This is a genomic window from Amycolatopsis albidoflavus (assembly GCF_039525725.1).
GTDB lineage: Bacteria > Actinomycetota > Actinomycetes > Mycobacteriales > Pseudonocardiaceae > Amycolatopsis > Amycolatopsis albidoflava.
In genome coordinates this window covers 103,382-159,406 of sequence record NZ_BAAAHV010000026.1, presented here as the reverse complement: position 1 = coordinate 159,406, position 56,025 = coordinate 103,382, and the positions used below count along the sequence as shown (strand labels likewise).

General features: G+C 69.4%; 52 protein-coding genes, 1 tRNA gene and 1 pseudogene (1 of these 54 running past the window's edge). 24 read left to right on the top strand and 30 right to left on the bottom strand.

The features are described from left to right. Both ABD156_RS40885 and ABD156_RS40880 read right to left on the bottom strand, forming a co-directional pair. Window positions 1-1,133: the 5' portion of an AAA family ATPase gene (locus ABD156_RS40885; RefSeq protein ID WP_344286415.1), read on the bottom strand. The gene continues 58 nt to the left of window position 1, outside the view; only the first 1,133 of its 1,191 coding nucleotides appear in the window; its start codon is at window positions 1,131-1,133; its stop codon lies off the left edge, out of view. A 61-nt stretch (window positions 1,134-1,194) separates the two neighbouring features. Then, window positions 1,195-2,493, bottom strand: a complete 1,299-nt coding sequence (locus ABD156_RS40880; RefSeq protein WP_344286414.1) for a hypothetical protein — start codon at window positions 2,491-2,493, stop codon at window positions 1,195-1,197. 211 nt (window positions 2,494-2,704) lie between these two features. Between ABD156_RS40880 and ABD156_RS40875 the strand changes: the two genes are divergently transcribed. Continuing rightward, window positions 2,705-3,319, top strand: a complete 615-nt coding sequence (locus tag ABD156_RS40875) for a TetR/AcrR family transcriptional regulator (protein WP_344286413.1) — start codon at window positions 2,705-2,707, stop codon at window positions 3,317-3,319. 59 nt (window positions 3,320-3,378) lie between these two features. On the opposite strand, the gene ABD156_RS40870 is transcribed toward ABD156_RS40875, so the two are convergent. The 8 genes from ABD156_RS40870 to ABD156_RS40835 form a co-directional block, all read right to left on the bottom strand. Further along, a complete protein-coding gene (locus ABD156_RS40870) occupies window positions 3,379-5,073 on the bottom strand; it encodes a 3-ketosteroid-delta-1-dehydrogenase (RefSeq protein ID WP_344286412.1) in 1,695 nt (564 codons plus the stop codon). A 172-nt stretch (window positions 5,074-5,245) separates the two neighbouring features. Further along, the gene (locus tag ABD156_RS40865) at window positions 5,246-6,097 is read right to left on the bottom strand and encodes an alpha/beta fold hydrolase (protein WP_344286411.1); all 852 of its coding nucleotides are present in this window, start codon (window positions 6,095-6,097) and stop codon (window positions 5,246-5,248) included. A gap of 61 nt (window positions 6,098-6,158) precedes the next feature. Beyond that, window positions 6,159-6,656 (bottom strand): flavin reductase family protein, encoded by a 498-nt coding sequence (locus ABD156_RS40860; protein WP_344286410.1) that lies wholly within the window; start codon window positions 6,654-6,656, stop codon window positions 6,159-6,161. Beyond that, the gene (locus tag ABD156_RS40855; RefSeq protein ID WP_344286409.1) at window positions 6,653-8,125 is read right to left on the bottom strand and encodes an FAD-dependent oxidoreductase; all 1,473 of its coding nucleotides are present in this window, start codon (window positions 8,123-8,125) and stop codon (window positions 6,653-6,655) included. Before ABD156_RS40855 ends, ABD156_RS40860 begins: the two co-directional genes overlap by 4 nt. Window positions 8,126-8,214: 89 nt before the next feature. Beyond that, on the bottom strand, window positions 8,215-10,716 hold the full coding sequence (locus tag ABD156_RS40850) for a flavin-containing monooxygenase (RefSeq protein ID WP_344286408.1): 2,502 nt from the start codon (window positions 10,714-10,716) through the stop codon (window positions 8,215-8,217). A gap of 1 nt (window position 10,717) precedes the next feature. Next, on the bottom strand, window positions 10,718-11,653 hold the full coding sequence (locus ABD156_RS40845; protein ID WP_344286407.1) for a VOC family protein: 936 nt from the start codon (window positions 11,651-11,653) through the stop codon (window positions 10,718-10,720). 15 nt (window positions 11,654-11,668) lie between these two features. Then, a complete protein-coding gene (locus ABD156_RS40840) occupies window positions 11,669-12,853 on the bottom strand; it encodes an acyl-CoA dehydrogenase family protein (protein ID WP_344286406.1) in 1,185 nt (394 codons plus the stop codon). An 87-nt stretch (window positions 12,854-12,940) separates the two neighbouring features. After that, window positions 12,941-13,984: a 2Fe-2S iron-sulfur cluster-binding protein gene (locus ABD156_RS40835; protein WP_344286405.1), complete on the bottom strand. Its 1,044-nt coding sequence runs from the start codon at window positions 13,982-13,984 to the stop codon at window positions 12,941-12,943. 209 nt (window positions 13,985-14,193) lie between these two features. Here ABD156_RS40835 and ABD156_RS40830 point away from each other — a divergent pair, with 209 nt between their 5' ends. From ABD156_RS40830 to ABD156_RS40815, 4 genes are all read left to right on the top strand, one after another. After that, complete coding sequence (locus ABD156_RS40830; RefSeq protein ID WP_344286404.1) at window positions 14,194-14,580, top strand: nuclear transport factor 2 family protein; 387 nt, start codon at window positions 14,194-14,196, stop codon at window positions 14,578-14,580. 89 nt (window positions 14,581-14,669) lie between these two features. Next, on the top strand, window positions 14,670-15,815 hold the full coding sequence (locus ABD156_RS40825; protein WP_344286403.1) for a 3-ketosteroid-9-alpha-monooxygenase, oxygenase component: 1,146 nt from the start codon (window positions 14,670-14,672) through the stop codon (window positions 15,813-15,815). Next, entirely contained in the window at window positions 15,812-16,075 is a 264-nt protein-coding gene (locus ABD156_RS40820; protein ID WP_344286402.1) for a ferredoxin, read from the top strand. Before ABD156_RS40825 ends, ABD156_RS40820 begins: the two co-directional genes overlap by 4 nt. A 158-nt stretch (window positions 16,076-16,233) precedes the next feature. After that, on the top strand, window positions 16,234-17,058 hold the full coding sequence (locus ABD156_RS40815) for an IclR family transcriptional regulator (RefSeq protein WP_344286401.1): 825 nt from the start codon (window positions 16,234-16,236) through the stop codon (window positions 17,056-17,058). Window positions 17,059-17,094: 36 nt separating this feature from the next. Here ABD156_RS40815 and ABD156_RS40810 read toward each other — a convergent pair whose 3' ends face one another. Beyond that, complete coding sequence (locus ABD156_RS40810) at window positions 17,095-17,829, bottom strand: SDR family NAD(P)-dependent oxidoreductase (RefSeq protein ID WP_344286400.1); 735 nt, start codon at window positions 17,827-17,829, stop codon at window positions 17,095-17,097. 181 nt (window positions 17,830-18,010) lie between these two features. Here ABD156_RS40810 and ABD156_RS40805 point away from each other — a divergent pair, with 181 nt between their 5' ends. Next, complete coding sequence (locus ABD156_RS40805) at window positions 18,011-18,766, top strand: SDR family NAD(P)-dependent oxidoreductase (protein ID WP_344286399.1); 756 nt, start codon at window positions 18,011-18,013, stop codon at window positions 18,764-18,766. Between the two features lies 1 nt (window position 18,767). Here the strand turns inward: ABD156_RS40805 and ABD156_RS40800 are convergent, their stop codons facing one another. The 4 genes from ABD156_RS40800 to ABD156_RS40785 all read right to left on the bottom strand — a co-directional run bounded on the left by ABD156_RS40800 (window position 18,768) and on the right by ABD156_RS40785 (window position 22,705). After that, the gene (locus tag ABD156_RS40800) at window positions 18,768-19,235 is read right to left on the bottom strand and encodes a hypothetical protein (RefSeq protein ID WP_344286398.1); all 468 of its coding nucleotides are present in this window, start codon (window positions 19,233-19,235) and stop codon (window positions 18,768-18,770) included. A gap of 10 nt (window positions 19,236-19,245) precedes the next feature. Beyond that, on the bottom strand, window positions 19,246-20,550 hold the full coding sequence (locus ABD156_RS40795) for a flavin monoamine oxidase family protein (RefSeq protein WP_344286397.1): 1,305 nt from the start codon (window positions 20,548-20,550) through the stop codon (window positions 19,246-19,248). Further along, complete coding sequence (locus ABD156_RS40790; RefSeq protein WP_344286396.1) at window positions 20,528-21,970, bottom strand: APC family permease; 1,443 nt, start codon at window positions 21,968-21,970, stop codon at window positions 20,528-20,530. Before ABD156_RS40790 ends, ABD156_RS40795 begins: the two co-directional genes overlap by 23 nt. A 105-nt stretch (window positions 21,971-22,075) precedes the next feature. Continuing rightward, window positions 22,076-22,705, bottom strand: a complete 630-nt coding sequence (locus tag ABD156_RS40785) for a TetR/AcrR family transcriptional regulator (RefSeq protein WP_344286395.1) — start codon at window positions 22,703-22,705, stop codon at window positions 22,076-22,078. A gap of 135 nt (window positions 22,706-22,840) precedes the next feature. Here ABD156_RS40785 and ABD156_RS40780 point away from each other — a divergent pair, with 135 nt between their 5' ends. The 3 genes from ABD156_RS40780 (at window position 22,841) to ABD156_RS40770 (ending at window position 26,784) form a co-directional block, all read left to right on the top strand. Further along, window positions 22,841-24,193, top strand: a complete 1,353-nt coding sequence (locus ABD156_RS40780) for a flavin monoamine oxidase family protein (protein ID WP_344286394.1) — start codon at window positions 22,841-22,843, stop codon at window positions 24,191-24,193. Further along, complete coding sequence (locus tag ABD156_RS40775) at window positions 24,190-25,863, top strand: aldehyde dehydrogenase family protein (RefSeq protein ID WP_344286393.1); 1,674 nt, start codon at window positions 24,190-24,192, stop codon at window positions 25,861-25,863. The genes ABD156_RS40780 and ABD156_RS40775 overlap by 4 nt, the downstream gene beginning before the upstream one ends. 105 nt (window positions 25,864-25,968) lie before the next feature. Beyond that, window positions 25,969-26,784 (top strand): SDR family oxidoreductase, encoded by an 816-nt coding sequence (locus ABD156_RS40770; protein WP_344286392.1) that lies wholly within the window; start codon window positions 25,969-25,971, stop codon window positions 26,782-26,784. Here ABD156_RS40770 and ABD156_RS40765 read toward each other — a convergent pair. Then, on the bottom strand, window positions 26,733-27,251 hold the full coding sequence (locus ABD156_RS40765) for a MarR family winged helix-turn-helix transcriptional regulator (protein WP_344286391.1): 519 nt from the start codon (window positions 27,249-27,251) through the stop codon (window positions 26,733-26,735). The genes ABD156_RS40770 and ABD156_RS40765 overlap by 52 nt on opposite strands. Before the next feature lie 150 nt (window positions 27,252-27,401). Here ABD156_RS40765 and ABD156_RS40760 point away from each other — a divergent pair, with 150 nt between their 5' ends. Further along, entirely contained in the window at window positions 27,402-28,190 is a 789-nt protein-coding gene (locus tag ABD156_RS40760; RefSeq protein ID WP_344286390.1) for an IclR family transcriptional regulator, read from the top strand. 68 nt (window positions 28,191-28,258) lie between these two features. Here the strand turns inward: ABD156_RS40760 and ABD156_RS40755 are convergent, their stop codons facing one another. After that, window positions 28,259-31,123, bottom strand: coding sequence for an FAD-binding and (Fe-S)-binding domain-containing protein (locus ABD156_RS40755; protein WP_344286389.1), 2,865 nt, complete (start codon window positions 31,121-31,123; stop codon window positions 28,259-28,261). A gap of 129 nt (window positions 31,124-31,252) precedes the next feature. Between ABD156_RS40755 and ABD156_RS40750 the strand changes: the two genes are divergently transcribed. Beyond that, a complete protein-coding gene (locus ABD156_RS40750) occupies window positions 31,253-32,518 on the top strand; it encodes a hydroxyacid-oxoacid transhydrogenase (protein WP_344286590.1) in 1,266 nt (421 codons plus the stop codon). Between the two features lie 16 nt (window positions 32,519-32,534). Then, window positions 32,535-33,869, top strand: a complete 1,335-nt coding sequence (locus ABD156_RS40745; protein ID WP_344286388.1) for an MFS transporter — start codon at window positions 32,535-32,537, stop codon at window positions 33,867-33,869. On the opposite strand, the gene ABD156_RS40740 is transcribed toward ABD156_RS40745, so the two are convergent. Continuing rightward, window positions 33,862-34,485, bottom strand: a complete 624-nt coding sequence (locus ABD156_RS40740; protein WP_344286387.1) for an alpha/beta fold hydrolase — start codon at window positions 34,483-34,485, stop codon at window positions 33,862-33,864. The genes ABD156_RS40745 and ABD156_RS40740 overlap by 8 nt on opposite strands. 267 nt (window positions 34,486-34,752) lie before the next feature. Between ABD156_RS40740 and ABD156_RS40735 the strand changes: the two genes are divergently transcribed. Further along, entirely contained in the window at window positions 34,753-35,532 is a 780-nt protein-coding gene (locus ABD156_RS40735) for a helix-turn-helix domain-containing protein (protein ID WP_344286386.1), read from the top strand. Between the two features lie 25 nt (window positions 35,533-35,557). Here the strand turns inward: ABD156_RS40735 and ABD156_RS40730 are convergent, their stop codons facing one another. The 5 genes from ABD156_RS40730 to ABD156_RS40710 form a co-directional block, all read right to left on the bottom strand. Next, the gene (locus ABD156_RS40730; protein WP_344286385.1) at window positions 35,558-36,358 is read right to left on the bottom strand and encodes a SigB/SigF/SigG family RNA polymerase sigma factor; all 801 of its coding nucleotides are present in this window, start codon (window positions 36,356-36,358) and stop codon (window positions 35,558-35,560) included. Window positions 36,359-36,577: 219 nt separating this feature from the next. Further along, window positions 36,578-37,012, bottom strand: a complete 435-nt coding sequence (locus ABD156_RS40725; protein ID WP_344286384.1) for a DUF6292 family protein — start codon at window positions 37,010-37,012, stop codon at window positions 36,578-36,580. Between the two features lie 21 nt (window positions 37,013-37,033). Next, window positions 37,034-37,528: a hypothetical protein gene (locus ABD156_RS40720; RefSeq protein WP_344286383.1), complete on the bottom strand. Its 495-nt coding sequence runs from the start codon at window positions 37,526-37,528 to the stop codon at window positions 37,034-37,036. Between the two features lie 108 nt (window positions 37,529-37,636). Next, window positions 37,637-39,094, bottom strand: a complete 1,458-nt coding sequence (locus ABD156_RS40715) for a CYTH and CHAD domain-containing protein (RefSeq protein ID WP_344286382.1) — start codon at window positions 39,092-39,094, stop codon at window positions 37,637-37,639. An 18-nt stretch (window positions 39,095-39,112) separates the two neighbouring features. After that, window positions 39,113-39,712 carry a malic enzyme-like NAD(P)-binding protein gene (locus ABD156_RS40710; protein ID WP_344286381.1) on the bottom strand — a complete coding sequence of 200 codons (600 nt, stop codon included), beginning with the start codon at window positions 39,710-39,712 and terminating at the stop codon, window positions 39,113-39,115. A 20-nt stretch (window positions 39,713-39,732) separates the two neighbouring features. On the opposite strand from ABD156_RS40710, the pseudogene ABD156_RS40705 reads away from it, so the two are divergent. Both ABD156_RS40705 and ABD156_RS40700 read left to right on the top strand, forming a co-directional pair. Continuing rightward, window positions 39,733-40,584 (top strand): annotated as a pseudogene (locus tag ABD156_RS40705) (zinc-binding dehydrogenase); the annotation flags it as partial. Beyond that, the gene (locus ABD156_RS40700; RefSeq protein ID WP_344286380.1) at window positions 40,581-41,204 is read left to right on the top strand and encodes a diguanylate cyclase/phosphodiesterase; all 624 of its coding nucleotides are present in this window, start codon (window positions 40,581-40,583) and stop codon (window positions 41,202-41,204) included. The pseudogene ABD156_RS40705 and the gene ABD156_RS40700, both read left to right, overlap by 4 nt. Here the strand turns inward: ABD156_RS40700 and nrfD are convergent. The 6 genes from nrfD to ABD156_RS40670 form a co-directional block, all read right to left on the bottom strand. Next, on the bottom strand, window positions 41,201-42,127 hold the full coding sequence (gene nrfD / locus ABD156_RS40695; RefSeq protein WP_344286379.1) for an NrfD/PsrC family molybdoenzyme membrane anchor subunit: 927 nt from the start codon (window positions 42,125-42,127) through the stop codon (window positions 41,201-41,203). The genes ABD156_RS40700 and nrfD overlap by 4 nt on opposite strands. Further along, window positions 42,124-42,954: a 4Fe-4S dicluster domain-containing protein gene (locus tag ABD156_RS40690; protein ID WP_344286378.1), complete on the bottom strand. Its 831-nt coding sequence runs from the start codon at window positions 42,952-42,954 to the stop codon at window positions 42,124-42,126. Before ABD156_RS40690 ends, nrfD begins: the two co-directional genes overlap by 4 nt. Then, the gene (gene fdh / locus ABD156_RS40685; RefSeq protein WP_344286377.1) at window positions 42,947-46,159 is read right to left on the bottom strand and encodes a formate dehydrogenase; all 3,213 of its coding nucleotides are present in this window, start codon (window positions 46,157-46,159) and stop codon (window positions 42,947-42,949) included. Before fdh ends, ABD156_RS40690 begins: the two co-directional genes overlap by 8 nt. A 4-nt stretch (window positions 46,160-46,163) precedes the next feature. Next, window positions 46,164-47,918, bottom strand: coding sequence for a selenocysteine-specific translation elongation factor (gene selB, locus ABD156_RS40680; protein WP_344286376.1), 1,755 nt, complete (start codon window positions 47,916-47,918; stop codon window positions 46,164-46,166). Further along, window positions 47,909-49,192: an L-seryl-tRNA(Sec) selenium transferase gene (selA, locus tag ABD156_RS40675; RefSeq protein ID WP_344286375.1), complete on the bottom strand. Its 1,284-nt coding sequence runs from the start codon at window positions 49,190-49,192 to the stop codon at window positions 47,909-47,911. Before selA ends, selB begins: the two co-directional genes overlap by 10 nt. Continuing rightward, window positions 49,192-49,286, bottom strand: a tRNA-Sec gene (locus ABD156_RS40670). Before ABD156_RS40670 ends, selA begins: the two co-directional genes overlap by 1 nt. A gap of 54 nt (window positions 49,287-49,340) precedes the next feature. Here ABD156_RS40670 and selD point away from each other — a divergent pair. The 8 genes from selD to ABD156_RS40630 all read left to right on the top strand — a co-directional run bounded on the left by selD (window position 49,341) and on the right by ABD156_RS40630 (window position 54,542). Beyond that, window positions 49,341-50,333, top strand: coding sequence for a selenide, water dikinase SelD (selD, locus tag ABD156_RS40665; protein ID WP_344286374.1), 993 nt, complete (start codon window positions 49,341-49,343; stop codon window positions 50,331-50,333). A 132-nt stretch (window positions 50,334-50,465) separates the two neighbouring features. Next, a complete protein-coding gene (locus ABD156_RS40660) occupies window positions 50,466-50,921 on the top strand; it encodes a hypothetical protein (RefSeq protein WP_344286373.1) in 456 nt (151 codons plus the stop codon). After that, window positions 50,918-51,169 carry a monovalent cation/H+ antiporter complex subunit F gene (locus tag ABD156_RS40655; protein ID WP_037356679.1) on the top strand — a complete coding sequence of 84 codons (252 nt, stop codon included), beginning with the start codon at window positions 50,918-50,920 and terminating at the stop codon, window positions 51,167-51,169. Before ABD156_RS40660 ends, ABD156_RS40655 begins: the two co-directional genes overlap by 4 nt. Then, window positions 51,166-51,465 (top strand): cation:proton antiporter, encoded by a 300-nt coding sequence (locus tag ABD156_RS40650; RefSeq protein ID WP_344286372.1) that lies wholly within the window; start codon window positions 51,166-51,168, stop codon window positions 51,463-51,465. Before ABD156_RS40655 ends, ABD156_RS40650 begins: the two co-directional genes overlap by 4 nt. Then, a complete protein-coding gene (locus tag ABD156_RS40645; RefSeq protein ID WP_037810690.1) occupies window positions 51,462-51,698 on the top strand; it encodes a Na(+)/H(+) antiporter subunit B in 237 nt (78 codons plus the stop codon). The genes ABD156_RS40650 and ABD156_RS40645 overlap by 4 nt, the downstream gene beginning before the upstream one ends. Then, a complete protein-coding gene (locus ABD156_RS40640) occupies window positions 51,695-52,408 on the top strand; it encodes an MnhB domain-containing protein (protein WP_344286371.1) in 714 nt (237 codons plus the stop codon). Before ABD156_RS40645 ends, ABD156_RS40640 begins: the two co-directional genes overlap by 4 nt. Continuing rightward, window positions 52,405-52,758, top strand: a complete 354-nt coding sequence (locus tag ABD156_RS40635) for an NADH-quinone oxidoreductase subunit K (protein WP_009080047.1) — start codon at window positions 52,405-52,407, stop codon at window positions 52,756-52,758. Before ABD156_RS40640 ends, ABD156_RS40635 begins: the two co-directional genes overlap by 4 nt. Before the next feature lie 2 nt (window positions 52,759-52,760). After that, entirely contained in the window at window positions 52,761-54,542 is a 1,782-nt protein-coding gene (locus ABD156_RS40630) for a complex I subunit 5 family protein (protein ID WP_344286370.1), read from the top strand. 5 nt (window positions 54,543-54,547) lie between these two features. Here the strand turns inward: ABD156_RS40630 and ABD156_RS40625 are convergent, their stop codons facing one another. Continuing rightward, window positions 54,548-54,739 carry a DUF2795 domain-containing protein gene (locus ABD156_RS40625; protein WP_344286369.1) on the bottom strand — a complete coding sequence of 64 codons (192 nt, stop codon included), beginning with the start codon at window positions 54,737-54,739 and terminating at the stop codon, window positions 54,548-54,550. Window positions 54,740-55,441: 702 nt separating this feature from the next. Between ABD156_RS40625 and ABD156_RS40620 the strand changes: the two genes are divergently transcribed. Then, on the top strand, window positions 55,442-55,825 hold the full coding sequence (locus tag ABD156_RS40620) for a histone-like nucleoid-structuring protein Lsr2 (RefSeq protein ID WP_344286368.1): 384 nt from the start codon (window positions 55,442-55,444) through the stop codon (window positions 55,823-55,825). Window positions 55,826-56,025 lie beyond the last annotated feature (200 nt).

Below are 56,025 nucleotides of genomic sequence, written 5' to 3'. Positions count from 1 at the left end.
TCGATCGCCGCCGGCACCTGCCAGTCTTCGCGGCGCAGCGAGGCGAGCGTCGCCGCGGGCACGACGACCAGGTCCGGCGCGCCGGTTTCCAAGGCCAGCACCAGCAACGCCCACGCCGCGTCCCAGCGGGCCTGTTCCGGCCGTTTCCGCACCGCCTCCACGACCCCGTCGAGCACGGTCTGGCGCAGGTCGCCGCGTTCGGGCAGCACCGCCGCCTCCGGGTCCGCGAGCAGGGTTTCGGGGTCGGGCAGGTCCATCCGGTCCAGGCTGGCCAGCAGCTCCAGACCCGGGCCGTCGCCGACCGTGCCGCGCACCAGCATGGACAGCACTTCCCGGGAAGCGCCCGCCGCGGTGGCGAAAGCGACCAGCCGCAGGGTCATTTCCCAGCTGCGCGGCGAGGGCCAAGGACCGCCGCGCCGGGCTTCGCTCTTCGGCAGTTGATGCACGAGTCCGGGCCGAGTGGTCAGGAGTCCGCAGACCGCGCGGCGGGCGAACGTCACGGCGTCGGGCAGCTGCCTCGGGTCCAGCCGGGGCAGCGCCGCTTGGGGCCAGGTTCCGCCGAGTCCGCGCACCACGACGTCGTGGTCGTAGGTCCATTGCAGGTGCACGAACCGGTTGGCCAGCGGCGGGCTCAGTTCCCAGCCGTCGGCGGCGGAGGAACGCGGGTTGGCGGCGGCCACGATCCGCACCCCGGGCGGAAGCCGCAGCGCGCCGACCCGCCGTTCGAGCACGACGCGCAACAGCGCGGCCTGGACGGCGGGCGGCGCGGTGGAAAGCTCGTCCAGGAACAGCAGTCCGCGCCCGGCCCGAACCAGGCGCACGGCCCAGTCCGGCGGGGCCATCGGCACGCCCTGCTCGGCGGGATCGTCGCCGACCACCGGCAGGCCGGAGAAGTCGGACGGCTCGTGCACGCTGGCGATCACCGTGGTCAGCGGCAGTTCGAGCGCCTCGGCGAGCTGATTGAGCGCGGCGGTCTTGCCGATGCCCGGCTCGCCCCACAGCAGCACCGGCAGATCGGCGGACACGGCCAGCGTCAGTGCTTCCAGCTGGCTGTCCGGGCGAGGTTCGGTGCTCGTGTCGTCGAGCAGGGAAAGGAGATCGGCGGCGATGTCCAGGGGACGTCGGTTTTCCATGGCAGTAAACAGGTTTCATCACCTTTGGGGTCGAATCAGGGCCGCGGTCCGGCCGAGAGAATCAGAGAGAAGTCGCGTGGCGGGGGTGGCCGCGGTGGCTTGTGTCCTGGGCGGACTGGCGCGGCGGTCCGTATCCGGCCAGTCCGGCGCGGTAGAGGCCGTGGACGAGTTGGCGTTCTACTGCCGTTTCCAGTTCATCGCGCAGTGCGCCGCTGCGCAGGAGTACATCCGGGCCGAGCAGTCCTTCGACGGTCGCGAGGGCTCCGGCGGCGTCGCCATGGTCCAGCCGGGCGCGGACGTCCACGAGGTTTTCCGGAGACCGGTGCGCCTCGTCGATCGCCCGCAGGCACGGCAGTTCCGTGCCGCCCAGCGCGCCCAGGAGCTCCTCGCGACGGATCTCCTCGGGGTCGTGGTCCAGCGGAACGAGCACGCCGTTCACCACGCCGATCCGATGCGTGGCGCCGCGGCATTCGACAAGGCGGGAATTCCCTGTCGCGGCGGGCTTCCGTGCCGCGCCGGGTCGATGGCCGGGCCGAAGTGCCGCTGCGACAAGCGGATGCAACTGGTCGACGTTGAGGATCCCGGCGTGGAGCAGCTCCAGGTCGGGCAGGACCCAGGTCGCGGCGTCGGGCAGGACCGGTGCTGCGCGGGTCCGGTCTCCCCCGCCGAGGTCCAGCAGCAGCCGATGCCGGGAGGTGAGCCGTACCGCGACGACGCCGCCCGTGTGTCCCTCCGCGCGCAGCAGCAACGCCGCCTCGGCCATCCACCGGTCCACGGCGCAGGGACCCACGCCGTCCGGGAGCTGGATGGCGTTCTCGTCCGGCGGCCAGCGCCCCGACCGTTCGCGCAGCTCGCCTGCCCTGCTGGCGTCCCACAAATGCCGGTGCAGGTCGAGGCGATAGCGCCGGTCGGGATGCGGATGCGGATGGAGACCGGCAGCGCGCCCGGACCGCGACCACAGCGCGAGGCTGATCCGCTGCCCGGCGTCCGCCCAGGCAGGCGGCGTGCGCGCGACGAGGTGAAACTCGCCAGCTTCCGCCCGGTACCGGGCCAGGGGCACCGTGAGCCCGGGCCGGAGCAGGCCGTCCGGAGCGATTCGCGGGAAATGCCAGCGAAGCAGGTCAGGGGCGAGATGCCGCAGATCGGCGCGGACCTGTGCCGCCAGCCAGCCGCCGTGGGCGCGGCGGAGGGAGCGGACGCACAGATCCACGTCGACGCGCGCCGCGGCACAGGCCCCGGCCCAGTCGCCCGCCGCGCGGCGGGCAGTCGCTGACTCGATCATCGACGGCGGCACGGCGAATTCGCGCACGCGCGCCCAGAAAAGGAGGCGAAGATTCTCGTTCGCGGGCAAAGGGTGCATCAGCACTCACCTTTGGCGAACGGAACCCCCGATCTGTTCGAGTAGGTACTCATCGTGATCAGCGTAGCAGGATCGGCGCGGGGCCCGCCGGGACATGTCATATTCTGACACCCGGGACCGGCACGGCGGATGTTCCGCAGAGTGGTCAGCGGGCGTCACGAAGCGCGTCCGCGCGGCTACGGTCCAGGCACGCGACAGGGAGGGAGTCCTGGTGACGGAACCGAAACGGCAGACCCTCACCGAACGCCGGGCCGAGGAGCTGCGCATGAGCATCGCGCTCACGGCGCGGGACCTGTTCGTGGCCGAGGGCGACACGTCGGTCACCGTCGAGCGGATCTGCGAGATCGTCGGGATCAACCCGCGGACGTTCCACCGGCACTTCCCGGTGAAGGAGGACGTCCTGATGCCGCTGCTGCGCCGCAGCGAGCGCGTGATCGTGCAGGGCCTGGAGGACGCGCCGGACGACGCGGACCCGATCGAGGTGCTGACGACCGCGCTCACCACGGAGCTGAACCGGCGGCAGGTGCCCGAGTACGACCACCAGATCATGACCCTGATCGTCAACACGCCGCAGTACCGGCTGCGGTTCGTGGAGTGGTGCGAGGGACTGAGCCAGGCGGTCACCCGGTTTCTGGAGCGGTATTACGAGCTTGACCCGGACCCGTTCCTGCGCGAACTCCCGGCGCTGCTGGTGATCCAGACGATGCGGCATTCCCTGACGCGGTGGGTGCAGAGCGGGGGGTCGGATGACTTCAGCGATATCGAGCGGTGGGATTCGCGGGGGCTGCGGCTGGCGTTGAGCGGGTTGACCCGGCTCGCGAAGTAAGTCCTATGTGGACCGGACGGGAGTCGTCGAGTGACGAGTCCCGCCCGGTCGCAGCGGGGTTACGAAGACGCGCCAGCGGCGTGCATCGCGGCGATGTAGCCGTACACCACGCCCTGCCCGATCGTCGCGCCCGCGCCCGGGTACGAGGTGCCGAAGGCGTTCGCCGCGGTGTTTCCGATCGCGTAGAGACCGTCGACCACGTCGCCGTCCTCGCGCAGGACCCGGGCGTGTTCGTCGGCGACCAGTCCCCCGCAAGTGCCGAGGTCGCTCAGGACCACCTTGACCGCGTAGTACGGCGCGCGGCGCAGCGGGGCCAGGTTCGGGTTGGGGCCGATGGTGGGGTCGCCGTAGTAGCGGTCGTACGCACTGTCGCCTCGGCCGAAGTCGGGGTCGGCTCCGGCGGTGGCCTGCGCGTTGAACTGCTGGAACGTCTTCTCGAACGCAGTCGCCGGAACTCCCATCGCGGCCGCGAGCGTGCCGAGGTCCTCCGACTTGTGCGCGATTCCGGCGCGGTACCACGATTCCGGGAGCGGCTGTCGCGGGAAGCAGCGCCCGGCCATGATGTAGCTGTCCCGGTAGCGCTGGTCGAACACCAGCCACATCTCCTCGACCGGCGTGCCCGCCCGTTCGCGGGCCAGGATTTCCTGTCCGAACGACATGTAGTCGATCGCCTCGTTGATGAACCGCTTCCCGTTCTGGTCGACGATGAACGAACCCGGCAGCGAACGTTCGGCCAGCATCACGGCCGGAGCGCCGCCGGGCACCGGGGCGAAAGCCGGGAACCACCAGGCCTGGTCCATCAGCGCGGTGCCTGCGCCCAGTTCTTGGCCGGCGAGGATGGCGTCGCCGGTGTTGCCTTCCGAGCCCAGGCTGGCGTGTTCGCCGAGCCGTGGTGACTGGAACTTGTGCCGTGCCTCGACGTCGTGGTCGAAGCCGCCTGCGGCCAGGACCACGCCGCGGCGGGCTTGGACGGTGACTTCCTTGTCTCCTTGCCGCAGAACGGCGCCGGTGACACGGTCGTTGTCTTGGAGCAGGCGGATCAGGCTGGTCTCTGTCCACACGGGAATGCCTGCGCGGAGGACGCCGGCGAACATTCCGGCGGCAAGGGCTTGGCCGCCAGCTAGGTAGTCGCGGCCGATTAGCATGCCGCCGATGCCTAGTGCTGCTCGCGCGAGGATCCTTGGTAGGGCCTTGAGTGGCTTGCGTGCTAGCAGGTTCATCCATTTGTAGTCTGCGCCGGTGACTGGCATTGGGACCGGGGCCTCCATTACGCCGGGGCGCAGACGGGGGCGTTCAGGGCCTAGGACGGAAGCGTTGAACGGGCGGCATTCGCAGGTTCGGCCTTCTGGGCGGCCGCCTGGTTTTTCTGGGTGGTAGTCGGAATAGCCTTTTGCCCAGAAGAATCGCATTGGCGTGGTGCGGCGGAGCATGTCTACGGCTGCGGCGCCGTGTTTTAGGTAGGCGGTTCCTCGTTCGGGTGGGGCTGAGGTGCCTACTACTGCGTTTAGGTAGGTGGATGCGTCGGCGGTGGCGCGGGGGCCGGTTTCGGGTAGGGCGGCGTTTCCTGGGATCCAGAAGGCGCCGCCGGAGCGGGCTGTTGAGCCGCCGATGTAGGGGGTTTTTTCGATGATCAGGGTGGAGAGGCCTCGTTCGTGGGCGGAGAGGGCGGCGGCCATTCCCGTTCCTGAGCCGATGATTAGGAGGTCGACTGTGGTGTTTTTGGCTGGTGTTACGGCGGGGACTTTGTTTTTCACGTTACTCCTGTGTTTTTGGCGCCGACTTCGTCGTCGCGTGCGGGATCGCTTTTAAGCCGACGTTTGGGGGCTGCCCGGCGTGAGGGGCCTTCGGCCTGTCACGCCGGGCAGCCCCCAAACGTCGGCGCGATCCCGCGTGGTGGTCAAGTTCGGGGGAAGCGGCTGCGTGGGGTCAGCGGCGTAGGAAGGCTTGGACGGTGGCTTCCCAGGCTGACTTTTGTTCGATCATGACCCAGTGGCCGCAGTTCGGGAAGATGTGTAGTTCCCCTTCGGGGAGGGTGCGCATGGGGAGTAGGGCCATGTCTACTGGGCTGACTCGGTCGTCGCGGCCCCAGGTGATGAGGGTTGGGGTGGTTAGGTGGCGTAGCTTTGCCCAGGACGGCGTTTCTGCGTTGCGGGTGGCGGTCGCCATTGCGGTCAGGGCTGCGGTGCCGTACATGCGGCGGGAGTTTTCCAGGGTGGCGGGATCTGTTGCTTGGGTCCAGCGTTCCTCGATCAGCTGCTCGGTGACCATGGATTGGTCGTAGACCATCGAGCGCAGCCAGGCGATTAGCGCGTCGCGGGTTGGGTTTTCTACGAACTCGCTCAGGCGGACGATGCCTTCTCCTGGTTGCGAGCTGAAGATCGGGGTTCCGATGCCGCCGATCGTGACCAAGCGCTCGACTCGTTCGGGGGACGAGAGGGCGAAGTCCGTTGCGACGAAGCCGCCCATTGAATTGCCGATCATGCGCACGCGGTCCAGGGAGAGACCGTCCAGCAGCGCGCGGACGGCGGTGCCGGCGGACTGCATCGGATGGGCGGCGCCGAAATCGTCGCTGACGCCGAAGCCTGGGAACTCCAGCACGATGGTGCGGTAGTGCGGGGCGAAGGTCGGCAGGTTGGCGCCGAAGTTGCGCCAGCCTGTCACGCCGGGGCCGGAACCGTGCAGCAGCACCAGCGGCGGGCCGTCGCCGGCTTCGCGGTAGCGCAGGACGCCGTGGTCGGTGGGGAGTTCGCGGAGTTCGGGAGCGGATTCGGCGGTCATGGCTCGACTTTGCCAGCGGGATCGGAGCCGGTCGGACCGCTTTCCCGATCAGCGGACGCTCTCAGGCGGGCACGGTGAGGCGTCCGTAGCGGCCGCGGAAGAAGACCAGAGGTTCTTGGTCCGACGAGTGCAGGTGCCGCACCCGGGAGACCACGATCGTGTGGTCACCCGCCGCGTGCTCGGTGTCGAGTTCCGCTTCGATCCACGCCAGGGAATCGGCGACCACCGGCGCGCCCGAAGGCGACGGAGTCCAATCGATTCCGGCGAACTTGTCGACACCGCGGGCAGCAAGGCTTCGGCACACTGCTTCCTGGGATTCGGACAGGATGCTGATCGCGTAGCAGCCCGCGGCGCGCACTCGCGGCCACGACGTGCTGGTCGCGGCCACGCAGAACGCGACCAGCGGCGGGTCGAGCGACACCGAGGTGAACGAGTTCGCCGCCAGGCCGACCGGTGAGCCGGTGTCCGGGTCGATTCCGGTGATCGCCACGACGCCGGTCGCGAAATGGCCCAGTACGGTCCGCATCCGCGTCGGGTCCGATGTGGACGGTTTGGTCATTCGACTTCCCCTTTCGCGGCGGCGAGTCCGGCCCGGCGTCCGTAGAAGCTGCCGTCTCCCAGCGAAGCGCCGCTGACATAGCCGCCGGTGCAGATGCCCGCTGTACAGCGGCCGGCTGCGAACAGGCCCGGGATCGCCTCCCCGGATACGTGCAGCACCCGTGCGTCCAGGTCGGTTCGCAAGCCGCCCAGCGGGAATCCGGCGGTGGCGCCCCGCAGGTCGAAGGCGGCGACCGCGCCGGTGAGCGGGCGCAGCCACTCCGGTTTCTTGCCGAACAGCGGGTCCCGGCCTTGCGCGGCATAGGTGTTGTAGACCTCGACCGTCGTTTGCAGCGCCAGTTCCGGCAGACCCATGTCGGCCTCCAGTTCGGCGACGGTCTCGGCGGCCCACGTCGGCGGCGTGCGGAAGATCGGCGTGGCGGTCTCGGTCGCGAGGGCTTCCTCGTGCGCCTGTTCGTCGATCACCAGAAAGGCCTGGTTGTCCTGATGGAACAGCGTCGCCTGGCCGATCCGGCCGGGGTAGGTGTCTTCGGTGACGTAGCGCTGGCCCTGGCCGTTGACGAGAATGCCGCGCGCCATCATCTGCGGATCGCCGAAGAACGCGACTTCAGTGGCGTCCAGGTGCGCGGTCGCCGCGCCCAACGCGGTCGCGGCCAGGATGCCGACGCCGTCGTGTTCCTCGATCGCGGCACCCGGACGCCCGATCAGCCGCGGCGCGTGGTCGGCGACCATCTGCTCGGAGTAGGCGAAGCCGCCGGTCGCCAGGACGACGCCAAGCTCGGCCCGAACGGCGATCTCTCGGCCGTAACGCCGCGCGAGCACACCGACGACTCGCTCGCCGTCCACGATGAGACGGCTCAGGCGGACGTCGTAGGACACGCGCACGCCGAGCGCTTCGGCAGTCTCCGCGAGCGGCTTCATCAGCATGTACCCGCCGCCTCGCTCCCCCGTGCGCTTGTCGCGCATCTGCGGCACGTGTCCGCGCGGAGCGGGGCTGGCGACGGCGTTGAAGGGTGCCGCGTTTTCGCCGCCGGAATAGGCCAGGCCTTCGTCGTGCGGCGGTTCCCAACCCGGCTCGTCCCAGAGCGCTTCGCGGAAGGGCACGCCGTTGCCGACCAGCCAGTCGTAGTGCTCCAGGCTGCCGCGGCAGTAGTCGGCGATCTTGGCCGCATCGGCGCCCGGGCCGACGGCCGCGAGCAGGAACTTCTCCATGTTCTCCACCGAGTCCTCGAACCCGAGGGCGCGCTGGAGCGGAGTGCCGCCGCCGAGGTACACGAAGCCACCGGCCAGCGCCGCCGCGCCGCCCCAGCCGCTCGTGCGTTCCAGGATCAGCACCTGCGCGCCGGACCTCGCCGCCTCGATCGCGGCGGACACGCCGGCGATGCCGTACCCGGCGATCACCACGTCCGCGGTCTCGTGCCATTCGGTGATCGAGGCGGCCGGGACGGGACGCAGCTTGCCTGCCGTCATACGTCAGTCCTTTCTCGTTGCGGGGAGCGGCGTGCCGTGAGGGGAACCCTCAGGGACTCTGAGTCCCTCAGGGTTCCCCTCACGGACCACTAAGCCAGGAGGTCCCGCATCATCTGCCAGAGCTTCTCGCGCGCGGGTTCGGTCAGGGACAACGCCGGGATCGTCAGGAAGCCGTGGAACAGGCCCTCGAAACGGTGCGCGGTCGCGGAGACCCCGGCTTCCCGCAAGCGCTCGGCGTAGGCGTCTCCGGCCGTGCACAGCGGATCCATTTCCGCGGTCGCGACCACTGCGGGAGGAAGGTCCGCAAGAGACTCCGCCCGGGTCGGAACCAGGTAGGGGCTGTCAGTTCCGTTCGGCGCGTATTGCGCCCAGTACCACCGCATCGCGGTCTCGGTGTTGTAGTAACCCTCGCCGTAACGCTGATAGGACTCGGTGGAGAAATCATCGTCGATCACCGGGTACACCAAGACTTGCGCGGCGATGCGCGGGCCGCCGCGGTCGCGTGCCGCGAGGCACACTGTCGCGGCTAGATTGCCCCCGGCGCTGTCGCCAGCCACGCCGATCCGGGCCGGGTCTCCCCCGTACTCAGCGGCGTGTTCGGTGGCCCAGACCAGCGCCGCGTACACGTCCTCCATCGCTGCGGGACCAGGATGTTCCGGGGCCAGCCGGTAGTCGACCGCGATCACCACGGCCTCGACCGCATCGGCCATGGCACGGCAGAACTCGTCGTGGCTGTCGAGGTCGCAGAATACGAACCCGCCGCCGTGCGCGAAGACCACGACCGGGAGCGGCCCTTCGTGGTGCGGCGCGTAGATCCGCAGGGCCAGGTCGCCGCCAGGACCCTCGATGACTTGATCTTCCGCGATCCGCATCGCGGGCTGACGCGTCAGCGGCGCCCGCCGGGAGCGGATGAGCGCCCGCAGGTCCGCGGGATCGTGCCGAGTCACGTCCGGGAAGTCCGCCAGACCGGCGAGCATCGCCTTCACCTCGGCGGCGGGATCGTCGAGCACGAACCCGCGATACCCGGCGGACGCGACCTCGTCGCAGATCGCGCGGTACTTGCCGAGCCCGCCCACGTACGGCATGAACACCCGGGGCTTGCCGGGGATGTTCGCGCCGAGGTACCAGGAGTTGGCGGCCGGGAACAGCGTCGCCGCCGCGTTGGCGTTGCACGTGGCCACCCATTCCGCGACGGCGTCTTCGCTCGCCTCGATCGTCGTCGCGCGGTGCTCGTCGAGGTAGTCCACACAGGACGCGATCCAGTCCACGTGCTGTTCGGCGGTCAGCACCATGTTCGCCAGCACGCTCGGGCTGCCGGGCCCGGACACGACGAACATGTTGGGAAATCCCGAAACCGCCAGCCCGAGGTAGGTGCGCGGGCCCGCCGACCATTCGTCGCGCAGCGTGCGCCCGTCCCGGCCGCGGATGTCGATGCGGGACAGCGAACCGGTCATCGCGTCGAAACCGGTGGCGAAGATCAGCATGTCGAGTTCGTGCAGACCGTCCTCCGTGCGGACGCCGTCCGGAGTGATCTCGGTGATCGGCGTGCGCCGGAGGTTGACCAGCTCGACGTTTTCCCGGTTGTACGCCTCGAAATACCCGCTGTCGGTGACGATGCGTTTCGTGCCGATCGGATGGTCGTCCGGGATGAGCTGTTCGGCGATCTCCGGGTCGTGCACGAGTTCGCGGATTTTGGCTTCGACGTATTCGCGCGCGGTGTCGTTGGCGGCGAGATTCGTGGTCTGGTCGGGGAAAGCCTTGGCGAACAGGTATCCCCCGCGTTCCCACCACTGGTCGTAGATCCGGGTCCGCTCGGCGGCGTCGACTTCGAGCGCGCCGCGCGGGTGCGGGCTGTTGGGCGTGCCGCCGCCGCTGATCCGCGACAACCGCCGCCGTTCGGGATAACCGGCTTTGACTTCCGCGAGGTACTCGGGCGTCAGCGGCCGGTTCCGCGCGGGAATCGAATAGTTCGGGCTGCGCTGGAAAACCGTCACTCGCGCGGCGGTTTCGGCGACGACCGGGACCGTCTGGATGCCGGACGACCCGGTCCCGATCACGCCGACGCGCTTGCCCTCGAATTCCACGCCGTGATGCGGCCAGGCTCCGGTGTGATACAGCTCGCCCGCGAAACTGTCCCGCCCCGGAATGTCCGGCAGGTTGGTGGCCGACAGGACACCGGTGGCCAGCACGAGAAACCGCGCGCTGACCGTCCGGGCGGTGTCGGTGCGGATCGTCCACCGCCCGGACCGGTCGTCGTAGTCCGCCGCCGTCACCCTGGTCGAAAACTCGTACGCCGAGCGCAGGTCGTGCCGGTCCGCGACGTGGCCGAGATACCGCAGAATCTCTTCCTGGGCCGCGAACCGCTCGCTCCACGTCCATTCCTGCTGCAGTTCTTCGTCGAACGAGTAGGAATAGTCGATGCTTTCGACGTCGCAGCGCGCACCGGGGTACCGGTTGTGGTACCAAGTTCCGCCCACCCCGGCCGCGCTCTCGAAGCCGCGCACCCGCATGCCGCGCGCACGCAGTTTGTGCACCGCGTAGAGCCCGGCGATCCCGGCGCCGACGACGACCGCGTCGAAAGAGTTTTCCACGTCAGGCATCCACAGTGGACTCGGCGGCCTTCTGCGCTTCCTTCATTTCCTTCATCCAGAGCCATTCGTGGCCCCAGTAGCTGTCCGCGGTGATTTCCTCGGCGGTGTAGTAGCTTTCGTCGACGGGCTGGCCGCCGTAGCCGTACTCGATGTCCCAGCCGCCGGGGACGCGCACGTAGAACGAGATCATCTTGTCGTTGGTGTGCCGCCCCAGTGTCGAGGACACCGGGAAATCGCGCGCCAGCACCTGGTCGTAGGCGCGGCCGACCGCGTCGAGCGAATCGACCTCCACCATGACGTGGATCAGACCCGGGTCCCGGCCTTCCAGGCTCGGCATGATCGCCAGGCTGTGGTGGCGCTGGTTGATCCCGAGGAACCGGATCCGCAGCGGACCGGCTTCGGGCGGGCCGGGCATCCGGAACGCGCCGCGCGAAAGGAAGCCGAGCGTTTCGGTGTAGAACTCGAAGGACTCGTCGAAGCTGGTGGTCGGCATGACCACGTGGCCGAGTCCCTGCGCGCCGGTGACGAACTTGTGGGCGTACTTGGTCACCACCGGGCTGTGTTCGAGCACCGGACCGTGGAAGAACTCCAGCGGAGTGCCGCCAGGATCCTTCGCGGAGAAGCCGGCCTCGACCTTGCGCCGGTCGGCGAGTTCCTGCGACATCGGCGTGCACTCCACGCCAGCGTCTTCGAGCGTCGCGCGGAGCCTGCGCAACGCCGGAGCGTCGCGCACTTCCCAGCCGACCGCCGTCACGCGATCGGCGTCGCCGTGCTCGACGGTGATCCGCGACGGGCGCTCGTCCATCCGGAAGTGCAGCGCGTCCTTCTCGTCGCCGAAGCCCGGCGCGAAACCGAGCACGTCGAAGCCGAGTTCGCGCCAGCGCTCCAGGTCGGTGGCGATGACCCGGACGTAGCCGAGTCCCTTGATTTCGCTCATGACGGAGGTCCTTTCTCAGATCATCACGCGCAGGGGACCCTGCGGGACTTCGACGTTCAGCGACGCCAGTGCGGCGGCGTGGTAGGTGGTGCTGGTGACGTGGATCGCGTGGTGCAGACCGGCGTGCGCGTCCCGCCAGAAGCGCTGCAGCGGGTTGTCCATCCGCAACGCGTTCCCGCCGGCGCGGTCGAAGATCTCGTCGGCGGCGCGGACCGCTCGCCACGCCGCGCGGGCCTGGTCGCGGCGGATCTGGGCGCGGGTGGCGAAGTCGATCTCCTCGCCGCGGTCGACCTTGTCCCACACTTTGTCCACATTGGACAGAAGCTGCTGGCGCGCGGCGTCGATCTCCGAGGCCGAATCGCTGAGCGCGTGCAGCACATACGGATCGTCCTTGACGAGAGTGCCGGTCGCGCCGACGCGATTGCGCTGGTACTCGACCCCGGCGGCCAGCACGCCCTCGCAAATGCCGATGGTGGCCGAGGTGATGCCCAGCGGGAAGATCGTCGACCACGGCATCTTGTACAGCGTCTCGGTGACGCCGTACTCCCTCGCCGCGGAGCCGTCGATGACCTTGTCCGCGTCCATCACCCGGTAAGCCGGGACGAACGCGTCCTTGACCACGATGTCCTTGCTGCCGGTGCCGCGAAGGCCGACGACGTCCCAGGAACCGTCGATGATCTCGTAATCCGAACGCGGCAGGATCACGTGCATGCTGTGCGGCGGCATCAGCGGCTGGCCGTCCTGGCCGCCGAGCATCGCGCCGAGGAAAATCCAGTCGCAGTGGTCGGTTCCCGACGAGAACTGCCAGCGGCCGTTCAGCACGAAACCGCCGTCGGCCGGCACCGCGACCCCGGCGGGCATGTACGGCGACGCCTGCCACGTATCGGTGTCCTCGCCCAGGATCTCTTCCTGCACCTTCGGATCCGCGAAGGCCAGCTGCCACGGGTGGACGCCGACGATGCCGCCCACCCAACCCGCCGACCCGTAGACGCTCGCGGTCTTCATGACCGTCTCGGCGAACTCGCGCGGGTGGGCCTCGTAGCCGTTGTACTTCTTGCGCTGCAGCAACCGGATGATGCCCGCCTGCTTGAGCCGCTTGGCCATGTCGTCGGGAAGGCGGCCGAGCGACTCGCCCTCGTCGGCGGCGGCCCGGAGTTCGTCGGCGATCGCCTCGATGTTGTCGAGCACTGGATTCGGCATAGGGGCTCCTAGATCTTCGCAGTGGGTCGAGCTTGCCAACCAGGAAGCCGGATCGGACCGGGTCTCCTGATGAGTGGAACAGCGGCCTCAGTACTCGATGGCGATCTCGTCGCTGACCGGTTCCGCCTGGCACGCCAGGATGTAACCGTCGGCGAGATCGTCTTCGGTCAGAATCTCGTTGCGCGCCAGGTTCACCTTGCCTTCCGTCAACGCGCACACGCACGCGCTGCAGGCGCCTTCGCGGCACGAGTACGGCGCGTCGACGCCTGCGGCCAAGAGCGCGTCGAGGAGTTTCTGCCCGGCATTCCAGGGCACGACGTGGTCGTCGCCGTCGAGCGAGACCCGTACCGTGCTCGCTACCTCGCCGGTCCCGGCCTCCGGGTCGGCGGCGAACGGATCTTGCTGCAGGGAAAGGAATCGCTCCGAGTGCACCTTGGTCCCGGGGATTCCGGCGCAGACGTCCGCCGCCAGGTCCATCAACGGTTCCGGACCGCAGAGGTAGACGTCGCGGCCGGCGAACGGACGCAGCAGCACGGTCAGCAGGTTCCGGCCGGGATAGCCCTGCAGCGACTCCAGCAGGTGGATCACCGTGAAGCGATCGGGAAACTTGCTCTCGAGGGCGGCCAGTTCTCCGGCGAAGATCACCGACGCCTCGTCCCGGTTCGCGTAGATCAGCACGACGTTCCCGCTGCCGCCGAACAGGATCGACTTCGCGATGGCGATCACCGGCGTGATCCCGCTGCCGCCCGCGACCAGCACCACCGGCTGGTCCAGCGACGCGGGCGTGAACGTCCCGGCGGGCGGGAGGACGTCGAGTTCGTCCCCGGCCGCGACCGTGTCGCACAGCCAGTTGGAGCCGTGTCCGCCCCGCACGCGCTTGACGGTGAACTTCATCGCCTGATCGCTGTGCGGCGAACTCGACAGCGAGTAGCAGCGGGCGGACCCCGTTCCGGCGTCCGGGACCCGCACGGTCAGGAACTGCCCCGCGCGGTAACCGAACGCGGCTTCCCCGACCGGCTCCACGACGAACGAGCGCGCGTCGGCGGTCTCCTCCACGACGTCGGTCACCCGGACCCGCTTGCCGCGCGAACCCGGCGCGGCCTCGCGGCCCGTACTCGTTTCGGTGGACATCCACCCTCCTGGTCCTCGTCGCCTGATCGGGGAACGGTAGGGCCGCGCCCGGCCGCCGGACCGCGGTCGTTTCGCTGACTGGGAGGCCGGTCGCGAAAGATCTTGCCCGGCAGGCGCTTCCGGCCAGGTCAGCGGTGAAATCGGCACCGGCTTCCCACCAAGCGGTTGCTCGGTCTCCGCCCCGGTCCCGGCTGTGCTTGCATCCCCGCATGCTGACCATCGACAAGATCACCCAGACCGTCGCGGAGTACGCGCGCAGGCTCGAAGCGGGCGACGCGGCCAAGATCGCCGAGCTTTACGCCGAGGACGCCACCGTCGAAGACCCCGCGGGCAGCGCCGTCCGCAAGGGCCGTGCAGCCATCGCCGCGTTCTACAGCGAACTCGACGGCCTCGCTCTCACCGCCGAACTGCTGACCGTCCGCGCGTCCGGCGACACGGCGGCCTTCCATCTGCGCGTGATCACCACGACCGAGGAGTTCGTCAGCTCGATCGAGCCGATCGACGTCATGACGTTCGACGAACACGGCCGGATCACGAGCATGCGCGCGATCTGGAGCCCGGCCGACGTCGTGCACCACCGGCGTTCCAGTCAGTGAACTGTGACCCGGTTCATGGCCCCGGCACTTGTTAAAACCGGAACGCACCGGACTGACAGCTCCCCACCAACCCTTTCCAGGAGAGCGCGATGACTTCTCTGCAACCGGACGAGATCCGCCTGATCGAAGCGGATTCGGCACCGTCCCGCTTCGCCCGCGGCTGGCATTGCCTGGGTCTCGTCCGCGATTTCGCCGACGGGAAACCGCATACCGTGCACGCCTTCGGCACGAAACTCGTGGTGTTCCGCGGGGAGAGCGGAAAGATCAATATTCTCGATTCCTACTGCCGGCATCTCGGCGGCGACCTGTCCCAGGGCGAGGTCAAGGGCGACGAGATCGCCTGCCCGTTCCACGACTGGCGCTGGGGCGGCGACGGCCGGTGCAAGCAGATCCCGTACAGCAAACGCGTCCCCATGCTCGCGCGCACCCGGGCGTGGACGACTTTGGAGCAGGACGGGCTGCTGTTCGTCTGGCACGACCCGGAAGGCAAGAAGCCGACCGAGGAGGTCGCCATCCCGCGCATCGAGGGCGCGGAAAGCGACGAGTGGACCGACTGGCACTGGTACACCACCGTCGTGAACACGAACTGCCGCGAGATCATCGACAACGTCGTGGACATGGCGCATTTCTTTTATGTGCACGGATCGCTGCCGACGTACTTCAAGAACGTCTTCGAGGGCCACGTCGCGACCCAGTACATGAACGGCGACGCCCGCGACGACTATCCCGCGCCCGAGGGCCAGCCGAAAATGCTCGGCACCACCTCCGTCGCGTCGTATTACGGCCCGTCGTTCATGATCGACGACCTGACTTACCACTACGAGTTCGGCGATCACCACACGGTTCTGCTCAACTGCCACTACCCGATCTCGGCGGATTCGTTCGTGCTGCAGTACGGGATCATCGTCAAGAAGTCGGCGTCGCTGCCGGAAGACGCGGCGATGGCGTCGGCGATCGCGCTCGGCGACTACATCAAGGTCGGCTTCGAGCAGGACGTCGAGATCTGGAAGAACAAGGCCCGGATCGACAACCCGCTGCTGTGCGAGGAAGACGGGCCGGTGTACCAGCTGCGCCGCTGGTATGAGCAGTTCTACGTCGACGTCGCGGATGTCCAGCCGGAGATGGTCGACCGGTTCGAGTACGAACTGGATCTCACTCGGCCGACGAAGGCGTGGCACGACGAGGTGGCCGCCAACATCGCCCGGCAGGCCAAGCCGACGGAGACCGCGCCGTGAGCGAACTCAGGACCGACAACCGGCTCGACGACGTGCCGATGCAGCCGCTGCGGTGCCAGCACTGCGCCGCGCGGCTGCTGGTGCGCAAGAGCACCGTGCACCAGACGAGCCTGCAGTGGAACGCCGAAGCCGTCGAAGCCTGCGCGGAACTCGGCGCGTCGCCGATGCCGGGACCCGCGCTGGCCGGATGTTCGCGACTCAAGGAGTCCCTCGAGGCCGAAGTCGCCGCAGGACGGCTTCGGATCGTCCAGACGGTATGACCACACAGGTGCGCCGTGCCCGGTTTGGCCGGACACGGCGCACTTTTCTGTCCGCGAGCCGGTTTACAGCCGAGCGTCGATGTGCCTACACTCCAAGGTGTCAGATTCTGACAGGTAGTCTTAATCTGACACACGCAGTCTCTGGAGGTGGTGGTGCAATGGCGCACATCGAGGAAGCCCCCGCGGCGATGATCGACCGCGTCGCGTCCCTGCTGGAGTCTTTCGTGGGCGAACGGCCGCTGACCCTGGCCGAACTCGCCCGCCGCTCCCACGTCCCGCGGTCGTCAGCGCACCGGATCCTGCAGCGGCTGGTCGAACTCGGCTGGGTGGAGCGCAAGGAGTTCACCTACACGCTCGGCGTGCGGATGTTCGAGCTCGGCTCCCAGTTCACCCGGCGGCGCACCGTCCCGCGCGCCGCCGTCGCGGTGATGGCCGAACTGCACCGCCGCAGCGGGATGACCGTGTACCTGAGCATGCTGGTCGGCTCCGAGATCATGCACCTGGAGCGGATCGGCTCGTGGCCGTCCGCCTCCGGGCAGTGGAGCGCGGGCGCCCGGCAGCCGGTCCCGCTCACCGCCCCCGGCCGGGCGCTGCTCGCCACCCTGTCGCCCGATCATTGGCCTGAGCTGCATTTCGGGTACGCGCCGACGCAGTACTCCATCCAGTCGCGCAGCCAGCTCCTGCGCGACCTTGCCCGGGTCCGCGACCGCGGAGGCGTCGCCGTCGATGCGCAGGGCACTCATCACGGCGTGACTGTCGTAGCCGCCCCGATCACCACGATGGACGATGACGGACACTTCGCGCTGTCGGTATGCGGGCCGACCCGAGCGCTCGACTTGGTCTCGACGATCACCGAGGTGCGCAATGCCGCCGCTACCGTGTGGCGGGTCGCCAACGGGGTTCCGACGCTGCGACCTCGGGCGGTGCCGGAGCTTCCTGCGGTTGAGCTGCAGTTGGCCAACGGCGGACCTGCTGCTGGCTAGCCGGCCCTCGATGCGGAGGGCCGGCCAGCCGGGTCGTCAGGCGGTTTGGCCGCCGTCGATCACGAAATCCTGTCCGGTGCAGTAACTGCTCGCGTCGCTGGCGAGGAACGCCACCAGCGCGGCCACCTCAGCCGTCGTGCCGGGACGAGGGATCGGCTGACCCGCCACCGCTCCCCCGCCCGCGCGGGTCGTCTCGGAGATCATCTGCGTGTCGATCGCACCCGGGCAGACGCAGTTGACCCGGATGCCGAACTCGCCAAGCTCCTTCGCCGCGGATTTGCTTGCCCCGCGCAGTCCCCATTTAGACGCGCTGTACCCGAGCCCGCCCGCGAAACCGGTCAACCCCGCGGTCGAGGCGACGTTGATGATCGAACCGCCGCGGTCGCGCATCAACGGCAGCACGGCCTGTATCCCGAGAACCGGCCCGATCAGGTTGACGCCCAAGGTCTGCGCCAAATGGTCCTCCTCGAAACTCGCCAACGGCGCCTTGCGGTAGAACCCGGCGTTGTTGACGAGCACGTCGACCCGGCCGAACTCGGCGCGGACTCGTTCCATGGCGGCGGTCCAGTTCTCCTTGCTGCGCACGTCCAGCCCGACGGCTCGCCCGTCGATCTCCGCCGCGACCTTCGCGACGGCGCTGTCGTCGAGGTCGGCCAGCACGACGCTCGCGCCCAGCCGGGCCGCCGTCCGGGCGTGCTCCGCGCCCTGTCCTTGTGCGGCACCGGTGACGAACACGATCTTGTCCCGCAGATCCACGAGTTGGTCGGTCACGTTCCACTTCCTTCGGCTCGGGGTGCGTGGTCGCGCGAAAGTACCTTCGACAGCGGAAAGAGCGGGGCGCATGCGTCGGCTCAATGGACACCTCCGGCGCTCGGTTGACCAACGCGGCACAGCCTCGTAGTCTCGACCAAGCGTTTGCTTGCCATCGTCCCCGACAGGAGAAGACCGGCCCTTGAACGACTTTCACGGCAAGCCGGGCGTCGCGGTCGTGACCGGAGGCACCGGAGGGCTGGGCGCCGCGATCTGCCGGACGCTCGCCGGACGCGGCTGCGCGATCGCCTTCACCTACCGCAGCAATCAGGAAGCAGCGAGCAAGCTGGCGACCGAACTCGGCGCGACGGCCGATTCTCTCGATCTCGCCGACCCCGCGCAGAGCAAGGCGTTCATCGGCAGCGTGGTCGAGCGTTTCGGGGCGATCCACACCCTCGTCCACGCCGCCGGGCCGCTCGTCCCGCAGCAGCATCTGTCTACAGTGGACCCTGGCGAGTTCGGCAGGCACCTTGCCGCGGAAGCCGCCGCGTTCTTCAATCTTGTGCATCCGGCATTGCCCGCGCTGCGAGCCAGCAAAGGATCGATCGTGGCGGTCACCACCGCGGCGACCAAGCGCTATCCAGTCCGCGACGGTCTGTCCGCGGGGCCCAAGGGTGCGGTCGAAGCGACCGCCCGGGCACTCGCGGCCGAGGAGGGCCGGTTCGGCGTCCGCGTCAACTGCGTCGGGCCCGGGATGTTGACCGACGGCATGGCCGCGGACCTGATGGCGCGCGGCGACCTCGACGAACGCGCTCTTGAGGCCGCCCGGCGCGCCATCCCGTTGCGCACCTTCGGCAGCGCGCAGGACATCGCGGAAGCGGTGTGTTTCCTGGCCTCGGACCGGGCCGAGTTCATCAGCGGGCAGAAGCTCGACGTGGACGGCGGATACGGCGTCTGATCTAGCTGTCCCAGCCGCTGATGAACTCCTCGACCATCCCGGGCACGTCCGAGGCGTTCCCGATCAGTGCCGCGTGCATCATCCGCACCTGCAAGTCCTCCTGCCGCACCAGATAGTCGAGAAAATCCCCCGGTGTCCCGGACGCGGCCAGGCACCGGAGGTCTTCCGCGTACTCGACCGTCCTCGGGTACGCGATCCGCAGCAGTTCGCGCAGCAAGGGTTTCGGGGTGTGCCCGGTGAGCCAGCCCCGCAAGCGCGTCCGCGGACTCGGCCGATAGCGGATCGACAGGCGTTCCGCGGCGGCCCGGTACCGAGGCGCGCTGAATGCCTCCAACCGGGCGTAGCCAGCGAAGAACGGGCCAAGCTCGTGCGCAGCGGCGCGGGAGGCGAGCAGTGTCATCGAGATCCGCGCGAACTCGCGGTTCGCCAGCTCGAAACGGAAGCCGTCCTCGAAATCGGTGAATTTCACGGTCTCTCCGTCAGTCGTTGAGCACAGCGGCGACCTCGCGAGCCACCCGTTGGCCGGATTCGATCGCGCCTTCGATGTATCCGGCGTGTTCGGCGGCGGTCTCGGTGCCCGCCCAGTGGACGTGGCCGACCGGGTCGGCGGGGATCGGGAAGTAGCCGTCGCGGCTGCCGGGTTTCGGGAGGGCCGAGTAGCCGCCGCCGGCGTGGTCGTCCAGGTGCCAGGCCTTTTCGTGGAAGCTCGCCGGTGAGCGGACTTCCGGGCCTAGCCGTGCCGCGAGCGGGCCTAGGACCAGGTCACGCCGTTCGTCCGGGGCCAGCGCGTCAAGTTCGCGCGCTGGGCTGCCGCCGATCAGCACGCACAGGTGTCCCGGGCCGCCGGGTGGCGAGGTGTCGAAGGTGACCGAGGCGGGCTTGTCGAGGACGACGAGTTCGGCCTCGTTCCGCTCCCGCCAAAATGGACGGTCGTAGACCGCGATCGCTTTGTACACCGCGCCCAGGTACATGTTCTTCGCCAGCCTCGTGCGGGCGGCCGGGAGCGGCGGGTGGAAGGCGATCCGCGCGGCGGTCGGTGGCGGGGCAGTGATGATCGCCTTCTTAGCGGAAACCACGCCGGACAGCGTTTCCACGGTTACTTCCTCGGCGGCAGAACGCACTGCGGTAACCCGGCAATCCGTCCGCACCCGGGTGCCCAGCTCCGCGGCCAACCGCTCGGCGAGCGTTCCGGCGCCCTCGGTCAGCAGGCTGTCTTGCGCGCCGCCCTTGGTCGCCATCATTGTGGCCAGCCCGCCTTGGTGCCGGATCATCGAGGCGAACGCGTGCATCGTCAGGAGGTCGAGGTCTGCGCAGCTCGACGCCGCGACGAGGGCTTCGAGGACCCGTCGCGAACGCCGTCCGGGCGACTTGGCGATCCACTGCCCGACCGTCGTGTGCTCCCACTTCGCGGGAGCGCCGAGCTTCGCCCGCAGTTCCCACACCGCGAGCGCCAGGTTCGCCGCGGCCATCGTAGATCTCGGCACAGGCTTGGCATCGTCGACCACGACGGGGCGTTTCGGTGTGTGCATGGGGAAAACGGTCCCGCCGAGTTCCTTCGCCAATGTCTCGAACCGATGGTGACCGTGGCCGATCCACTGGCCGCCGAGGTCCAGCCGAGACCCCAGTGCGGAGGTCTCCGACAGGACGCGGCCGCCTACCCGGCCCGCGGATTCGAGCACGACGACATCGATCCCGGCGCGGCGCAGGTCGCGTGCGGCGACTAGCCCGGCCATTCCGGCCCCGACGATCGCCACGGTCGTTTCAAGCGCCGGCGATGGCGTCATTCTGGTCCCTCCGAACGGATTCATTGCGGTGCCGCGTCACTGCGGCAACCGCACCGAGCACGGCGGCGATCGGAAGCAGCCACGGCAGGTAATCCAGTTGTTTCACCGTTCCCGCAGCCAAAACCGAGTAGTTCGAGATCATGTAAACGAGTCCGACCACCAGTCCGAGACCGCCGAGCACGGGCGCGACAATGGCGAGCAGGACGGGTTCGCCTTCGCGACGACGCAGGAAGAACCCGACGATCGACGCCGCGGCAATGGCCTGCAGCACCACGATGCCGAGCACGCCGAATCCGAACAGGCTGACTCCCATGCCGAGATAAGGATCCTTGCCCGCCAAGCCGAAAGCCGCGGTCACAACAGCGACGAGAAGCAACTGCAGCGCGCTGGCCGCGACGGGCGACCCGTAACGGGGATGCGTGCGCGTGAGCCAGTGCGGCAGCAGACCGGCTCGGGCGAGCGCGAACTGGTAACGAGCCGTATTGCAATGGAAGGCAAGGAAAGCCGCGAAAAGACTCGTCACGACGAGGACTGCCATCACGTCGGCCATGCCCTGGGAAAGCATCGAGGCCATCGCCTTGAACATGAAGTTTTGCGGATCCGCCTGCGCCGCGGCTTTCGCGTTCGAGAAACCGTAGGAAGTGATGGCCGCCCACATGGTCAGCAGATAGAAGATCGTGATCGCGGCCAGCGCGAGATAAGTCGCGCGCGGCACGCTGCGTCGCGGGTTTTTGGCTTCTTCGCCGTACAGTGCGGTCGCTTCGAATCCGGCGAACGAGCCGAAAGCGAGCATCAGGCTGATCCCGAAGCCGCCGCCGAACACGACGCTCGGCCGGAACACGCTGAGCGAGAAGCCATGGAATCCATTGTGGACCAAGACGGCGACGTCGAAGGCGAGCAGCACCAGCACTTCCGCCGCGAGCAGCACCGCCAGCGCTTTCGCGCTCAGCGTGACCTCGAAGTACGACAACGCCGCGACCGCGGCGAGGGCGACCACCGCCCAGGTCGCCCAGCCGAGGTGCAGGCCGAACTGCCCGGCGACGACGTCGGAGAAATAGGCCAGCGAACCGAAAATGCCGATCGTTCCGGCGTTGTAGGTGACCAGCGCCAGGCAGGCCGCGGCGCCGCCGGCGGCTTTGCCGAGCCCCTCCCTGGCGTAGGTGTAGAAGCCGCCGGTGTTGGTGATGCGGCGGCTCATCTGGACGTAACCCGCCGCGAACAACGCCAGGACCACCCCGGCGATCAGGTAGGTGCCAGGCACTCCCGGGCCGTTGCCGAGGGCGACGGACAGAGACAGGACTGCGACGACCACGCCCATCGGCGCGACGCCGGCGAGCACGAAGAACACGATGTCGGTGGTGCTGAGTGCGCCCTTTTCGAGCTGCTCGTCGGCAGCGCCGGGCGGAATGCTGGAGTTCATGGAGGCACCGTCCTCGGGGGACCGGATCGGACTGGAAAGTCGGACGTCCGTCCGAGAACAGTAGGTCAGCGGTCGCGGCGAAGCAACACTCTCCGCCGGAGCGGGTTATTTCGCGGCGCCGCGGACCCTGGCCACCGGCTGCGGGTCGGCGAGCATGACGAGCATGTCCAGCGCGTGGTTCAGGTCGCGGTGCGAGCGCTCGGAGTCGGGGTTCGCGACGTGCTGCAGGATCAGGCCGTCGACGACCGCGAGGCTGATCCGGCCGAGCACGTCGAAGCCGACCGCGCAGCGCTCCCCCGCCGCCTGCGCGGCCTGCTCGCAGAACCGGGTGACCAGCGTCGTGTACCGCTCGTACTGCAGGTGCGCGAGCCCGCCCGCACCCTCGGCGCGCAGCGAGTAGGTGGCCAGTTCGTACTGCATGATCTGCAGGCCGAGGCGGCTTTCCACCAGGCGGTTCCAGAAGTTCAGCACGCCGGCGCGCAGGGCGTGCTCGACGCCCTTGTCCAGTTCGAGGCCCGCGCGCAGGGTCGCGGCGATCTCGTCGATCACGGTCGTCAGCACCGACTGCAGCAGCAGGTCCTTCGACGGGAACACGTAGTGCAGCGTGCCCAGCGAGATGCCCGCCTCCGCGGCGACGGCGCGCAGGGTCGTGGCGGGCACGCCCACCTCGCTCAGGACGTTGACCGCCGCGCCGACGATCTGCTGCTCGCGTTCTGCTGCCTTGACGTAGGCCACTGGACTCCTGCTCCCCGCTCGGTCGTGCGCCCCGGACGGCCGCGCGTCCGGGAATTCCCGCCACCACTCTTGCACGTCCGGCCTCCGGCGCCTACTTTAAAGTCGGACAACCGACCGAGATCTCAAGGTGGAGATATGACGGACTGTGACGTGGCGGTGGTCGGAGCCGGGCTCGCCGGCCTGTGCGCGGCCAAGGCGCTGAAGGCGGCCGGCCGGAGCGTGCTCGTGCTGGAGGCGAGGGACCGCGTCGCGGGCCGGAATCTCGGCGGCGAGCTGGCGAACGGCGTACCGGTCGAGCTGGGCGGCCAGTGGATCGGCCAGACGCAGAGCGAGGTGCTCGCGCTCGTCCGCGAACTCGGCCTGGAGACCTACCCGACCTACGACAAGGGCGCGGCGGTCACGCTCTACAACGGGACTCGCACCCAGTACGAGGACGAAACCTTCGGGCTTTCCGAGGCGGCGGCAATCGAAGTCGGCCGCATGCAAGCAGAGCTGGAAGCAATCGCGGAGACCGTGTCGCTGTCCTCGCCGTGGCTGTCCCCCGGCGCTGGCGAACTGGATCGGCAAACCCTGGCGGAATGGTTGCGCGCCAACACGGACAACACCGAGGCGCTGGCGTTCTGGGACGCCGTCGTGCCCGCGCTCTTCTCCGCCGAGGCGTCCGAAATGGCCCTGCTGCACTTCCTTTTCTACATCAAATCGGGCGGCCTGCTCGATATCCTCGTCGGCACCACCGGCGGTGCCCAGGAACTGCGCGTCGTCGGCGGCACGCACCAGATTTCCGAGCGTCTCGCCGCCGAACTCGGCGAGGGAACCGTCCGGCTCAGCAGCCCGGTCCGCACGATCAGCCACCACAGCGACGGCGTGGAGGTGCACTACGACGGCGGTTCGGTCACTGCGCGGCACGTCATCGTCGCGATCCCGCCGACCCTGGCCGGACGCCTGACGTATCAGCCCGCGCTCTCCGGTTCGCGGGACGGCCTGACCCAGCAGATCCCGATGGGGTCGGTCATCAAGATCCAGGTCGCGTATCCGACTCCGTTCTGGCGCGAGGACGGACTGAACGGTTTCGCGTTCAGCCTCGACGACCAGCTCAGCGTCACGCTCGACAACTCGCCGCCGGACGCGTCATGCGGCGTCCTGGTCGGCTTCTTCGAGGGCGCACACGCCCGCAGCGCGGCGCGGATGAGCGCGGAAGACCGTCGCAGCGCCGCCGTCGTGTCGCTCACGAAGCTGTTCGGTCCGCGAGCGGCCGAGCCGACCGATTACGTCGAGCAGAACTGGATGGACGAGGAGTACACCCGCGGCTGCTACGGCGGACGGCTCGGCGCGGGCGTGTGGACGCAGTACGGCGCGGCGCTGGCCGAGCCGATCGGCCGGATCCATTGGGCGGGCGCGGAAACCGCCGAGGTGTGGAACGGCTACATGGACGGCGCGGTCCGGTCCGGCCGTCGCGCCGCCGCCGAGGTGCTCGCGGAGGAGTCGTGAAAACCTTGGACACCGCGCGGCTCGACGGTCTTGTCGAGGAACTCCGCCAGGGCGAGCGGACTTGGGCCCGGCTTTCTCTCGGCGACCGGCTCGATCTGCTCGCCGCGACGTCGGCCACGCTCCAGGAGCATGCTCAGGAATGGGTCGAGATCGCCTGCGGGATCAAGGGGTTGCCGACGGATTCCCCGCTGGTCGGCGAGGAATGGATCAGCGGGCCCTACGCGGTGCTCAGCAGCATCGGGGCACTCTCGGAGACGCTTGAAGCCCTGCGGGCCGGACGGAGTCCGCTCGATGGCTTCCGGCTTTCCGCCGCCCCCGGAGACCGGGCGGCGGTCCGGGTTCTCCCCCATGGAATCTTCGATCGCTTGCTGCTCAACGGTTTCACCGCCGAAGTCTGGTCCCGGCCCGGCGTGTCCGCGGAACACTTCGCCGACGCAGCCGGACTGGCCCAGCGGGATCCGGCGAAGACCGGCGGCGTCGGTGTCGTGCTCGGCGCCGGGAACATCTTCTCCATCGCGCCGCTGGACACCCTGTACGAATTGTTCGCCGGCAACCGCGTTGTCCTGCTCAAGCTGAACCCGATCACCGATCCGCTGCTGCCGGTCTTCGAGAAGGTCTTCGCGCCGTTGATCGACCTCGGTTTGGTCCGCATCGTCACCGGCGGCGCGGACGTCGGCGCGGCGGCCGTCGACCATCCCGGCATCGGCCACGTGCACATCACCGGCAGCGTCAAGTCCCACGACGCCATCGTGTTCGGCCCGGGCGAGGATCGGCGGACCGTCCGACTGGACAAGCCGATCACCAGCGAACTCGGCGGGGTGTCGCCGACGATCGTCGTTCCGGGCCGCTGGTCCGCGCGGGACTTGGCGTACCAGGCCGAACACGTCGTCACGCAGAAGCTGCACAACAACGGGTACAACTGCGTCGCGTCGCAAGTCCTGGTGCTCAGCAGCTGTTGGGAGCAGAAGGACGCTTTCCTTGCCGCACTTCGCAAGGCGTATGCCGCGGCCCGGAAACGCACTCCCTACTACCCGGGCAGCGACACCCGCTGCGAGGCCGCCCTCGCCGAACACCCGGACGCGGAACGCTGGGAAGACCGGCTTCTGCTCGACGTGCCCGCGGACGGCGACGCCGCGTTCACCGAGGAATACTTCGGCCCGGTCCTGGCGGTCACACAGCTGCCAGGAGATCCACGGCAGTTCCTCGACCGAGCCGTCGACTTCGCGAACGAGAAGCTGGCCGGGACGCTGGGCGCGAACATCGTGCTCCACCCGCGGACGAAGCGGCGTCTGGGCAGCAGCTTCACCGACGCGATCACGCGCCTGCGGTACGGCACCATCGCGATCAACGCCTGGACCGGCGTCGGCTACCTGACCGCCCGCGCATCCTGGGGTGCGTTCCCCGGGCATCCGCTCACCGACGTCCAGAGCGGGATCGGCGTGGTGCACAACGCGCTGCTGCTCGACCACGTCGAACGGACCGTCGTGCACGGGCCGTTCCGGCCGTTCCCCCGGTCGATCGCGACCGGGCAGCTCGCGATCTCGCCCCGCCCGCCGTGGTTCGTCACCAACCGCACGGCGCGGGTCACCGGACGCCGCCTGGCCGCCTTCGCCGGCCGTCCTGGCTGGTCCAAGCTGCCCGGGATCTTCGCGTCCGCGCTCCGCGGCTAGCGTCCTGACGTGAGGATTTGCCTCTTAAATCATATGCACCACTAATGGTATGTTGCGCTCATGGCACCTGCCGACCCCGTTCGCCCACCCGAAAGGACCCCGGCCATGACTCTCGCTGGCAAGACCGTCCTGATGTCCGGCGGCAGCCGCGGCATCGGCCTGGCCATCGCGACCCGCGCGGCGCGGGACGGGGCGAACGTCGTCCTGCTCGCGAAGACCGCCGAACCGCACCCGAAGCTGGAAGGCACCGTCTACACCGCGGCGAAGGAGATCGAGACGGCCGGCGGCCAGGCGCTGCCGATCGTCGGCGACGTGCGGTCCGAGGACGACGTCCTCGCCGCGGCCGAAGCGGCGGCGGAGCAGTTCGGCGGCATCGACATCGTCGTGAACAACGCGAGCGCGCTCGACCGCTCCGGCACCGAAGAGCTCTCGATGAAGCGCTACGACCTCATGCAGGACATCAACACCCGAGGCACGTTCTTGCTCAGCAAGGCGGCGATCCCGCAGCTGCGCAAGGCCGCGAACGCGCACATCCTGACGCTGTCGCCGCCGCTGAACCTCTCCCCCGAGTGGATCGGTGCGCATCTGGGCTACACGCTGTCCAAATACGGGATGAGCCTCTGCACGGTCGGCCTCGCCGAGGAACTGAAGGCGGACGGAATCGCCGCGAATTCGCTGTGGCCGCGCACCCTGATCGACACCGCCGCGGTGCGCAACATCATCGGCGGCGAGAGCCAAGCGCGTACGCCGTCAATCGTCGCCGACGCCGCGTACGCGATCCTCACCCGGCCGTCCCGCGAGTGCACCGGGAACCTCTTCATCGACGACGAGGTGCTCGCCGCCGAGGGTGTCACGGACCTGTCCGGCTATCAGCGCGGCGAGGGCGAACTGGCGCTGGACATCTTCGTCGACCCGGCCTGATCCCGCATCCGGTCGAACTCCCCCGGCAGCACGGCGCCCTCGTTCATTTTGGCGAGCAGCTTGTGCAGGGAATCGTGGGAGCGCTGCGGAAGGTCGCTGAGCACGTGGTGGTCGAGGTCGGCCAGCAGTGTGTTCGCCTTGCGCAGCGTCTCCCGGCCCGCGTCGCTGAGGTCGACGACGTAACGCCGCCGGTCCTCGGGATCGCGGGCGCGGGCGGCGAGCCCGAGCGACTCCAGGTCGTCCAGGCTGCTGACCATCGTCGCCGGGTCGATCCGCAGGTACGAGCCCAGCGACAGCTGCGACATCGGCCCGTTGTCGGCCAGCGCCTGCAGGACGCTGTAGTGGCGGACCCGCAGGCCCAGGCCGTGCAGCCGGTCCTCGGCGAGCCGGAACACGACCTGGCCGAGCTTGACCAGGAGACAGCTGGTGTGCTCCCCGATCCCGCCGGGCACCAACGGACCAGACATCGTTTCCCCTGCCCATCGTTAGCGGACCGTACGATTGCCGATGATACGGGCCGGGGACCGGCGGACGCGCGGATCGGGTGCGCTGCGCCGCGCCGGGCCCGGCAGGCGTTAATCTGGCCTGACCCGACAGCGCGAGAACACGGAACCCAGGTGAACCAGACCGGAGCACAGCCGCCAGCCGGAACGCAGGCCATCCGCCGAGCGCTCGGCATCCTGCGGCTCCTCATGGACGAGGACGGGGAACTCACGCTCTCCGCGATCGCCCGCAAACTGGACCTGACGCCGGGCACGACGCACCGGGTCGTGCGCGCGCTGAGCTCCGACGGGCTCGTCGCGCACAACCCCCGCACCGACAGCTACCACCTCGGCCCCGGCGCCATCCTGCTCGGCCAGGCCGCCCAGCGCGTGCACGGGCTGCAGCTGGCGTTGCCGGTCATCCAGCGGATCAACGCGGACACCGGCGAGTCGGTCAACATCACGATCCGCGAGGGTGCGGAGTCGGTGGTGCTGCTGCGCGCGCAATCGACGCTCCCGTTGCGGTTCGAGCAACATCCCGGCGCGCGGTTTCCGTTGTACGCCACTGCTTCCGGCAAGGCGATGCTCGCCAATTCTCTGGACGCGGAGTCCTATCTCGCCGGTCTGCCGGAGAAGCTGCCCGCGTTGACGTCGCACACGCTCGCGACCCGGGACGCCCTCGCGCTGGAGCTGGCCGAGACGCGCGATCGCGGGTACAGCATCGACAACGAGGAGAACGTCGCCGGGGTGCGGTGTGTCGGGGCTGGAGTCCTGGACGAACGCGGTCTTGCTCGGGCGGCTGTGGTGATCCAGGTGCCTACCGTGCGGTTGCCGGAGGAGCGGGTTTCGGAACTGGGCGCGCTCGCGGTCGAGGCGGCGAAAGAGATCGCGCCGTTCTTGCCGCCGGACCGCCTCACTCACTAGGTCAGGTGTCCGTGAAGGGCTCCTTGAGGGAATCTGATTCCCTCAAGGAGTCCTTCACGGACCATGCCTCACTCGCTGCGGAGGCCCAAGGCGCGCGCGGTCAGTGAGGCGAGATGTGCGGGCTCGCGGTCAGACAACTGCCGAATCTGCGTCCGGCAGCTGAATCCGTCCGCGTGCACCACCGTGTCTTCCGACGCCGCTCGCAGCGCGGGCATCAGCTGATGCTCCGCGACAGCAACGGAAACGTCGTAATGCCCTCGCTGAAACCCGAAGTTCCCCGCCAGACCGCAGCACCCCTCCCACAACACTTGCGTCTGCTCAGACAATCGGCCGAGCAGTGCGGAGTCGGCGTCATAACCGAGATCCGCGTGCTGGTGACAGTGAACCTGAGTGAGCACCGGCGCCGAGGACTGCTTCAAAGCGGGCAGCTCCTTCTCCCCCAGATGCTCGGCGAACGTTCGCACGCTCCGCTTCAGCAGGGCAGTCCGCGAATCCTCCGGCAGCAGCTCGACACCGTCCTCCCGCAGGGTCGCGGTGCAGCTGGGCTCCAGGCCGATCACCGGAATCCCCTCCTGAAGCCACGGGTCGAGCGCGTCCAACGACCGCCGCAGGACTCGGCGTGCCGTGTCCAGCTGGCCGGTGCTGTGCCAGGTCAGTCCACAACAGACGGTCCGCTCCGGGATGACCACCTCGTGCCCCAGCGCTTCCAGCACCGCGACCGCGTCCCGGCCGACTTGGGGGTCGAAGAAGTTCGTGAAGGTGTCCGGCCACAGGACGACCTTCGACGACGACGTCACCCGTTCCCGGCGGCGGAACCACGAAGCGAAAGTCGGCGAAGCGAGCTGCGGCAGTTCGCGTTCGGCGGCGATTCCGCCCAGCCGGTTCAGGGCCGGGCGGAGCGGGCCTCGTGACACGGCGTTGATGGCGCGTGCGAAGGGAGCGCCTAGCCGAAGCCAGCGCGGCAGCGCGCCCATCGTGTAGTGCGACATCGGGCGAATCCGGCGTTCGTAGTGGCGGCTGAGGAATTCGGTCCGGTAAGAAGCCATGTCGACGCCGACGGGGCAATCGGACTTGCACGCCTTGCAGCCGAGGCAGAGATCGAGCGCATCGCGGACCTCGGGGGAACGCCAGCCGTCCTCGATGACGTCTCCGGCGAGCATTTCGAACAGCAGGCGGGCCCGGCCGCGGGTCGAGTGCTCTTCCTTGCCGGTCGCGCGGTAGCTCGGGCACATCATCCCGCCCGACTCGGATACGCATTTGCCCACGCCCACGCATCGGCGCGACGCCGCGGCCAGGTCGCCGCCGTCGGCGTGCAGGGCGAGGCGGGCGCGGGTCGGCAGGACCGGCGGGGCGATGACCGTCCGCAAGTCGGCGTCCAGCGGCGCGGGGTCGACGACCCGGCCGGGGTTCATGCCGTTCGCGGGGTCGAAGGCTGCCTTGAAGTCGGCGAAGGCCTGCATGAGCCGTGGCGAGAACATCAGCGGCAGGAGTTCGGCCCGGGCCTGGCCGTCGCCGTGTTCGCCGGACAGCGAGCCGCCGTGGGACACGACGAGTTCCGCGGCCTCGACCATGAACGACCGGTAGGCCTCCTTCGCTTCCGGCGCGGCCATCGGGAAATCGATCCGCACGTGGAGACAACCGTCGCCGAAGTGGCCGTACGCCACGCCCTTGCGGCCGTGTTTGTCCAGCAGCAGGTCGAATTCGCGCAGGTACGCGCCGAGCCGGTCCGGCGGGACCGCGGAGTCTTCCCAGCCCGACCAGGCCTCGGATCCGTCGGCCAGCCGGGTCGCGAGACCTGCGCCTTCCTCCCGGATGCGCCAGAGTTTCCGTTGCGCGGCAGGATCTTCCACGACCAAAGCAGTAGCGCCGACCTGCGGGGCGCGGGCGGCGACCTGATGGGCGACAGCCGCCGCCTCCGCCGCGTCGTCGCCGCCGGTTTCCAGGTACAGCCACGCGGTTCCGTCCGGCAGGGTGCTGCGGTCGCCGGGTTTCCGGGCGTCCAATGCGGCGACGAGACCGGCTTCGATGCCTTCCATGGTGAGCACCGGAAGGTCGAGCAGCTCAGGGACCGCGTCGGCGGCGGCGATGCTGTTCTCGAAGCCCAGCACGGCGAGGGCGCGCGTGGCCGGGATCGGGGCCAGGTCGACGACCGCGCTCAGCATGGTCGCGCAGGTTCCCTCGGAGCCGACCAGAGCCTTGGCGACGTCGAAACCGTTCTCCGGCAACAGGTATTCGAGGTTGTATCCGGAGACCCGCCGGGGCAGTTTCGGGTAGCCGAGCCGGATATCGGCCAGGTATTCGTCGCGCAGGTCTCGCAGGCCACGGTACAGCGCGCCGACCGAATCCTCGCGGGCGCAGAACTCCGCCAGGTCCGCCGGAGAGGTGGGGCCGACCTCGAGGCGGGTTCCGTCGAGGAGGGCGATTTCCAGCGCGCGGACGTTGTCGACCGTCTTGCCCCACGCCACCGAATGCGAACCGCAGGCGTTGTTGCCGATCATGCCGCCGATCGTGCAGCGGCTGTGTGTCGACGGGTCCGGGCCGAAGGTGAGCCCGTGTTCGGCGGCCCGTTCGCGCAGCCGGTCGAGCACGAGACCGGGTTCGACGCGCGCGGTGCGGGCGACGGGGTCGATGTCCAGCACGCGGTTGAGATGCCGGGTGAAGTCCAGGATCACCGCGCGGTTCGCGGCCTGCCCGCCGATGCTGGTCGCCGCGCCGCGCGGGAGGACCGGCGCGCCGTGCTCCGCGCACACCTTCAGCGCCGCGACCACGTCTTCCGCACTGCGCGGACGCACGACGAGCAGCGGGATGTGCCGGTAGTTCGACGCGTCGGTGGAGTGGGTGGCGAGCGTGGCCGGGTCGCCGGCGACCTCGCCGGACACCGCCCGCGCGAGGGCTTCCTGCAGTGCCGAATGCGTACGGGCTCGGGCCGGCATGGGCGTCTCCTGGGAAATCGGGGGTTCACAGCGCCGCGGTCCTCGGGCTACCGTGAAGGCTCGCCACATAGTGGATATAGCTTCCACATGTTGTCAACATCGACGTGAGGAGTGGTCTCCTTGACCGACATGCCCCGCAACGAAAGCGTGTTCACCTGGGCAGCGCCCCCGCTGAAGTTCGGTGCCGGCGCGCTCGACGAGCTGGGCGCGGAGGTGGCCGCCCGGCAGGCCAAGTCGTGCCTGATCCTCACCGACCCCGGCGTCCGCGGCACCGGCATCCCGGACCGGGCGCTCGACTCGATTCGCGCGGCCGGCGTGAAGAGCGAGATCTTCGACGGCGTCGGCGTCGAACCGACCGACGCCAGCATCGACGAGGCCGTCGCCTACGCCCGCCAGCAGGAATGGGACTGTTTCGTCGCGATCGGCGGCGGCTCGGCGATCGACACCGCCAAGGCCGTCAACCTGCTGACCACACACCCCGGCGAACTGCTCGACTTCGTGACGCCACCGATCGGCGCGGGCAAAGCCCCGTGGCTGCCGCTGAAGCCGCTGATCGCCGTCCCGACCACGGCTGGCACCGGGTCCGAATCGACCACGATCTGCGTCGTCGACCTGCTCGGCCTGCACCTCAAGGCCGGAGTGAGCCATCCGTCGCTGCGCCCGTCGCTGGCGGTCGTCGACCCGCGCACCACGATCAGCCTGCCCTCGGAGGTGACCGCCGCGAGCGGCATGGACGTCCTGTCGCACGCGTTGGAGAGCTACACCAGCGTCGCGTTCGACGCGAAGCCCGCGCCGGAAGACCCGATGAAGCGACCGGCTTTCTGCGGCTCCAACCCGATCAGCGACGTCTGGTGCGAGATGGCGTTGACGTTGGTGGGCAAGCATTTGCGCGCCGCTGTACTCAATGGACGCGACCTGACCGCGCGCACCCAGATGGCGTTGGCGTCCACCTACGCCGGAACCGGTTTCGGCAACGCCGGCACCCACCTGCCGCACGCCAACGCCTACCCGATCGCCGGGGCGGTGAAGCAGTACCGCGCCGCGGGCTACCCGGAAATGCCGATGGTCCCGCACGGCCAGGCGGTGTCTGCGACCGCCGCCGAGGTGTTCCGCTGGACCTACCCCGCGTCGCCGGAACGGCATCTGCACGCCGCGCACCTGCTGTCCGGCGGGCAGACGTTCACCACTACAGACGGTGCGGACGCCCTCCCGCACGTGCTCACCGAGCTGATGGCCGACATCCAGATGCCGAAGGGACTGCACGCGTTCGGTTACGGCGACGAGGACATCGACACCCTCGTCGACGGCACGCTCAAGCAGACCCGCCAGCTGGCTGTCGTGCCCCGTCCGGTCACCCGGACCGCGCTCGAAGACATCTTCCGCCGTTCGCTCTGACCACCGGGAGTTATCAATGGCGACAACTCCTGAGAAGAGCACCGACGTCCGCCTGGTGGTCGCGTCCAGCGTGTTCGGCACGACCGTCGAGTGGTACGACTTCTTCCTGTACGGCACCGCCGCGGGACTCGTGTTCAACAAACTGTATTTCCCCGGCTCCGATCCCCTGGTCGGCACCGTGCTGGCCTTCGCGACCTTCGCGCTCGGCTTCCTCGCCCGCCCGGTCGGCGGCTTCATCTTCGGCCACCTCGGCGACCGGATCGGGCGCAAGAAAATCCTCGTCGCGACCATGCTCATCATGGGCACCGCGACCTGTCTCATCGGCCTGCTGCCCGACTACCAGATGATCGGACCGGCCGCGCCGATCATCCTCGTCGTCCTCCGCCTGGCCCAGGGCGTGGCCGTCGGCGGCGAATGGGGCGGTGCGGTGCTGATGGCCACCGAATACGCCCCGCGCGGGAAACGCGGTCTCTACGGCAGCTTCCCGCAGATCGGCCTGGCCATCGGGCTCACGCTGGGCACCGGCGTGCTGGCCCTGCTCAACGCCATCACCAGCGACGCGGCCTTCCTCTCGTGGGGCTGGCGAATCGGCTTCCTGCTCTCCGCGGTGCTGGTGCTGGCCGGCCTGCTGATCCGGGTCAAGGTCATGGAAACCCCGGCCTTCCGCACCATGGCGGCCGAGGAGGGCACCGCCACCGTCCCGGCCGTCGAACTGGTCCGCGACCGGCTCTCCCGGCGGCATTTGCTGCTGGGCATGGGCAGCCGTTTCACCGAGGGCGTGGCGTTCAACGCGTGGGCGGTCTTCGTGATCTCCTACGGCAGCGGAACGCTGAAACTGGACCGGCAGCCGCTGCTGGTCGGCGTGATGATCGCGGCCGCGGTGATGGTGGTGTTCATCCCGGTGTTCGGCAGGGTGTCCGACCGCTTCGGCCGGCGGCGGACCTTCACCACCGGAGCCGTGACGACGCTGGTGCTGGCGATCCCGGCGCTTGCGGCCCTGCACAGCGGCAATCCCGTGCTGATCACGCTCTCGTTGATTGCCGTGCTGGGCATCAGCTACCCGGTGATGTACGGCCCGCAGGCCGCGTTTTACGCCGAACTGTTCCCGATTTCTCGGCGGTGCACCGGGATTTCGGTGGTGTACCAGCTTTCCGGCGTCGTGGCTTCGGGGCTCACTCCGTTGATCCTCGCTTACCTCGCCGGGAAGACCGGGACGACCGGCATCCTGATCTACCTCGCCGCGACGACCGTGATCAGCGTGGTCTGCACGCTGGCGATCCGCCAGAGCGATCTGTTCGACGACGACGTCAAGGCTCCCGCGCCGGTGAAGGAGGTTCCGCGCTTCACCTGAGCGACCGCGTTCCGGGCGGCTGACCGTCGCCCGGAACGCGCGCCGCGCTGATCACCTCGACGATGCGCTGCCGGTCTTCGGGGCGGAGATAGAGGTAATGCCCGGCTTCCTCCAGGATTTCCACCCCTGCGTGCGGGAGGAGTCTGCGGAGATTTGCCGCCGCGGCAACTGAATCGTGCACGACGCTGCGTCCGCCGAACAGCGCCAGCACCGGCGTCCGGATCGCGCGGAGGTCGGCGTCGCGCGGGCGGGCCTGGAGCGGGATCCGGGCGCGATAAGCCCGAATCCCGGCGACGACCACCTGTGCGGCGGGCTGGCCGAAGATGTCCTCGCCGGCTGACCAGGCCACGAAGCGCTGCCAGTCGCGGTCGCGGTTCAGCACCATCGCTTTCAGCGCGCGGCGTTGGGTGGCCGCCGAGAACTTCGCGCTGACGGTCGTCGGATCGAGCAGGCAGAGGGCGGCGAGCCGGTCCGGGGCGTGGATGGCCTGATTGACCGCGTGCCAACCGCCGGTCGAGCCGCCGACCAGGAAGACGTTGCGCAGCCCGAGCGCCGCCAGGACGTCGTCGAAGCCGAGTGCGCGGTCGCGGATGTCGGCGAACGGCCTGGTCTGCACGCTGCGGCCGGCCTCGCCGAGGGTGTCGACCGCATAGACGGGACCGAATCAACGGCGCGTAACAGGCGGCGGTGGCCATGAGGCCTGGGAGGAGCACGATCGGCCGCTCGCCGTCGCCGAAGCGGTAGACGCGAGTAGTGCCGTGTCTGCAGGCAACGTCGAAGACCTCGTCAGGCGGCGGGCATTCCCGCAGCGCCTGGTCGTAAACCGCGAAATAGCGTTGCGGTGCCTCGGGATTCTTGAATCGGCCGATCTTCAGATGGCGACATGGCAGAGTGGTCGCTCGTCGTCCCGCATCGGGACATTACGACCTCGCGGGGACGGCATGTCTTCGGGAGTCCGCGAGTCCCGGGCGTCCTGGACTACGCGGGCCACGAGTTCCCGAGTTCCGCCGCAATGCCTTGGCGGATAACGCCGTTGGGCGCGATCACCATGATCCTCGACTTCGCGGCACCCGCCCGATCGCTGCCGCTGTCACCGGTCCTGGGCTTGCGAGACCGCCCCCTGCTCGTCTCCCAAGCCGGACCCGCGCGAGGAATCACCGTCGCGCTGACCCCGCCCGCCGCACACGCGTTGTTCGGCCTGCCGCTGCGGCTGCTGGCGAACGCGAGCGTCTCCGCCACCGACTTGCTCGGCCGCGACGCCGATCTGCTGACCGAACAGCTCGCGTCCACACCCGGCTGGACCGCGCGCTTCGCCCTGCTCGACGACTTCCTGCTCCCCCGCATACTTTCCGGCCCGGCTCTGCCCCGCCCAGTGCGGGCCGCCTGGCACCGGCTGACCGCCGGCCCGGCCCGGGTCGACGCCGTGGCCGCCGAGATCGGCTGGACCCGGCAGCACTTGACCGTCCGCTTCCGCGAGCAGATCGGCCTCTCGCCCCGGACCGTCGGCCGGATCGCCCGCCTCCACCGCGCGGTGTCCCTGCTCCCGTCGGCCCGGTCGTGGGCAGAGCTGGCAATCCGGTGCGGTTACGCCGATCAATCCCACCTCAACCGCGATTTCCGCAGTCTGACCGGGTGCACGCCTACCGAATACGTCACAGGGTAGCCACCCTGCGCCGGAATCCAGTTGACTAGGCCTGCTCAGCCGCCTCGGTGAGCTGCTCCCGAAGGGTGCTCAACGTCCGGGCCAGCAACCGCGAAACCTGCATCTGCGACAACTCCACCCGGTCGGCGATCTGGCTTTGCGTCATGTTCGAGAAGAACCGCATGACGACGATCGCGCGTTCCCGCTCCGGCAGGCTCCGCAACAGCGGCTTGAGCATTTCCCGGTCTTCGAGCTTCTCGATTTCGGGATCGTTTTCGCCGAGGGTGTCGGCCAGCGCGATCGAGCCGGTGTCGTCGTGGGCCGGGTAGTCGATCGACGCGGCCTGGTAGGCGTTTCCGGCGTGCAGGGCTTCCGCGACCTCGTCCAGGTCGAGGCCGAGGTGGTCGGCGAGCTCGCGCGCGGTGGGCGCGCGGCCGAGGCGCTGGCCCAGCTCCGTGGCGGTTTGGCCGATCCGCAGGTGGAGTTCCTTGAGCCGCCGCGGGACCCGGACCGACCAGGTGTGGTCGCGGAAGTACCGGCGGACCTCGCCCATCACCGTCGGCACGGCGAACGCGACGAAATCGGTCTGCCGCGCCGGGTCGTAGCGGTCGACGGCGTTGATCAGGCCGATGCGCGCCACCTGCAGGAGGTCTTCGGACGGCTGCCCGCGCCGCGCGAACCGCCGGGCGATGTGCTCGGCCAGCGGCAGGTGTTCCTCGATGAGGCGGCGCCGCAGCCGAGCGTGCTCGCCGGTGTCCTCGGCGAGATGGCTGATCTCTTCGAACAGCACGGCGCAGTGCCGGTAGTCGTCGCTGCGCCGGGTGCGGTTCATGGTCGCCGCGGTCATGTAGATCCTCCTGGCTGCCGAAGGGAACGTGACTCGTGTAGTGCCATGGTGCGCATCGCGTTGCCGACGCTAATCATCCTTAGTGGACAGTGCCCGGCGTCGCAAGGCGAGCGGGCGGCGGTCAGCGCACCCGCCCGGGTCGCCGGGCAGCCGGAACTCCATGGCCGGGAGATACCCGCCCGGCGGCGAGGTCAACCGGGCGGCCACCCGAATGGGGGCTCAAGTCGTCTCGCGCAGGCGCAGCAGAGTATTGAGTTCCGCGGAACTGCCGACGGAACGAAAGGCCGGCGGCGCGAGCTGCCCGATGCGGTGGTCGTCCTCGCGCAATGCGGTGACGAACCGGATGAGCTGTGAGGGCGGCGGCGCGACGCAGGAGCCGCCGAGATAGCGGATGACGATGAGGTCTTCGCCGGAATGGGTTTCGACCGCGGCCGACCAGCCGCGGGCCTCGTCCCACAGCAGCGCGGCGTCGCGGCCGGGGTAACCCGGGAGGTAATCGTCGAGAGCGACGTACGCCGAGAGCGGCGGGCCTTGGTCGACGGTGCGGGATTCCAGGCCGACACCGAGCGCCCGCGTGACCTCGGCCAGATAGTCGCGCAGTGCGGCGACGACGGCGTGCGGGTTGCTGGGCGGGACGTGCGGTGTCGCGGTCACGGGTGCCTTTCTCGAGAACGATCAGCTTCCGGACCGCCAGCGCCCGCGCGGCGACCGGTGGTCGGTGCGGCTGAGCACGCCCGCGGTGTCCCGGGTCCAGTGGCCGCCGCGGGAATCGGTGAAGGACAGGCCGGGCACGGCGGCCGCCGAGTACAGGTCGTCCACCGGCATGGCGTCCTCGCCGAAGGGCAGCGCGCGGACGGCGGTAGCGCCGGGCGGGATGATCGCGAACCGCGCCCGGTGCGGCTCGTCCTCGTCCGGGCGGCTGACCTCCAGCGAACAGTCGAAAACCGGTGCGTCGCCGCTGTTGTGCGCGCACACGACGTAATCCTCTTCACGATCGTGCCGGGCACCTTCGTCGAGCCACGCGGAGACCGACTGCGCCTGCTGCTCCTGCCGGATTTCCGCCTGGTCCTTCCGGTTGAGCAGCATGATCCATACATACGAGGCGAACCCCAGCAGCGAGCCCGCGCTTCCGATCGCCGATACCCACGTCGCGGTCAGTTGTGATCCCATTTCCAGCAGGGTTCCCCGATCCGGGCACGGCGAAACCGGGATCCGGCAGCGGTTGCAGACCTAGTGGCGGCGGGAACTTTCGCTTCCACTGTCCTCAATGGACAGAGTTCAGACCTTCAGCCAGGCCGGACGCTTGCCCTTCCGCAGCGTGCGCCACTCGTCGGCGAACCTGTCCCGCAATCCGCTCGCCGCGGCTTCGTCGCGACCGTAGAGGAGCCCGAAGGTGAACGTGTTCTGGTTCTCGCTGAAGCCGTCGATCGCGAAGTGCCGCAACGCTTCGCGGTCCACCACGCTGTCCTGATGCTTGCCGAGCGTCTGTTGCACGGCCTTGACGTTCTTGCGCCAGGCGCGCAGCTTCTTGCCGAACACCGGCCGGACGGCATCGGCGGCGTAACGAGCGCGCTTGGCCTTCTTCCGGACGTTGTGCAGGGCCTTCTCCAGCTCGGCGCCGCTGAGTCCCTCGGTCGCAGCGGTGGCCCGATACAGCTTGCGCGCGGTCTTACGCATGGGTTTACGCAACCTCTTCTTGCGCACGGGCGGCGTCTGGTCGAGCAGTGTGGCGATCGACCGCAACAGGGTCACGTATCGGGTGCTGGACAACGCTTCCGCCGCGCGGGCCAGCTCCGTTTGCGAGGTGCGGGCGTAGTCGCGAGTCAGGTACTGCCGCAGCGGCCCGAAAACCAGCTCCGAGGGGACGTCGTCGAGACAGGATTCGAGGCGGGCTTGGCTGACCTCGGCGTCGCGCGCGGGAGCGAGTTCGCCTCCCAGCCACTTCAGCTCCTCCGCGACCGCGACGGCCTTCTTCTTGCCCACCAAGGGTTTGAACGTCTGGAGGGCGCTCCGCAGCTTCCGCGCGGCCACCCGCAACTGGTGCACCGAATCGTCCGCGCCGACCCGAAAACCCAAGTCAGCGCGACGCAACCGCTCGAAATGCTCGCGCAGATACGCGGGCAAGGCCTCACGCGAGCCGCGCGCATCCGCGGTGCCGTCTCCGAGCAACCGCTGCAGTTTCGACGGCCACCAAGCGCTCTCGGCCCCGCGCTTGCGCAGGCTGCGATCAAGCCGGGCGAGAAGCTCGGGAGCGGATTCTGGGGCGAGTTCGACGTCCAGCTCACGCCAACGATCCAGCCGAAGCTCCTGTCCGCCAAGGACTTCAGCGGTGACGTGGTCGTCGGCCAGCGTCGCCAGCGTGCGGCCGGACGCGTCGGTCAGGCGGTGGGTGAACCGGTCAGTCCGCACCTGCGCGACCGGACGCAGCTTCCGGTCCAGTGTGAACGCGCGGACCAGCGTCGCGACCGGAGCGGGTACCTTGGCGTCCTCGCCGAGGGGAAACCGCAGCTCCTGGCCGGTGCCCGCGGAGAAGGGCAATCTCAGGCACCACCCGGTTCCGCTGCTTCTTCGCAGCGCGATTCCCGCTCTGGCCAGCTGGAAGTCCTTGGTGTCGTAGTAATCGGCCGCCAGCTTGTGCTCGGCGGGAGCTTCCTGCGTGATCCCCTTCCCCGCCAGCTGCGGCACCCGGGCTTTCAAGCTCAGCTCGTACTTGCGTTCGGACACAACGCTTTTCATTCCCGCTCCTGGTTGGGTTCAGTCGTTTTCGGCCGCACCGGCGACGCCCTCGGCGATTGCGGGCACCAGTCCCTCGTCGAAGACGCTGGGCACGATGTGCTCGCGGTCGAGGTCGTCGCCGACTGTCGCGGCCAGCGCGTGCGAGGCCGCGAGCAGCATCCGCGCGGTCACCCTCGGGGCCCCGGAGTCGAGCAGCCCGCGGAACATCCCCGGGAACACGAGGACGTTGTTGATCTGGTTGGGCAGGTCGCTGCGGCCGGTCGCGACGATCTCCGCGTGCTCGTGCGCGACGTCCGGGTCGACCTCCGGGTCCGGGTTGGCCAGCGCGAACACGATCGCCCGGTCGGCCATCCGGGCGAGGTCGTCGCCCTTGAGCAGACCGCCAACGCTCACGCCGATGAAGACGTCCGCGTCGTGCAAGGCGTCCTGAAGGCTTCCGCGGACCGCGTCGCCGCGGTTGGTGTTCTCCGCGAGCCACTGCTTCTCGCCGGTCAGATCGCGTTCGCCATGCAGCGTGCCCTCGCTGTCGCAGACCACGATTCGTTCCGCGCTGAAGTCCGCCTTCAGCAGGAGCCGGGCGACGGCGGACCCGGCCGCCCCCGCACCGGAGATCACCACCGACGTGTCCCCCGGCGTGCAAGGGCGCGGCGCTGCTCGGCTACACGAAGCTCTACGGCCAGGTGCCCGGCGGGCAGGCCGAGTACCTCCGCGTGCCGCAAGCGCAGTACGGGCCGATCAAGGTGCCCGACGGCCCGCCGGACGAACGGTTCGTCTATCTGTCCGATGTGGTCCCGACGGCGTGGCAAGCCGTGGCGTACGCGGACATTCCCGACGGCGGTTCCGTCGTCGTCTTCGGGCTCGGCCCGATCGGCCAGATGGCCGCGCGGGTCGCGCTGCACCAGGGCGCGGGCGAGGTGATCGGCGTCGATCTCGTGCCGGAACGGCTGGCGCGGGCCCGCACGCACGGGGCGACGACGCTGGATCTGCGCGACCACCGGCGGATCGGCGACGCGATCCGCGACCTCACCGGGGGCCGCGGCGCGGATTCGGTGATCGACGCGGTCGGCATGGAGGCGCACGGCGCGCCGCTGGGGAAACTCGCGCACAACCTGGTCGCGCTGCTGCCGCAGGCGGTGGGCGCCAAGGTGACCGAGAAGGCCGGAATCGACCGGCTGAGCGTGCTGTACGCGGCCATCGACAGCGTCCGGCGCGGCGGCACGATCTCGCTGTCCGGGGTGTACGGCGGGATGGCCGACCCGATCCCGATGATGGACCTGTTCGACAAGCAGATCCGGCTGCACAGCGGGCAGGCGAACGTCCGCCGGTGGATCGACGACATCCTGCCGGTGCTCACCGCGGACGGCGATCCCCTTGGCGTGGAAGGCTTCGCGACGCACAAACTCCCGCTCGCCGACGCGCCGCGGGCGTACGAGATGTTCCAGAAGAAGCTGGACGGCGCCCAGAAGGTGCTGCTGGAGCCCGCGGCATGAAAACTCCGCTGAAAACGCTGCGGAAGGCTGTCGTGAGCCGGTCACGGCTGCGCATCCCGGAGCGCGCGTCCGACGCGGAAACCGCCACGCTGCGGTACCTGCTCTACGGCATCCTCCCAGCGTGGTTCGTGCCCGGGCTGCTCGATTGGTGGCAGCACCGCCGCACCCGGATCGAGGACACCGCCGGGGTGCGGGAATCGCTGATCCACCTGCTGATGATGGCCGAGGTCGGGCTGCCGATCACGCTCGCGCTGCTGTGCGAGATCAACCCGCTCGTGCTGACGATCATGGCCGCCACGATCGCCGCGCACGAAGCGACGGCGCTGTGGGACGTCAAGACGGCGGTGGACAGCGACCGCGAGGTGAAGCCGATCGAACAGCACATCCACAGTTTCCTGGAATCACTACCGTTCATGGGCACCGCCGCGATCGCTTGCCTGCACTGGAAGGACGTCCGGGAGCTGCTGCACGCCGACGACCGGCGCAGCGCTTGGCGGCTGCAGCTCAAACGGCGTCAGCTGCCGCGCGGCTATCTCGCTGGGATCGGGGCGGCGATCGCGGGGTTGATCGCGGTGCCGTACGGCGAAGAGCTGTGGCGGTGCGTTCGGGCCGCTCGTTAACGGCCCGAACGCTTCGCCGCAAGCCGTTCCCGCTGCGGAACAACGACGTACTTCGGGTCCTTTGTGGACTCGACCCCAGCCGCATAGACCCCGAACCGCGTACACAACCCGGACGCCAGGTAAGCCGCCCCCGCGACAACTCCCGCCGCGCGGTTCTTGCGAGCAGCCAACGACAACGTCGCGCCTGCCGCCGTAAGCACCTTGGCCGCCTTCAACAACCGCCCAGCCCGGCCGGTCCGGTACGGCTCCGAAGCCAACCCCAGACCGGTCTCCAAGTGATGCTCAGCAGCCAGCTCCGCGACGGCCCCGGCGATCCCGGCCCGCACTACCGGACCGTTCTCCTTCCGCGGCACCGAAATCAGCGCGATCCCGGCCCCGCTGGTCACCGCGCTCCCCGCGAACAGCACCGGCAGTGTCCCGTGCGCTTCGTGCCACGACGGCGTCGCCGTGTCGGCCAGCAGCACCGCGGTGTACGTGCACATCGCCGGCCCCAGCACGCCCGCCCCGGCTCCGGCCAACCGGCCGAGTCGCGGGAAACACCCGGTCAGCGCGGTGAAAGCGGCAGCCGCGGCGAGGCCGGAGAACGGCGACAGGATCCACGACCCCACCGACAGCGGCGAAGTCGGCTTGAGCACGCGCAGCATGTTCAGGAACCGCGTGGGTTTGCCGAGGTCGTGGATCAGTGCGACGACACTGGCAATTGACCCGCCAGAAGCCGCGAGGCGACCGGCTTTGGCCAACTCCGGACGGCCGGTCGCATCGGCGAGCGCGGCCATCGACGCCGACGCACCGGCCGCGCCGCCGAGAAACAGATACAGCGGGACGTCCGGCTGCTTCCAGGCGGGCTCCTTGAGGATCGGCCTGCCGTAGTAGGAACGGAATTCGGCGGGCTCGACCATCGCCCGTTCGCGCCGCGGGCTCATCGCCGCCGCCCCAGGAACGACACGACCAGTGCGGCGGCCACTCCGGCCGCCGTGGTCGCGGCGCGTTTCCACATCTGCGGCAGATCACGCGTCGTCACGACCGGGTCCGGCGGGAAGCCGTAGACCTCGGGTTCGTCCAGCAGCAGGAAAAACGCGCCGTCGCCGCCGACTCCGTCCTCGGGATCGTGCCCGTACAGCCGCGCTTCCGGCACGCCGTCCTCATGCAGCGCCGTCACTCGCGCGGCGGCGCGTTCGCGGAGTTCGTCCAGTTCGCCGAACTGGATGGAGTCGGTCGGGCAGGCCTTGGCGCACGCGGGTTCCATCCCGGCGCCGAGCCGGTCGTAACAAAGCGTGCACTTGAACGCGCGGCCGTCGCTCTCGCGTTTCTCGATCACCCCGTACGGACACGCGGGAACGCAATAGCCACAACCGTTGCAGATGTCCTGCTGCACCACCACCGTGTCGAACTCGGTGCGGAACAGCGCCCCGGTCGGACACACGTCGAGGCACGCCGCGTGCGTGCAGTGCTTGCAGACGTCGCTGGACATCAGCCAGCGCACGCCCGGCTCTTCCGGCTGCTGCTCCGGCGCCCCGACCGTCGGCATTCCGAGATCCACCGCGGGCTGTTCGATGAACGCCACGTGCCGCCAGGTGTTCGAGCCGAGGTCGCCGGTGTTGTCGTACGACAGCCCGAGCAGGTCCGGCGCGCTTTCGGCCTCCGGGACGCCGTTCCACTCCTTGCACGCGACCTCGCACGCCTTGCACCCGATGCACACCGACGTGTCGGTGAAGAACCCCATCCGGGGCAGGGCACCGTATTCAGCCATGGGCTCGCCTCCGGTACTCCGCCACGAAATCCAGCAGCGCCGGCCCGCGCGGCCGCCGTCCGGGACGGATGTCGCAGGTGGCCGCTTTGGCCTCCTGGATGTGCACGTTCGGATCCAGCACGATCGACAGCAGGTCGTTCGCCGCGTCGCCGCGCGACAGCCCGTTCGGGCCCCAGTGGTACGGCAGCCCGACCTGATGGACGGTGCGGCCGCGCACCTTGAGCGGTTTGACGCGGTCGGTGACCAGCACGCGGGCCTCGATCGCCGTCCGCGCCGAGACGATTGTCGCCCAGCCGAGGTGTTCCAGGCCGCGTTCGGCCGCCAGCGCGGGTGAAACCTCGCAGAAGAATTCCGGCTGCAGCTCGGACAGGTACGGCAGCGTCCGGCTCATCCCGCCCGCCGTGTGATGCTCGGTGAGCCGGTAGGTGGTGAACACGTACGGATAGACCTCGCTGCGCGCCGGGTTGTACTGGTTGAGCGGGCTGTCCAGCGTCTGCCGCACTGGCGAGGACTGCTGGCCGTACAGCGCGTTGTCGACCGGGCTTTCGAAGGGCTCGTAGTGCGTGGGCAGCGGGCCGTCGGCCAGCCCGGCGGGGACGTACAGCCAGGCTTTGCCGTCGGTCTGCATGATGAATGGGTCGCGGCCGCTCAGCGCGTCCTGGGCCCGCGCCCCTTCCGGCGGTTCGTAGTCGGGTGCCTTGCCGGGTTCGAAGTCCGGGACGTCCGGGCCGGTCCACTTGGCCGCCGAAGCGTCCCAGTGGATCAGCTTTTTGCGTTCGCTCCAAGGTTTCCCGTCCGGATCCGCCGAGGCGCGGTTGTACAGGATCCGCCGATTGGCCGGCCACGCCCAGGCCCAGCCGTTCGCGATCCAGTCCTGTTCGGAGCCGGGCTGCCGGTTCGCGGCGTGGTTGTGGCCGTCGGCGCGGACGCCGCAGTAGATCCAGCAGCCGCACGACGTCGAACCGTCGTCCTTGAGCTGGGTATACGCCGACAGCGGGCCTTCCGGGCCGTGGCCGTTGATCTCCGCGAGGACGGACTCCGCGCTCGGCTCGGCCGTCGGCCCTTCGGTCGGATAGCTCCAGGCCAGGTCGCGCAGCGGGGCGTCACGCGCGTCGCCGCCGATGCGTTCCCGGAGCAGCCTGCCCAGGTGGTAGTAGAACCACAGGTCGCTGCGGGCGTCGCCGGGCGGTTCGACCGCCTTGTGGTGCCATTGCAGCAGGCGCTGGGTGTTGGTGAAGCTGCCGTCCTTTTCGGTGTGCGCGGCGGCGGGCAGGAAGAAGACCTCGGTGCCGATCTCCTCGGACTTGAGTTCGCCGGTCTCGATCTCCGGTCCGTTCTTCCAGAACGTCGCGCTTTCGATCAGCTGCAGGTCGCGGACCACCAGCCAGTCGAGATTGGCCAGCCCGAGCCGCTGGAACTTCCCGTTGGCCGAGCCGACCGCCGGGTTCTCGCCGACCAGGAAGTAGCCCTTGCACTCCCCCGCGATCTGCTTCTGGACGGTCGCGTACGTCCCGTGGTCGCCGGTCAGCCGCGGCAGGTAGTCGAAGCCGAAGTCGTTGTGCGGCTGGGCGTTCTCGCCCCAGTACGCCTTGAGCAGGCTCACCGTGTAAGAGCGCATGTTGCCCCAGAATCCGGTCTTGCCCGCGTCGGCCTCGACGAAACTGTCGAGGTCGAGGTGCTGGTGCGCGTGCGGCATCGGGATGTAGCCGGGCAGCAGGTTGAACAGCGTCGGGATGTCGGTCGAGCCCTGGATGCTGGCGTGCCCGCGCAGCGCGAGGATGCCGCCGCCGGGACGGCCGATGTTGCCCAGCAGCGTCTGCAGGATCGAGGCGGTGCGGATGTACTGCGCGCCGACCGTGTGGTGCGTCCAGCCGACCGAGTACACCCAGGCCGTGGTGCGGTCGCGGCCGGAGTTCGCGGTGATCGCCTCGGCGATTTCGGTGAACTGCTCGACCGGCAGGCCGCAGACGTCGGCGACCGCCTCGGGCGTGTAGCGGGCGAAATGCCGTTTGAGGACTTGGAAAACACACCTCGGATGCTGCAGCGTCTCGTCGGTCTTGGGCTTGGTTTCAATCGCCGCGCCGCCGCTGCCGTAGGACTCGGCGCGCGCGGAACTCTGATGTTTCTCGCCTCCGTGGTGTCCACCTGGCTGGTCCGGGTCGCGGGCGCCGGCCGCCGGGCTGGCGTCAGCGTCCTCGTACGCCCAGGTCGAGTTGTCGTACTGCCGGTTTTCCGGGTCGAAGCCGGAGAACAGGCCGTCGAGGTCCTCGGTGTCGGCGAACTCCTCGGTCAGGATCGCGGCGGCGTTCGTGTAGGCCACCACGTACTCGCGGAAGTCCAGGTCGTGCTGCAGGACGTAGTTGATCAGCCCGCCGAGGAACGCGATGTCCGAACCGGCCCGCACCGACGCGTGCACGTGCGCGACCGCGCTCGTGCGGGTGAACCGCGGGTCGACGTGGATGATCTTCGCGCCGCGGGCCTTCGCCTCCATCACCCACTGGAACCCGACCGGATGGCATTCGGCCATGTTCGAGCCCTGGATGACGATGCAGTCGGCGTTGGCGAGGTCCTGCTGAAACGTCGTGGCGCCGCCACGACCGAAGGAGGTCCCCAGACCGGGAACCGTGGCGGAGTGTCAAATACGGGCCTGATTTTCGATCTGTATCGCGCCGAGCGCGGTGTACAGCTTCTTCATCAGGTAGTTCTCTTCGTTGTCCAGCGTCGCGCCGCCGAGGCTCGCGAAGCCGAGCGTGCGGTTGAGCCTGCGGCCCTGGTCGTCGGCGTCCTGCCACGTTTCGGCGCGCGTCTTCAGCACACGGTCGGCGATCATGTCCATCGCCTGGTCGAGGGACAGCCGCTCCCAGTCGGCGCCGTACGGCCGCCGGTAGAGGACTTCGGTGACGCGGCTCGGACTGGTCACGAGCTGCTTGCTGGCCGACCCCTTCGGGCACAGCCTGCCCCGGGAGATCGGCGAATCCGGGTCGCCCTCGATCTGGGTGACCGCGCCGTCCTTGACGTACACCTTCTGCCCGCAGCCGACCGCGCAATACGGACAGACGGACCGGACTACCTTGTCGGCGTCCTCGGTGCGGGCGTGCCAGCTCTCCGAACCGCGGGATTTGGCCGCCGCGGCGCGCGCGGTGCGGTCGGGACCGGCCAGCTGCCGGTACACCGGCCAGCCTTCGATCCACTGCCGCATGCCCACGCTGTCACGGTAATCCGTTCTCCGGGCGCTCGCAGCACGTCCGGCGGGTCCCGTCGCCGAGCGGTTCGGTGAGCCCGGCGGCGTCGAGGTGCTCCAGCAGCGGGATCATCACCCGGCGGGTGCTGTCCAGCGCCTGTCTCGCCCGCGACACGGTGAACGGCTCGCCGAGCGCGGCCAGGACTTCCACCGCGCGCTCCGGCGCGTCCGGCGCCAGCACCACTCCGTCGGCGATCGCCCGCAACCGGCCGACACGGGCGGCGGCGGCCAATTCCCGTTTGCCCAGACCGAGTTTTCGCAGTTCGTCCGCTTCCGGTGCGCGGAACGGGTGCTCGGCGAAGCGCGCTTCGAGGACTTTGACGGCGTTGTCCACTTCAGCGGTCAGCCCGGCGCCGGGTTGGCGGACGAGACCGTCCTTGAGGACCAGCCCGTCGCTGAGGACCGCTGGGACGAGTTCCGCGTCCGGCAGGTCGAGCCGCTGCCGGAGCGCCTCGACCGGGATCCCCGCCGCCAGCGGATGTTCTCGGCTCCAGGCCGCGACCACTTCGGCGACTTCCGCTCGCGAACGGCTGAGACGAGCCGGGTCGGCGTGCCAACCGCCGAGCCGCTCGCCTGCCTCCGGCAGCCCCAGCGCGCGGAAGTCCTCGTGGCGCACGAAACCCTCGCGGCGGAGGTAATCCCAGCCCGGTTCCACTGCGGTCAACTCTTCGCCCCGGGCTCGCGCGGCACCGCGACGCGCGAGCGACGGCGGCCGGACATCCACGACGTCGAACCCGGCCGGGATCCGGTGCTCCCCCGGGTCGCGCAGCAGCCCCCGGTCGCCGGTCCGGAGCGGCAGCGGGTGCGCGAGCAGCAACCGGGCGGTGTCCGGCCCGAGCGGGCGCACCCTCGTCGGCACCGCCGCGGATCCGAAGTGCAGCACGAGGTTCCGATGCAGCTCGCCGGACGGCGTGCCGCGCAGCCGGACATCGACTTCCGTCGCCGGACGCCACGCTCCCGGGGTCAGCAGAACATCGCCCCGACCGACGGAATCCCTTGCTACGCCACGCAAATTCACCGCGACCCGAGCCACCGCGGACACGCTTTCCCGCGGTTCGCCGAGCGTCTGCAGGCTGCGGATCTGGACCCGGTTCTTTCCCAGCGTCAGCTCGTCGCCGACCTGCAGGGTTCCGCCGCCGAGGGTTCCGGTGACCACCGTGCCCGCGCCCTTGATCGTGAACGCGCGGTCGATCCAGAGCCGGACGTCCGCTTCCACGTCCGGCGGCGGCAACCGGCTGGCCAGCTTAGCGAGCTGAGCTTTTAGTTCTTCCAGCCCCGCACCGGTCGTTCCGCTGACGCTGACCGCGGGCACTGCGCCGAGCGCCGTCGCCGCGATCTCCTCGAGCGCCGCCGCGGTCGCCGCGGCCGGGTCGGCGCGGTCGGATTTGGTGACCGCCACCAGGCCGTGTTCGACGCCGAACGCGTCCAGCGCCGCCAGGTGTTCCGCCGATTGCGGCATCCATCCCTCGTCCGCGGCCACGACGAACAGCGCGGCCGGAACCGGGCCGACGCCCGCCAGCATGTTCGGCACGAACCGCTGGTGCCCGGGAACGTCCACGAAGGCGAGTTCCTCGCCGGCCAGCCGGGTCCAGGCGAAGCCGAGGTCGAGCGTCAGGCCGCGGCGGCGTTCCTCGGCCCACCGGTCGGGCTCCATGCCGGTGAGGCGGCGGATCAGGGTGGATTTCCCGTGGTCGACGTGCCCGGCGGTGGCGATCACCCGCATCGGGAGACCGCCTCCCGCACCGCCGCGTCGTCCGCCGGGGAAACCGTCCTGAGGTCGAGCAGGCACCGGTCCCGCACGATCCGGCCGACGACGGCCGGCTCGCCCAGCCGCAATGCCTCCGCATACCGGGCGGGCAATGCGACCGCCGCACTGGGCAGCTCGACGCCCGGCGCGCCACCCCCGCCGACGACCGCCGTCGAGTCCACCGCCTCGGCGTCCACGCCCGCCGAACGCAGCGACGCAGCCAAAGCCTCGGCGCGCTGGTGGAGGTTCTCCGCGAGAAGTGCCGCCCGCACCGGTGGTTCCGGCCCGCGCAGGGTCGCTTCGAGCGCGGCGAGAGTCAGCTTGTCGACCCGCAGTGCCCGTGCCGCCGGATGCCGCCGGAGCCGTTGCAGGAGTTCGGCATCTCCGAAGAGCAAGCCCGCTTGCGGACCGCCGAGGAGCTTGTCGCCGCTCGCGGTGACGACGTTCGCACCGTCGGCCAGCGCGGTCGTGACGTCCGGTTCGTCCGGCAGCAGCGGATGCGGCGCGAGCAGCCCGGACCCCACGTCGGCGACCACCGGCACGCCGAGCCCGGCCAGTTCGGCGACGCTCGCCGCCGAGGTGAACCCGGTGACGCGGTAGTTCGAGGGATGGATTTTGAGCACGAATCCGGTGTCCGGACCGATGGCCGTCGCGTAATCGTCCGCCGAAGTCCGGTTGGTGGTGCCGATTTCGCGCAGCCGGGCACCGGTCGAGGCAAGCAGATCCGGAATGCGGAACCCGTCGCCGATTTCGACCAGCTCGCCGCGGCTGACCACGATTTCCTTGCCCGGAGCCAACGTCAGGGCGCACAGCAGCAAGGCCGCCGCGTTGTTGTTGACCACGTGCACCGCCTCCGCGCGCGGCACCGCCTCCGCCAGCGCGGCCAGAGTTCCGCGCCCGCGTTTCGCCCGCTCCCCGGTTTCGAGCGCGAACTCGACGTCGGTGGCCCCGCCCGCCGCGACGATCGCGTCCAGCGCAGCGGCGGACAGCGGCGCGCGGCCGAGGTTGGTGTGCACGAGAACGCCGGTCGCGTTGAGCACCGGACGCAGCGACGACACCGTCGCGGGCAGCCGGGCCACCACCTCCGCGACGACCTCGCCAGGCTCGATCTCGCCCGCCCGGGCCCGCTGCTGTGCCGCCGCGACCAGCGATTTCACCAGGTCACGGCCGAGGGTTCCGGCGGCTTTCGCGATCCTCGGCTCGCCGAGCACGGCGTCGGTGCGCGGGATCGCCCGGCGCGGGTCACCCATGGCGGAGGCGGACGGGAATCGAACCCGCCAGCGGCAGGACCTGCCGCTCAACGGTGTTGAAGACCGCGCCGGTCACCAGGCCGGATACGCCTCCCTGGGGCATTCCGCCATCCTGCCAAGACCGTCGCGCCCCCGCATCATGAACAGCATGAGCGTCCGGCTGACCCAGTACGCCCACGGCGGCGGCTGCGCGTGCAAAATCCCGCCCGGAGAGCTGGAATCCATCGTCCGCGGCCTGTCCGGAGCCGCACCTTCAGACCCGCCCGGCGAGCTGCTGGTCGGCCTCGACGACGGCGACGACGCGGCGGCCGTCCGCATCGCCGGCAACGTCGCGCTGATCGCGACCACGGACTTTTTCACCCCGGTCGTCGACGATCCGTACGACTGGGGCCGCATCGCCGCCGCGAACGCGCTGTCCGACGTCTATGCGATGGGCGGCGTCCCGGTGGTCGCGGTCAATCTCCTCGGCTGGCCACGGGAAGTGCTGCCGTTCGAACTGGCCGCGGAGGTGCTGCGCGGCGGCCTGGACGTCTGCGCCGAAGCCGGATGCCATCTGTCAGGCGGGCACAGCGTCGACGACCCGGAACCCAAGTACGGCCTCGCGGTCACTGGCACCGCGGACCCGGAACGCTTGCTGCGCAACGATTCGGGCAAGCCGGGCACGCCGCTGACGCTCACCAAGCCGTTGGGGATCGGCGTGCTGAACTCGCGGCACAAGGCCACCGGCGAACGCTCCGAGGAGGCGATCGCCGCGATGACCACGCTGAACCGCGCCGCGTCGGCCGCCGCGCTGGAGGCAGGCGCGGTGTGCGCGACCGACGTCACGGGGTTCGGGCTGCTCGGCCACCTGCACAAACTGGCCCGGGCGAGCGGCGTCACCGCGCGACTGGACCCGGCGGCGGTCCCGTATCTCGAGGGTGCCCGGGAAGCGCTGCGCGACGGCTACGTCAGCGGCGGGACCCGCCGCAACCTCGACTGGGTCCGGCCGCACACCGACCTGTCGCGGATCTCCGAGGACGAAGCCCTGCTGCTCGCCGACGCGCAAACCTCCGGCGGACTGCTGGTCGCAGGCGAACTGCCGGGCTACCCAGTCATCGGCGAACTCGTCTCCCGCACCGACCACACCATCGTGGTCGGCTGAGGTCCGTGAGGGGAACCCTGAGGGACTCTGAGTCCGTGAGGGTTCCCCTCACGACCCGCTGGCCGCAACCCGAGTCCGACCGCTGCGGGTTGGCCGGTCTCCGAAGTGGGTAGCCCGTGCCCGAGGTGAGATATGCGCGCTGCGACCGAGATTCCGCTGTGGTGGCTCGTCCTGACCGGGCTGTGGACCCTCACCCTGTCCACCCCGTCGGCCCCGGAACTCATCGCCGGGGCCAGCGCCGCCGCGGTCTGCGCGATCGCCGCCCGTTCCGCACGCCGAGCGATGCGCGGTTCGTGGCATCCCAAGCTCGGCTGGCTGGCCTGGCTGAGGCCACTCCCCAAAGCCGCCGTCAGCGAATCCGTCGCTGCCTTGCGCGCGGTTTTCCAACGCCCCGCCGCCGGAAAGCTCGAGAAAATCACCGTCCCCACCGCACCGAGACCGGAGCACGAAGCACGGCTCGCCACCGCGACGGTGATCGTCGGCTGCACGCCCGGCGCGATGGTCGTCGCGAGCCCGCCAGACGACACCCGCGCCGTCGTCCACCGGCTGCTCCCCGACAGTCCGACCCTCGATCAGGTGACGCGATGACCTGGCTTCTCCTCGCCGCCCTGCTCCTGATGGCGGGCGGTCTCGGCACCGCGTTGTGGCTCGCCGCCCGGGGCACCGCGATCGAACGGCTGGCCGGAATGCAGTTCGCCGGCACCGTCACCGTCCTGACGCTCCTGCTGCTCGTTCAGGCGTACGGCCCGTCCAGCGCCGTCATCCTTCCGCTGACGCTGACCGTCCTCGCCTTCGCCGGGACGCTCGTCTTCGCGCGACTCCTGGGGACCCGATGACCCTCGCCGCCGAGATTCTCGTCTTCGCCGGAGTGTTCGTCGTCCTCGCCTCCGCGGCAGGCTTGCTGCGTGCCAAGGATTTGCTGACCCGCCTGCACCTCCTCTCCCCCGCGACCACGCTCGGCGCGCCGCTGATCGGCGTCGGGCTCGTCCTGGTCAACGGCGTCCAGCTCGGCTCGGGCGCGATCCTCGCGACGGTCGTGCTGCTGGCGGTCACCAGCCCGATCCTGCAGTCGGCCACCGCCCGGCTCGAAGCCCGCCGCCGCGGCGAGATCGACGAGGATCTCCCCGCATGACGGCCGCCGTCCTGCTCGTCGCGCTCGCGCTGGTCGCGGTGGCCGGTTTCGCCGTCGTCGCGACGCACGACCCGAAACGGCAGGCGATCACGCTCACGGTGTTTTCCCTGTGCCTGACTGTGCTTTTCGTCGTGTTCCAGGCCCCGGACGTCGCGTTGTCCGAGCTCGCCGTCGGCGCGGCCATCGTCCCGCTGCTCGTCCTGCTGACCCTGCGCAAGACGGGCAAGCGATGAGGACCCGCGACGTCGTCGGCACCGCCGGCCTGATCGGAGTCGCCGCGCTGTTCGCCGCCGCGCTCACCCGGATGCCTGCCGCCGGGACCGCCAGTCACGTCTACCGGGATCTGGTGCTGCCCTGGGGTTTCCGAGAGGCCACGCCGAATCTGGTGTCCTCGATCAACTTCGACCTCCGCGCGCTCGACACCCTCGGCGAGGAAACGATCGTCGCCGCCGCGGTCGTCGGCACGCTCGCGCTGCTGCAGCCGCCCGAAAACGAGCCGAAACCGGACAGCCACGGCTATGTCCTGCCCGCGGTGAAGCTCGCCGGGTTCCTGCTGCTGCCGGTCTCGGTGCTGCTGGGCATCGACATCGTCCTGCACGGACACCTGACGCCGGGCGGCGGGTTCCAGGGCGGCGTCGTCCTCGCGACCGGCTGGCACCTGCTCTACCTGTCCGGCAGCTACCGCGCGCTCGCCCGGCTGCGCCCGATCGACTGGTGCGAATACGCCGAAGCGGCGGCCACCGGCCTGTATGTCGTCACCGGCCTGATGGGACTGGCCGTCGGCGGCTCCTTCCTCTCGAACGTGCTGCCACTCGGTCAATTCGGCTCGCTGCTCTCGTCCGGGACCGTTCTGGTGCTGAGCGTCCTGATCGGCATCGAGGTCGCCGCCGGGTTCGTCGTCCTGCTGTCGCGGTTCTTCGTGCACGGGCTGGCGGAACAGTGACCGGCGTCGTGTCGGCGGCCTGCTACGGAGTGGCGGCCTGGCTGTTGCTGCTCGGCTGCGCCGGGATCATGCGCAGCCGGCACCTCGTGCACACCGTGGTGTCGCTGTCGGTCGCGCAATCCGGCACCTACGTCCTGCTGCTGGCGATCGGCTACCAAGACCAGGCCGCCGCCCCGATCGTGTCCCAGGGACAGTCGCAGCCGGTAGTCGATCCGATGGTGCAGGCCATGACGCTCACCGACATCGTCGTCTCGGCGACCATCACCGCGCTCCTGCTCGCCCTGACGCTGCAGATCTCGCGCCGCCACGGCACGGTCGACCCCGACGAACTGCGTGCGCTGCGCGGCTGACCATGACGACCCTGCCCGCACTCGCCATCGCCGTCCCGCTGCTGGCCGCCTGCCTGCTGCTCGGTCTCGGCGGCAAACTCCCCCGCGTCGTGGTCGACGTGACGGCCACCGTGACCGCGGCGGCGGTCTGCGCACTGTGCGTGGTCCTGCTGACCGCGGCGCACCACGACCGAGTGGTCACCTGGCTCGGCGGACAGAGTCCGGAAGGCACCCGCTCGGTCGGCATCGTGCTCGTTGCGGACGGGCTCAACACGACCTTCGCCGCGCTCGCAGCGTTCCTGACGGTCTGCGCGCTGCTCTACAGCTGGCATTACTTCGAAGCCGTCGAGGCCCGCTACCACGCGATGATGCTGCTCTTCCTGACCGGAATGCTCGGCTTCCTCTTCACCGGCGACCTGTTCACGCTGTTCGTGTTCTTCGAGCTGATGAGCGGCGTCGCCTACGCCCTCACCGGGTACCGGATCGAAGAGGCGGACTCCGTACAGGGCGCGCTGAACTTCGGCGTCGTCAACTCCCTCGGCGCGTATTTCACGCTGATGGGCATCGGCCTGCTCTACGCGCGGGGCGGCCAGCTCGGCCTCGCCCAGCTGGGAGTCGCACTCGACGGACGCCCGGCGGACGCACTCGTCATCGCCGCGTTCGTCCTGGTGTGCACCGGACTGCTGGTCAAAGCCGCGACCGTGCCGTTCCACTTCTGGCTCGCCGACGCGCACGCCGTCGCTCCGACGCCGGTGTGCGTGCTGTTCTCCGGCGTCATGGTCGAACTCGGCCTCTACGGCGTGCTCCGCGTCCGCACCACGGTCTTCGGCTCGGTGCTCGACGACGCGACCGTCAGCCGGATCTTCCTCGCCGCCGGGATCGCCAGCGCCGTGCTCGGCGCGGTGCTCTGCTTCACCCAGCGGCACCTCAAACGCCTGCTGGCCTACTCGACCATCGCCCACATTGGACTGTTCCTGTGCGGACTCGCCGCGACCGGCGGCGAGGCGACGGCCGCGTTCGTCCTCTCGGTGCTCGGGCACGCCGGAGCCAAAGGTGCGCTCTTCCTCCTGACCGGGGTGCTGAAGGACCGTTACGGCAGCGTCGACGAGGACGATCTCTTCGGCCGCGCAACGCATTCACGGACGGAAGCGGTGCTGTTCCTGATCGCCGCGGCCGCGCTCGCCGGACTGCCGCCCTTCGGCCTGGCGCTGGGCAAAGACGCCGCCGAGCATGCCGGACCGGGCTGGCTCATGATCGTGTTCGCGGTGATTTCCGCGGTCACCGCCGCAGCGGTGCTGCGGGCCGGGCTGCGGGTCTACTTCGGACTAGGCAGGCCGCCCGCCGACGATTCCGCAGACACGACCACCGGTTCCGGCGAGGAACCCGAGACCGGCCAGCCGATCCGGCGCACCCCGATACCGATGCTCGCCGCCATCGTCGTCCTGCTCGGTTTCGCATTGGCCGCCGGAATCGGCCCGTGGATCCGCGACGTCGCGGCCGCGGCCGGGGCGCAAGCTGTCGACCGCGCGGGCTACCTGCACGACGTCCTGCCGACGCTGCCGACGCCCCCTCCGACAACGACGTCCGAGCTGTCCTGGACCGGCCCCGGCTTGCTGTCCGCGGCGGTGACCGCCGTGCTCGCCCTCGGCGCCGCGGCCTTCGCGCTGTGGTCGCGACATCGGACCCCGAAACCAGTGCACGAAGCCCTGACCGTCCTGCACCGCGCGCATTCCGGCCAGGTCGGCGACTACGTGGCTTGGCTGCTCGCGGGCGTCGCCGTCCTCGCCGGACTGGTCTGGCTCTGAACACGTCACCCATGCCGGTCGGTGTCGTCGCCGAGCAGCCGGTGCACCGCTTCCACGTTGTCGTACCGCTGCTCGGGCAACTTGCCGAGATGCCCGATGACGTCGTCACCGGCGCCCTTCGCGGCCGCCCGGCGGAGAAGCTCTTCGCGTTCGCACGGGTACTCGACTTCCGTCAGATACTCACGGACGTCAGACATGGCGCTCCCTTCCTCGGGTCCTTCCCCCCGCATACCCGCCCGGCCCGGCATCAATGCGGGGTTACGCGCGGCTGCTGAACGAATCCCCGAAGCCGGCCAAGATCGGGAACGTGCTGCACCCGGTCGCCGATGTCAGCTCAGCCGTGCGGTGCTACGCCGAGACCTTCGGCCTGCCGGCGAAATTCGTCGACGGAGACCGTTACGCCGCACTGTCCACACTGGTCGCGGGCGGCGGAACCGTTGTGCGGCAGTACGAGCGGTGGCCCGCGATCCTTGGGGCAACGCGGTCGTCGTTTACGGACCGCAGTGACCGCCTGAAGAACGGCCGCGGCTGTGTCGGTCGATCACACCGACGCCGCCGTCGATCTGATGTCTCTCGGCGTCCGCGAGTGCGCCTCATCACCAACAACCCGGAGAAATACCGCGGACTCGCCGAATACGGACTTCACCTCACGGAGCAGGTCGCGGTGCGCCCCGGTCGAAACTCCGCAGAACCTCCGGACTAAACGCGACCGGATGGAACACGCCTTCGCGACGTCGGCCGATCCGCCGCCGGAGCGGAAAACTTCCCGACCGCCGTTCCTCTCGCGTGGCCAATTCGCCCCGCGCGGCCGACGTTACATTATTGCCGCCGACCAGCCACAGTGGACTCCTGTTATGGTCTGCGGTGACCGCGTCCCGTTTCCAGGAGGAGTCACCGCAATGGCACAGAAAGTCCTCGTCGAGATGATCGACGACCTCGACGGGTCCGAAGCCGGGCAGACCGTCCCCTTCGGACTCGACGGCGTCCAGTACGAAATCGACCTGTCCGACGAGAACGCCGCCACCCTGCGCCAGGAACTGGCGACGTTCATCGCGTCCGCCCGCCGGACCGGCGGACGCAAAACGACCGTGCGGGCCACGGCCGCGCCGACGGCCGAGGAACGCGAACGCTCGAAGGCGATCCGCACGTGGGCCCTGGACAACAACTGGGCCATCGCCGAACGCGGCCGCATCCCGCGCGAGGTGATCGCCGCCTACGAGGAAAGCCAGAAGCCGGAGGCGAAACCCCGCAAGCGCACCACGAAAAAGCGCGCCGGCAAATAAGCCCGCCCCCTCGGCGGTTCGACGGAGATCATTCCGGAAAAGCCGAACGAGGCGTCCACTCCCCCGCCGGAGTTTCGCCCCCCGCCCCCCGGCGACTTTCCCGCGCGACCACCGCCAGGCACACCGGAACGCAGGAGTTCTAGCTCTCGCCCCCCCGCCCGGCCTCAGACGAATGTCTCCAGCCCGCGGGATCGCGTCGG

Excerpts from the sequence above, each read along its gene's own strand:
- ABD156_RS40880 (WP_344286414.1), bottom strand. The coding sequence starts at position 2,493 with ATGCACCCTTTGCCCGCGAACGAGAATCTTCGCCTCCTTTTCTGGGCG.
- ABD156_RS40865 (WP_344286411.1), bottom strand. The coding sequence starts at position 6,097 with ATGACCGCCGAATCCGCTCCCGAACTCCGCGAACTCCCCACCGACCAC.
- ABD156_RS40860 (WP_344286410.1), bottom strand. The coding sequence starts at position 6,656 with ATGACCAAACCGTCCACATCGGACCCGACGCGGATGCGGACCGTACTG.
- ABD156_RS40855 (WP_344286409.1), bottom strand. The coding sequence starts at position 8,125 with ATGACGGCAGGCAAGCTGCGTCCCGTCCCGGCCGCCTCGATCACCGAA.
- ABD156_RS40845 (WP_344286407.1), bottom strand. The coding sequence starts at position 11,653 with ATGAGCGAAATCAAGGGACTCGGCTACGTCCGGGTCATCGCCACCGAC.
- ABD156_RS40840 (WP_344286406.1), bottom strand. The coding sequence starts at position 12,853 with ATGCCGAATCCAGTGCTCGACAACATCGAGGCGATCGCCGACGAACTC.
- ABD156_RS40835 (WP_344286405.1), bottom strand. The coding sequence starts at position 13,984 with ATGTCCACCGAAACGAGTACGGGCCGCGAGGCCGCGCCGGGTTCGCGC.
- ABD156_RS40830 (WP_344286404.1), top strand. The coding sequence starts at position 14,194 with ATGCTGACCATCGACAAGATCACCCAGACCGTCGCGGAGTACGCGCGC.
- ABD156_RS40825 (WP_344286403.1), top strand. The coding sequence starts at position 14,670 with ATGACTTCTCTGCAACCGGACGAGATCCGCCTGATCGAAGCGGATTCG.
- ABD156_RS40815 (WP_344286401.1), top strand. The coding sequence starts at position 16,234 with ATGGCGCACATCGAGGAAGCCCCCGCGGCGATGATCGACCGCGTCGCG.
- ABD156_RS40795 (WP_344286397.1), bottom strand. The coding sequence starts at position 20,550 with ATGACGCCATCGCCGGCGCTTGAAACGACCGTGGCGATCGTCGGGGCC.
- ABD156_RS40790 (WP_344286396.1), bottom strand. The coding sequence starts at position 21,970 with ATGAACTCCAGCATTCCGCCCGGCGCTGCCGACGAGCAGCTCGAAAAG.
- ABD156_RS40780 (WP_344286394.1), top strand. The coding sequence starts at position 22,841 with ATGACGGACTGTGACGTGGCGGTGGTCGGAGCCGGGCTCGCCGGCCTG.
- ABD156_RS40770 (WP_344286392.1), top strand. The coding sequence starts at position 25,969 with ATGACTCTCGCTGGCAAGACCGTCCTGATGTCCGGCGGCAGCCGCGGC.
- ABD156_RS40765 (WP_344286391.1), bottom strand. The coding sequence starts at position 27,251 with ATGTCTGGTCCGTTGGTGCCCGGCGGGATCGGGGAGCACACCAGCTGT.
- ABD156_RS40755 (WP_344286389.1), bottom strand. The coding sequence starts at position 31,123 with ATGCCGGCCCGAGCCCGTACGCATTCGGCACTGCAGGAAGCCCTCGCG.
- ABD156_RS40750 (WP_344286590.1), top strand. The coding sequence starts at position 31,253 with ATGCCCCGCAACGAAAGCGTGTTCACCTGGGCAGCGCCCCCGCTGAAG.
- ABD156_RS40745 (WP_344286388.1), top strand. The coding sequence starts at position 32,535 with ATGGCGACAACTCCTGAGAAGAGCACCGACGTCCGCCTGGTGGTCGCG.
- ABD156_RS40735 (WP_344286386.1), top strand. The coding sequence starts at position 34,753 with ATGGCAGAGTGGTCGCTCGTCGTCCCGCATCGGGACATTACGACCTCG.
- ABD156_RS40730 (WP_344286385.1), bottom strand. The coding sequence starts at position 36,358 with ATGACCGCGGCGACCATGAACCGCACCCGGCGCAGCGACGACTACCGG.
- ABD156_RS40720 (WP_344286383.1), bottom strand. The coding sequence starts at position 37,528 with ATGGGATCACAACTGACCGCGACGTGGGTATCGGCGATCGGAAGCGCG.
- ABD156_RS40715 (WP_344286382.1), bottom strand. The coding sequence starts at position 39,094 with ATGAAAAGCGTTGTGTCCGAACGCAAGTACGAGCTGAGCTTGAAAGCC.
- ABD156_RS40700 (WP_344286380.1), top strand. The coding sequence starts at position 40,581 with ATGAAAACTCCGCTGAAAACGCTGCGGAAGGCTGTCGTGAGCCGGTCA.
- nrfD (WP_344286379.1), bottom strand. The coding sequence starts at position 42,127 with ATGAGCCCGCGGCGCGAACGGGCGATGGTCGAGCCCGCCGAATTCCGT.
- ABD156_RS40690 (WP_344286378.1), bottom strand. The coding sequence starts at position 42,954 with ATGGCTGAATACGGTGCCCTGCCCCGGATGGGGTTCTTCACCGACACG.
- selB (WP_344286376.1), bottom strand. The coding sequence starts at position 47,918 with ATGCGGGTGATCGCCACCGCCGGGCACGTCGACCACGGGAAATCCACC.
- selA (WP_344286375.1), bottom strand. The coding sequence starts at position 49,192 with ATGGGTGACCCGCGCCGGGCGATCCCGCGCACCGACGCCGTGCTCGGC.
- selD (WP_344286374.1), top strand. The coding sequence starts at position 49,341 with ATGAGCGTCCGGCTGACCCAGTACGCCCACGGCGGCGGCTGCGCGTGC.
- ABD156_RS40660 (WP_344286373.1), top strand. The coding sequence starts at position 50,466 with ATGCGCGCTGCGACCGAGATTCCGCTGTGGTGGCTCGTCCTGACCGGG.
- ABD156_RS40655 (WP_037356679.1), top strand. The coding sequence starts at position 50,918 with ATGACCTGGCTTCTCCTCGCCGCCCTGCTCCTGATGGCGGGCGGTCTC.
- ABD156_RS40650 (WP_344286372.1), top strand. The coding sequence starts at position 51,166 with ATGACCCTCGCCGCCGAGATTCTCGTCTTCGCCGGAGTGTTCGTCGTC.
- ABD156_RS40645 (WP_037810690.1), top strand. The coding sequence starts at position 51,462 with ATGACGGCCGCCGTCCTGCTCGTCGCGCTCGCGCTGGTCGCGGTGGCC.
- ABD156_RS40640 (WP_344286371.1), top strand. The coding sequence starts at position 51,695 with ATGAGGACCCGCGACGTCGTCGGCACCGCCGGCCTGATCGGAGTCGCC.
- ABD156_RS40630 (WP_344286370.1), top strand. The coding sequence starts at position 52,761 with ATGACGACCCTGCCCGCACTCGCCATCGCCGTCCCGCTGCTGGCCGCC.
- ABD156_RS40625 (WP_344286369.1), bottom strand. The coding sequence starts at position 54,739 with ATGTCTGACGTCCGTGAGTATCTGACGGAAGTCGAGTACCCGTGCGAA.
- ABD156_RS40620 (WP_344286368.1), top strand. The coding sequence starts at position 55,442 with ATGGCACAGAAAGTCCTCGTCGAGATGATCGACGACCTCGACGGGTCC.